At 25.8% G+C, this 57,671-nt stretch carries 50 protein-coding genes and 1 riboswitch (1 of these 51 running past the window's edge); of the genes, 41 read left to right on the top strand and 9 right to left on the bottom strand.

What is annotated here, in order from left to right:
- Window positions 1–102: the end of a spiroplasma phage ORF1-like family protein gene (locus tag SPM_RS03855; protein ID WP_004028283.1), read on the top strand. 2,106 nt of this gene lie to the left of the window's left edge; the window shows 102 of its 2,208 coding nt (coding positions 2,107–2,208); the start codon falls outside the window, past its left edge; the stop codon is at window positions 100–102.
- 21 nt (window positions 103–123) lie between these two features.
- Here the strand turns inward: SPM_RS03855 and SPM_RS03850 are convergent, their stop codons facing one another.
- Window positions 124–597: a lipoprotein gene (locus SPM_RS03850; protein WP_004028282.1), complete on the bottom strand. Its 474-nt coding sequence runs from the start codon at window positions 595–597 to the stop codon at window positions 124–126.
- Window positions 598–669: 72 nt separating this feature from the next.
- On the opposite strand from SPM_RS03850, the gene SPM_RS03845 reads away from it, so the two are divergent.
- On the top strand, window positions 670–1,653 hold the full coding sequence (locus SPM_RS03845; protein ID WP_004028281.1) for an IS30 family transposase: 984 nt from the start codon (window positions 670–672) through the stop codon (window positions 1,651–1,653).
- A gap of 153 nt (window positions 1,654–1,806) precedes the next feature.
- On the opposite strand, the gene SPM_RS03840 is transcribed toward SPM_RS03845, so the two are convergent.
- Window positions 1,807–2,310: a hypothetical protein gene (locus SPM_RS03840; protein WP_137165054.1), complete on the bottom strand. Its 504-nt coding sequence runs from the start codon at window positions 2,308–2,310 to the stop codon at window positions 1,807–1,809.
- Between the two features lie 309 nt (window positions 2,311–2,619).
- Here SPM_RS03840 and SPM_RS03835 point away from each other — a divergent pair, with 309 nt between their 5' ends.
- Window positions 2,620–4,170: a hypothetical protein gene (locus SPM_RS03835; protein WP_004028276.1), complete on the top strand. Its 1,551-nt coding sequence runs from the start codon at window positions 2,620–2,622 to the stop codon at window positions 4,168–4,170.
- A 270-nt stretch (window positions 4,171–4,440) separates the two neighbouring features.
- On the opposite strand, the gene SPM_RS03830 is transcribed toward SPM_RS03835, so the two are convergent.
- Complete coding sequence (locus SPM_RS03830; RefSeq protein ID WP_004028274.1) at window positions 4,441–5,664, bottom strand: hypothetical protein; 1,224 nt, start codon at window positions 5,662–5,664, stop codon at window positions 4,441–4,443.
- Window positions 5,665–5,988: 324 nt separating this feature from the next.
- On the opposite strand from SPM_RS03830, the gene tkt reads away from it, so the two are divergent.
- Window positions 5,989–7,953, top strand: coding sequence for a transketolase (tkt, locus tag SPM_RS03825; protein ID WP_004028273.1), 1,965 nt, complete (start codon window positions 5,989–5,991; stop codon window positions 7,951–7,953).
- 81 nt (window positions 7,954–8,034) lie between these two features.
- On the opposite strand, the gene SPM_RS03820 is transcribed toward tkt, so the two are convergent.
- Window positions 8,035–9,060, bottom strand: a complete 1,026-nt coding sequence (locus SPM_RS03820) for an energy-coupled thiamine transporter ThiT (protein ID WP_004028272.1) — start codon at window positions 9,058–9,060, stop codon at window positions 8,035–8,037.
- A gap of 79 nt (window positions 9,061–9,139) precedes the next feature.
- Window positions 9,140–9,238: riboswitch (TPP riboswitch) on the bottom strand.
- A gap of 86 nt (window positions 9,239–9,324) precedes the next feature.
- Here SPM_RS03820 and SPM_RS03815 point away from each other — a divergent pair.
- The 6 genes from SPM_RS03815 (at window position 9,325) to SPM_RS06835 (ending at window position 14,474) form a co-directional block, all read left to right on the top strand.
- The gene (locus SPM_RS03815) at window positions 9,325–10,026 is read left to right on the top strand and encodes a hypothetical protein (protein WP_004028270.1); all 702 of its coding nucleotides are present in this window, start codon (window positions 9,325–9,327) and stop codon (window positions 10,024–10,026) included.
- A gap of 51 nt (window positions 10,027–10,077) precedes the next feature.
- Complete coding sequence (locus tag SPM_RS03810; RefSeq protein WP_004028269.1) at window positions 10,078–11,175, top strand: nicotinate-nucleotide adenylyltransferase; 1,098 nt, start codon at window positions 10,078–10,080, stop codon at window positions 11,173–11,175.
- Between the two features lie 4 nt (window positions 11,176–11,179).
- Entirely contained in the window at window positions 11,180–11,860 is a 681-nt protein-coding gene (mtnN, locus tag SPM_RS03805) for a 5'-methylthioadenosine/S-adenosylhomocysteine nucleosidase (protein WP_004028268.1), read from the top strand.
- A 53-nt stretch (window positions 11,861–11,913) separates the two neighbouring features.
- A complete protein-coding gene (locus tag SPM_RS03800) occupies window positions 11,914–12,738 on the top strand; it encodes a Pr6Pr family membrane protein (RefSeq protein ID WP_004028267.1) in 825 nt (274 codons plus the stop codon).
- A gap of 107 nt (window positions 12,739–12,845) precedes the next feature.
- Window positions 12,846–13,646 carry a hypothetical protein gene (locus tag SPM_RS06840; RefSeq protein WP_004028266.1) on the top strand — a complete coding sequence of 267 codons (801 nt, stop codon included), beginning with the start codon at window positions 12,846–12,848 and terminating at the stop codon, window positions 13,644–13,646.
- Between the two features lie 51 nt (window positions 13,647–13,697).
- Window positions 13,698–14,474, top strand: a complete 777-nt coding sequence (locus tag SPM_RS06835) for a hypothetical protein (RefSeq protein WP_239643294.1) — start codon at window positions 13,698–13,700, stop codon at window positions 14,472–14,474.
- A 106-nt stretch (window positions 14,475–14,580) separates the two neighbouring features.
- On the opposite strand, the gene plsY is transcribed toward SPM_RS06835, so the two are convergent.
- On the bottom strand, window positions 14,581–15,372 hold the full coding sequence (gene plsY / locus SPM_RS03790) for a glycerol-3-phosphate 1-O-acyltransferase PlsY (protein ID WP_004028264.1): 792 nt from the start codon (window positions 15,370–15,372) through the stop codon (window positions 14,581–14,583).
- Window positions 15,373–15,496: 124 nt separating this feature from the next.
- Between plsY and parE the strand changes: the two genes are divergently transcribed.
- From parE to SPM_RS03695, 20 genes are all read left to right on the top strand, one after another.
- A complete protein-coding gene (gene parE, locus SPM_RS03785) occupies window positions 15,497–17,434 on the top strand; it encodes a DNA topoisomerase IV subunit B (protein ID WP_004028263.1) in 1,938 nt (645 codons plus the stop codon).
- A gap of 11 nt (window positions 17,435–17,445) precedes the next feature.
- Entirely contained in the window at window positions 17,446–18,351 is a 906-nt protein-coding gene (locus tag SPM_RS03780; RefSeq protein ID WP_004028262.1) for a hypothetical protein, read from the top strand.
- A gap of 2 nt (window positions 18,352–18,353) precedes the next feature.
- Window positions 18,354–21,788 carry a DNA topoisomerase IV subunit A gene (gene parC / locus SPM_RS03775; protein ID WP_004028261.1) on the top strand — a complete coding sequence of 1,145 codons (3,435 nt, stop codon included), beginning with the start codon at window positions 18,354–18,356 and terminating at the stop codon, window positions 21,786–21,788.
- Between the two features lie 81 nt (window positions 21,789–21,869).
- A complete protein-coding gene (locus SPM_RS03770; RefSeq protein WP_004028260.1) occupies window positions 21,870–22,670 on the top strand; it encodes an ATP-binding cassette domain-containing protein in 801 nt (266 codons plus the stop codon).
- Window positions 22,618–23,400, top strand: coding sequence for a hypothetical protein (locus SPM_RS03765; protein WP_004028259.1), 783 nt, complete (start codon window positions 22,618–22,620; stop codon window positions 23,398–23,400). Before SPM_RS03770 ends, SPM_RS03765 begins: the two co-directional genes overlap by 53 nt.
- Before the next feature lie 112 nt (window positions 23,401–23,512).
- Window positions 23,513–23,662, top strand: a complete 150-nt coding sequence (gene rpmG, locus SPM_RS03760; protein ID WP_004028258.1) for a 50S ribosomal protein L33 — start codon at window positions 23,513–23,515, stop codon at window positions 23,660–23,662.
- A gap of 176 nt (window positions 23,663–23,838) precedes the next feature.
- Entirely contained in the window at window positions 23,839–24,297 is a 459-nt protein-coding gene (locus tag SPM_RS03755) for a GNAT family N-acetyltransferase (RefSeq protein WP_004028257.1), read from the top strand.
- A gap of 49 nt (window positions 24,298–24,346) precedes the next feature.
- The gene (locus tag SPM_RS03750; RefSeq protein WP_004028256.1) at window positions 24,347–24,853 is read left to right on the top strand and encodes a hypothetical protein; all 507 of its coding nucleotides are present in this window, start codon (window positions 24,347–24,349) and stop codon (window positions 24,851–24,853) included.
- Window positions 24,854–25,005: 152 nt separating this feature from the next.
- A complete protein-coding gene (locus SPM_RS03745) occupies window positions 25,006–27,816 on the top strand; it encodes a cation-translocating P-type ATPase (RefSeq protein WP_004028255.1) in 2,811 nt (936 codons plus the stop codon).
- A gap of 83 nt (window positions 27,817–27,899) precedes the next feature.
- A complete protein-coding gene (locus tag SPM_RS03740; RefSeq protein ID WP_004028254.1) occupies window positions 27,900–28,085 on the top strand; it encodes a hypothetical protein in 186 nt (61 codons plus the stop codon).
- A gap of 109 nt (window positions 28,086–28,194) precedes the next feature.
- Window positions 28,195–28,344 carry a hypothetical protein gene (locus tag SPM_RS06430; protein ID WP_004027793.1) on the top strand — a complete coding sequence of 50 codons (150 nt, stop codon included), beginning with the start codon at window positions 28,195–28,197 and terminating at the stop codon, window positions 28,342–28,344.
- Window positions 28,344–28,592, top strand: coding sequence for a hypothetical protein (locus tag SPM_RS03735; RefSeq protein ID WP_004027792.1), 249 nt, complete (start codon window positions 28,344–28,346; stop codon window positions 28,590–28,592). The genes SPM_RS06430 and SPM_RS03735 overlap by 1 nt, the downstream gene beginning before the upstream one ends.
- A 538-nt stretch (window positions 28,593–29,130) precedes the next feature.
- Window positions 29,131–29,502 (top strand): hypothetical protein, encoded by a 372-nt coding sequence (locus SPM_RS03730; RefSeq protein ID WP_004028253.1) that lies wholly within the window; start codon window positions 29,131–29,133, stop codon window positions 29,500–29,502.
- Complete coding sequence (locus tag SPM_RS03725) at window positions 29,495–29,932, top strand: DUF3627 domain-containing protein (protein WP_004027790.1); 438 nt, start codon at window positions 29,495–29,497, stop codon at window positions 29,930–29,932. The genes SPM_RS03730 and SPM_RS03725 overlap by 8 nt, the downstream gene beginning before the upstream one ends.
- A gap of 152 nt (window positions 29,933–30,084) precedes the next feature.
- Complete coding sequence (locus tag SPM_RS03720; protein WP_004028252.1) at window positions 30,085–30,288, top strand: DUF2649 family protein; 204 nt, start codon at window positions 30,085–30,087, stop codon at window positions 30,286–30,288.
- A complete protein-coding gene (locus tag SPM_RS03715; protein WP_004028251.1) occupies window positions 30,288–31,301 on the top strand; it encodes a hypothetical protein in 1,014 nt (337 codons plus the stop codon). Before SPM_RS03720 ends, SPM_RS03715 begins: the two co-directional genes overlap by 1 nt.
- Window positions 31,294–31,692 carry a hypothetical protein gene (locus tag SPM_RS03710; protein ID WP_004028250.1) on the top strand — a complete coding sequence of 133 codons (399 nt, stop codon included), beginning with the start codon at window positions 31,294–31,296 and terminating at the stop codon, window positions 31,690–31,692. Before SPM_RS03715 ends, SPM_RS03710 begins: the two co-directional genes overlap by 8 nt.
- Window positions 31,692–31,928: a hypothetical protein gene (locus SPM_RS03705; protein ID WP_004027616.1), complete on the top strand. Its 237-nt coding sequence runs from the start codon at window positions 31,692–31,694 to the stop codon at window positions 31,926–31,928. The genes SPM_RS03710 and SPM_RS03705 overlap by 1 nt, the downstream gene beginning before the upstream one ends.
- A gap of 11 nt (window positions 31,929–31,939) precedes the next feature.
- On the top strand, window positions 31,940–32,209 hold the full coding sequence (locus SPM_RS03700; protein WP_004027785.1) for a hypothetical protein: 270 nt from the start codon (window positions 31,940–31,942) through the stop codon (window positions 32,207–32,209).
- A complete protein-coding gene (locus SPM_RS03695; RefSeq protein WP_004028249.1) occupies window positions 32,209–34,404 on the top strand; it encodes a spiroplasma phage ORF1-like family protein in 2,196 nt (731 codons plus the stop codon). The genes SPM_RS03700 and SPM_RS03695 overlap by 1 nt, the downstream gene beginning before the upstream one ends.
- A 19-nt stretch (window positions 34,405–34,423) precedes the next feature.
- Here SPM_RS03695 and SPM_RS03690 read toward each other — a convergent pair whose 3' ends face one another.
- Window positions 34,424–34,669: a DUF3688 family protein gene (locus SPM_RS03690; RefSeq protein ID WP_004028248.1), complete on the bottom strand. Its 246-nt coding sequence runs from the start codon at window positions 34,667–34,669 to the stop codon at window positions 34,424–34,426.
- Window positions 34,670–34,986: 317 nt separating this feature from the next.
- Here SPM_RS03690 and SPM_RS03685 point away from each other — a divergent pair, with 317 nt between their 5' ends.
- The 4 genes from SPM_RS03685 to SPM_RS03670 all read left to right on the top strand — a co-directional run bounded on the left by SPM_RS03685 (window position 34,987) and on the right by SPM_RS03670 (window position 39,059).
- Window positions 34,987–35,958, top strand: a complete 972-nt coding sequence (locus SPM_RS03685) for an IS30 family transposase (RefSeq protein WP_004028247.1) — start codon at window positions 34,987–34,989, stop codon at window positions 35,956–35,958.
- A gap of 206 nt (window positions 35,959–36,164) precedes the next feature.
- A complete protein-coding gene (locus tag SPM_RS03680; protein ID WP_004028246.1) occupies window positions 36,165–37,178 on the top strand; it encodes a hypothetical protein in 1,014 nt (337 codons plus the stop codon).
- A gap of 67 nt (window positions 37,179–37,245) precedes the next feature.
- Window positions 37,246–38,022 (top strand): hypothetical protein, encoded by a 777-nt coding sequence (locus SPM_RS03675; protein ID WP_004028245.1) that lies wholly within the window; start codon window positions 37,246–37,248, stop codon window positions 38,020–38,022.
- Window positions 38,023–38,459: 437 nt separating this feature from the next.
- The gene (locus tag SPM_RS03670; RefSeq protein ID WP_004028244.1) at window positions 38,460–39,059 is read left to right on the top strand and encodes a hypothetical protein; all 600 of its coding nucleotides are present in this window, start codon (window positions 38,460–38,462) and stop codon (window positions 39,057–39,059) included.
- Window positions 39,060–39,124: 65 nt separating this feature from the next.
- Here SPM_RS03670 and SPM_RS03665 read toward each other — a convergent pair whose 3' ends face one another.
- The gene (locus SPM_RS03665) at window positions 39,125–39,649 is read right to left on the bottom strand and encodes a hypothetical protein (protein WP_004028243.1); all 525 of its coding nucleotides are present in this window, start codon (window positions 39,647–39,649) and stop codon (window positions 39,125–39,127) included.
- Window positions 39,650–39,855: 206 nt separating this feature from the next.
- Here SPM_RS03665 and SPM_RS03660 point away from each other — a divergent pair, with 206 nt between their 5' ends.
- Both SPM_RS03660 and SPM_RS03655 read left to right on the top strand, forming a co-directional pair.
- Window positions 39,856–43,518: an AAA domain-containing protein gene (locus SPM_RS03660; protein WP_004028242.1), complete on the top strand. Its 3,663-nt coding sequence runs from the start codon at window positions 39,856–39,858 to the stop codon at window positions 43,516–43,518.
- Window positions 43,519–43,526: 8 nt separating this feature from the next.
- Window positions 43,527–45,029, top strand: a complete 1,503-nt coding sequence (locus tag SPM_RS03655; protein ID WP_004028241.1) for a hypothetical protein — start codon at window positions 43,527–43,529, stop codon at window positions 45,027–45,029.
- A 60-nt stretch (window positions 45,030–45,089) separates the two neighbouring features.
- Here SPM_RS03655 and SPM_RS03650 read toward each other — a convergent pair whose 3' ends face one another.
- Complete coding sequence (locus SPM_RS03650; protein ID WP_004028240.1) at window positions 45,090–46,046, bottom strand: hypothetical protein; 957 nt, start codon at window positions 46,044–46,046, stop codon at window positions 45,090–45,092.
- A 401-nt stretch (window positions 46,047–46,447) separates the two neighbouring features.
- On the opposite strand from SPM_RS03650, the gene SPM_RS03645 reads away from it, so the two are divergent.
- From SPM_RS03645 to SPM_RS03625, 5 genes are all read left to right on the top strand, one after another.
- Window positions 46,448–49,183 (top strand): hypothetical protein, encoded by a 2,736-nt coding sequence (locus SPM_RS03645; protein WP_004028239.1) that lies wholly within the window; start codon window positions 46,448–46,450, stop codon window positions 49,181–49,183.
- A 617-nt stretch (window positions 49,184–49,800) separates the two neighbouring features.
- A complete protein-coding gene (gene dcm, locus SPM_RS03640) occupies window positions 49,801–51,015 on the top strand; it encodes a DNA (cytosine-5-)-methyltransferase (RefSeq protein WP_004028238.1) in 1,215 nt (404 codons plus the stop codon).
- Complete coding sequence (locus tag SPM_RS03635; protein ID WP_004028237.1) at window positions 50,987–52,186, top strand: hypothetical protein; 1,200 nt, start codon at window positions 50,987–50,989, stop codon at window positions 52,184–52,186. Before dcm ends, SPM_RS03635 begins: the two co-directional genes overlap by 29 nt.
- Before the next feature lie 862 nt (window positions 52,187–53,048).
- Window positions 53,049–56,024 (top strand): Mbov_0399 family ICE element protein, encoded by a 2,976-nt coding sequence (locus tag SPM_RS03630; RefSeq protein ID WP_004028236.1) that lies wholly within the window; start codon window positions 53,049–53,051, stop codon window positions 56,022–56,024.
- Between the two features lie 227 nt (window positions 56,025–56,251).
- Window positions 56,252–57,187: a hypothetical protein gene (locus SPM_RS03625; protein ID WP_004028235.1), complete on the top strand. Its 936-nt coding sequence runs from the start codon at window positions 56,252–56,254 to the stop codon at window positions 57,185–57,187.
- Window positions 57,188–57,238: 51 nt separating this feature from the next.
- Here SPM_RS03625 and SPM_RS03620 read toward each other — a convergent pair whose 3' ends face one another.
- Complete coding sequence (locus SPM_RS03620) at window positions 57,239–57,559, bottom strand: S1 RNA-binding domain-containing protein (protein WP_004028234.1); 321 nt, start codon at window positions 57,557–57,559, stop codon at window positions 57,239–57,241.
- Window positions 57,560–57,671 lie beyond the last annotated feature (112 nt).

The raw sequence follows: 57,671 nt of genomic DNA, 5'->3' as shown, positions 1-57,671 counted from the left end.
AATCAAACGTTTGAGGTATGAAAATTTAGTCCAGCATTATATAATACAATAACAAATATATTCCTATTAATTATATTTATGAAATTTGTACGATTAATATAAAAAGGAACTATTAAGTTCCTTTTATTCTTTTCAATTTGTAATTTTACCGTTATTATCAATATCAGGTGTTTTTGGTTCACCATTTCCATCTCAGTAATAAACAGATTTAAAATAATTACCATTATCTTCATGCCAATAAATCATTGTACTTTGTTGTCTTAAAACACCTAAATCATAAAAACCATTTACTTTTGATTTTTGTAATCTAGAATCAAAATCAATAAAAAATGTTTCTTGATTATTTAAAAATTTATTAATTTTTCAATTACTATTTTCACTATTTCTTCAAATAACAATATAATATTTATTATCAATCCCATTTAAAGGTTTATTTATTGTAGATGGTATTTTTCATTTACTTTCTTCTGGTGGTTTTTGTTGTTCTGGTTTATTACCCCCATTTTCATTGTTATTTGGTTTTTCACAACTAATTAATGTTGTTGTACTTGTTGCTGTTAATCCTATTGTTCCTAAAATACTTAGTAATTTTTTCATTTGGCTAATTGTTCCTTCCTTTATTAAACTATGTAATAATTATAACAAAAAATTTTAGAAAGGTATTTAATAATGAATTATAAGCATTTTAATATTGATGAACGTGTTATATTAAGTCAGTTATTAGTGTCAAAACTATTTCAAAAGAAAAATGGTAAACCAAATTTATCTAAAATAGCAAAAGCAATGGATAAACATCGAAGTACTATTTTACGTGAAATTAATCGTTTTTACAGTGCAAAGTATTATAATGCTGTTAAAGCTCATAAAAAGTATTTTAAAAATCGTAAAAAATCAGTCAAACATATTAAATTTTCATATCAACAATTAATGTGATTAGATGAAAAATTTAATAAATTTCATTGATCGCCCGAGATTATTTGTTATGCATATAAACGTGAATTTGGTATTAAATTTCCTGTATGTTTTAAAACTTTATATAAATATGTTTTTCTTGGCTTATTTGGTTTAAATAAGCGTAATTTGTATTTTCATGGTCGAAAAAATAAAAGTAAGCAAACTATTGATAATCGAGGTAAATTAACTAATTTTCGAACTATTGCAGAAGCTAAACATAATAAAAATGAATTTGGGTGATTTGAAATGGATACAATAGTTGGTAAAGATTTGAAATCTGTTTGTTTGGTTTTAACTGAACAATTAACTAAATTTGAAATTGTAAAAAAATTAAAAGATAGAACACCAAACGAAGTAATTAGAGTTATTAAAAGTATTTTTAAAACTAGTATTTTAAAGAAAATAGTTAAAGGTATTATAACTGATCAAGGTAAAGAGTTTTCAGAATGAAAACAAATTGAAGTTTATATTGGTACTAAAGTTTATTTTTGTGATAGAGGTAAACCAACACAGAAACCTATTGTTGAACGAATTAATCGTGATTTAAGACATTGATTTCCTAAGAGTATTGACTTAGATATTTTTTCACAACAATACTATGATGAAGTGGTTAATATAATAAATGAGAGACCACGTCAGTGTTTAGGTTGAAATTCATCTAAAAGTAAATTTGTAAATATGATTCAAAATTATATTTAATTTTTTATTTTATTTTTGTTGAACTTGCATTTATAATATTTAATTTTAAAAGCAGCAGAATCGGATGGTTCAAGACTTGTAAAGTCTGCATGGAAGTATTAGGTTAAAGTATATTCTGAAAGAGTATTAAAAAATATGCTCAATGAAAGAACATTAGGTAATTTGAGACAATTTATCACATTTAAAGCAAATATCTAATTTTAATATAAAATTATTGTCAACATATTCTTCTTTAATGATAAATAAATTTGCTATAAAAGTTAAATCATGATATGTATCAAGTAACTTATCCTTTTTTTCTTTAATTAGTTTATCTTTTAGTTTTTTATCATAGTCATCTATTTTATATGTTTGATTGCATTCTTTACATTTTACAGTGTTGTAATTTGATGCAGTTTTTGTGCCAATGCTATTAACTAAAATTTTTAAAGATAAATTTGTTCATAATTCTTTTTTTCCAATATTATTTTTATAAAGTTTCATTTTTTCAATATTTCTTTGTCTTTCACTTAATATTTCATTTATTATATCATATTGATTTTGAATATAATTTTTGTTTTCAATTTCAAATGCTTTTTTTTGAATTTTATAACTTTGATTAGCAATTTGATATGTGAAAAATGCAACTAAAAAAGTAATAAATGTTGTTAAAAACATTATAAGCGCTATTACAGTATCTATATAATCTTTTCAATTAATTATTTCTTTTATAGGAAGATATAACAATAATAAAGAAATAATAATGAATAAAACACTTATACATACTCCCCATTTTTTAATTTTTTTAAACATATAGACATCCATAAATTTTTTATTCCTTTCTAATTAAAATTCATTTTAATTATATATTTTTATATAAAATATGCTATCATTTAATTAATAGATTTGTTGCACTTGCATTTACAATTTACAGTATGATATAATACTTTTATGTAGTATAGGTTATACAAGGTAGGTGGCAAATAGATGAAAAGGTTAATAACTATTTTTAGTATTTTTAGTATGAGTGGAAGTCTTAGTTTAACAGCTATTAGTTGTTCAACAAATGAAAAGTATTCTGATGATGATAATATGATAACTTTAAATCAAGATTTTGAAACCATTAACACAATTATAGAGCAAGCAAAAAAAAGACTTCCAGCTTGATTAGAAACAAAAACCAAAATTGATATTAATACTTATCCTAATGAATTGTCTGCATTACAGAAATTTATTATAGAGTTAGAAAAAAAGAACGAACTAATGTTAGTTGGTGATGAAATTTATCAGTGAAATTTTTTAAAACAATTAATTACTGATTTCAAAAAAGAACTTAATATTATTAACCAAGAAATTATTAATCAATATGCAAACTATTATTATAATATCGTGCCATTATCATTAGACGAGAAAAATATTCGTCTTACTTTAAAACTTGTTAATTTTGATAAGTTAGAAAAATTAATGGTAAGTAAGAAACAGACTATAAAAGGTATTACAATTAAATTTAATATTCCTTATGAAGTAAGTTTTAAAGAATTAAAAGTACGTGATTCAATTAATAGTTTAGTTGTTGTTAGTAATAATATTTTAGCACTAAATAATATTCAAAAAGAACTGGAAAATTATTTTGTTACTTTTATTGACAATCTTTTTGGTAAGTATAAATATCAGATTATTGAAAAACTAAAACGAAATTTTAATAATATCCATCAATCAAACACAATTTGACAAATAATTGCCGAAGAATTACGTTTAAGAAATATTAATTTTATAACTAATGATCATTCATTAATTTTTAATACTTTTTATAGTATTGATGCTCCAACTTGAAATTTTAAAAAAGAAGAAGATTCTGTTTTAGCATGAGCGGGCGAAGGGTATGACCCAACAAAATTAACAGCGGAAAACTTTTTAAAATTTTATGAACAAAAATATATTAAAAATAAAATTCCAACTGAAAATAATTATTATGTTCGCGCAAATATAACATCTTTTATTCCAAATGATTTCATGATCGAAAATTTACCATTTAATAATAAAACTAGCGCAGTAACATTAAAAACTCCAATTAAAGTTTTAGCATCAAAGCAATATATTAATAATCAATTATTTGATTTTGCTAAAAAAATAATGGATTTTTGAAATTATTATAAAATTGAAACTTATAATAATAAAATTATATTTAATGTAACCAAAACGGATTTTATTATGTTATCTGAAAAAATTAGTAATTTTCAACCAAGTGCTTCTTTTTTTGATAATATAGGTGCTATTTTTCGTTATCTTTCTGAAAAACATGATTTAAAATTACTTTTAAATTCAATAACTAGTAATGGTTGAATGAATTTAACAAATTATTCAAATTCATTTGTTTTTAATTTCTTCTGAAGACCAGATGCTCACAATTGTTATCCACAACTCGTTTTAAGTTTTGCTTATAATTCATTTTCATATGGTTTATTTGTTAATCCTGTTCCCGTAGATAATAAAACAGGTTATGTGTTTTTACAGACAATTGAATTTAAAATTGTTTAAAATTGTTAAGAAAAGTGATTTTATTCAAAAATTAGGTGAGGAGCATGTGATACATCTTCATTGTAGTAATAAATATGACAATATAATAAATCAAAAATAGATATGGTCATACTTATCTTAATGCAAATCAATTATTTGTTTTAAATAATATTATTTATCATTAAAAAATCAACTCTTTTTTGAACATCTCCTTATTTATGTCTACTTTATTTTAGATGTGCATTTCTGAGTTGATTTTTTATATTTTAATTATGACTTATATATCAAAAATTAAGTTTTTATTTTTTTTACTGGTAGCTTGATAAAACTAAAACTAAAACTTAATAATAACATTCCAATGATAATACTATAAATAATTATATAAGTTAATATATTTGTATAAAAATTAATTATTATTGGAATGATAATTACACCTAGTAATAAACTAAAGATAGCATGGCCGAAGACATGTTCAATCATTAGACCTAAGGTTAAATGGTCAGTACCAACTAAACTAATTATATTATTTTTTTGAATCCGGCTTAAATGCCCAAGACAACATCCAATTAAGATTTGACTACCACCCAAGCCAATGGTTAAATATAAAATATGCGATAATTGAGTTTGGAAGGGAAAAAAGGCAATTGTTAATCCTAATAATAATCCGATAGCAATTATAGTAATAATTGTATTCCAAATAATTTGGTGTTTAATATTATTACTATTTATTTTCAGTAAATATCCAAATAAATAACTTATTTTTCGAATAACATATAAACTACCTATGACTATAATCATAATTGTTGTATTATTAAAAATTAAAATAGGAAGAATGTATCCAAATACTTCATTAATACTATATAAAAAACTTGATGAATATAAATAACTTCAAAATTGTTTGTTTTTTTGAAGTATTTTTCAACTACTAGGATTAATTTTAAAAGTAATTTCTTCAGTTTGAATATCATGGTTAAAAAAAATTAAACTAAAGTTAATTAATGCCAATAAACTAAAGTATCCTTGTAAGGAAATTTTGGTTGTTAATTCTGTTAAAAAGTATTGTAGTAAAAAAGGAATTATAATTGTAACAACACTTCCTACAATAAAATAAATACTAGGGTTTGTTTTTAATTGATGTTCACGAGCATAACTACGGATAATTTCCATTGAGAAAGGAACCATACCAGCAACAAACATGCCAGTACAAAAAAGCAATAGGGGATAAAAATAAATAATTAAATTATTATCAAAAAAATTAACAGTCATTAATAACGAAAGAAAAATAAAAAGAAAAAAACTATTAATTTGAAGAATAAAGGTATTACTCTTTTTCTTTTTAACTTTAGCCCATAGTGGGGTAAAAAAGAACATTGCAATTGGAATTAATAAGAAGAATCAAATTTTTGTTAAACCAAATTTATCAAAAATTGCAAATGGAATAAATGAAAATAGTGCTCCCATCAAAATTCCTTGAATAATCATTATCACTTTTCAATTTCGTAATTTATTTGTCATTTTTGTTATCACATCCTTTACTTTATATTATTTATCATATTATTACTTTTTAGTGCGGGGTTTAATAAAAATCTTTTATTTTTTAATTTCCTTGTTTTAAAAAGTTAGAGGACGTTATCACGACTTTTAAATAAATATTTAACCATTAAAGGGACCACTCTTTTTCTATTTATTTTCATTCAGACTTTTTCTAATTATAAATGAATAATCCAAAAAAAGTAAGAATTAATGGAATATTTTTCAAATTATTTAAGTTCTTTCTTTTAATTCGTTGTACAATGATATTATGAGTATTAATTAGTGTATAAAAAGGAGACAAATAGAATGAAAAAATCAATTGATACAATCAAAATGTTGGGAATTGAAGCAATTAATAAAGCAAATTCAGGCCATCCGGGAATTGTTCTTGGTGCTGCGCCAATGGCATATACTTTATTTACAAGACACTTAGTTGTTAACCCCCAAGTGGACAAATGAACAAATCGTGATCGATTTGTTTTAGCAGCAGGACATGGTAGTGCTTTATTATATTCGTTATTGCATTTATCAGGATTTGATCTGAATATTTATGATTTACGAAATTTTCGTCAAGTTGATTCAATTACGCCTGGTCACCCCGAATCACATTTAACTCCAGGAGTTGATGTTACGACAGGTCCTCTTGGACAAGGACTTGCAGCAGCAGTTGGTTTAGCGTTGGCAGAAACTCATTTAGCAGCAAAATACAATACCAAAAAATATCCGCTTTATGATCATTATACTTATGTTTTATGTGGTGATGGTGATTTACAAGAAGGAGTTACACAAGAAGCAATTTCTTTAGCAGGACATTGAAAACTAAATAAATTAATTGTATTGTTTGATTCAAATGATGTGCAATTGGATAATATGGTTAATGTTGCACAAAGTGAAAACATTGCTGATCGCTTTAAAGCAGCAAATTGAAATTATCTTTTTGTCAAAGATGGGAATGATATTGAGGCAATTGATCAAGCTATTATAAAAGCAAAAAAAAGTAATAAACCAACCTTAATTGAAGTAAAAACAATAATTGGTGATGGGGCAACTAAACAAGGAACACCAGCAGTACATGGTGCTCCGTTGGGAAGTGATATTGAGACAGTTCGTAAAATGTTAGAATGAAATTATAAACCATTTGAAGTTCCTAGTGAAGTTTATAAGGATTTTGAAGTCAATGTTAAACAACGGGGAATTAAAAAATATCAACAATGGTTAAAAATGTATCAAGGTCTTTACAAAGAAAATCCTGCTTTAGCAAAAGAACTTGATGATGCAGTTTATGGGAATTTTAATTTTAATCCACAAGATTTTCGTGATTTAAAACCAATTAAGCCACAAGCAACACGGATTAGTAGTGGTGCAATACTTGATCGTCTTTCTAATATTATTCCAGGTTTAATTGGTGGTAGTGCTGATTTAAGTGGTAGTACAAAAGCAAAAGGAGCTGATGGTGTTTATAGTGCTGAAAATCGGTTAGGTCGTAATTTAGCATATGGGGTACGAGAATTTGCAATGGCTGCCATTAATAATGGAATTTGTTTACACCGAGGATTAATGCCTTTTGCAAGTGGTTTCTTTGTTTTTGCTGATTATATGAAGCCAGCTATTCGGTTGAGTTCATTAATGGAAATTCCAGCTATTTATATTTTATCGCATGATTCAATTGCTGTTGGTGAAGATGGTCCAACACATCAGCCAATTGAACAATTAGCCATGTTACGTAGTCAACCAAACTTAAATGTTTTTCGCCCAGCTGATTTTAATGAAACATTAGGAGCTTATCATATGGCTTTACAATCAAAACATACTCCAAGTGTTATTTTAATTACACGTCAAGATTTACCAGAATTAGAACATTCAAATGTTGAGCTGGTTAAAAAAGGAGCTTATCAAGTTTATGGACAAGAAGATAATAATCATGTTGTGTTGTTAGCAACAGGTAGTGAAGTAAGTATGGCAATTGCTGTTGCAAAAAAATTAGAGCATGATAAAAAAATTAAAGTAAAAGTAGTATCAATGCCTTGTTGAGAATTATTTGAGCAACAAGATGCTGAATATAAACAAAGATTGTTAGAACCGTTGGCTTTAATTGCTTCAATTGAATTAGGGACAACCTTTGGCTGAGAACGTTATACTTCAAATAGTGGGTTAAACTTTGGAACTGATACCTTCGGTCAATCAGGACCATTTCAAGATGTTTTAGAATATTTTAGTTTTAATGTTGAAAAAATTGTTAATGTTATTAATAAAAAAATGCAAGTGTTGTAAAAATAATAATTGCATTTTTTTTCTTATAAAATTATGCAAAACATGTGTTATATCAAATTGCCCCTTAATTTTTTCTTGTTATTAATTATCATATTTTAAATAACGTTGTCAAAACAATGGAGCTAAACCGCGCAAGGCAAGGGGGATTACAATTTGCATGATTGGATAGGTAAAAAGAAAACTATGAATAAAATTATAAACAATTGCATATAATCAATTAGAATACCCTGGTCAAACAGAAGCAGGAAATAATGTGGTTCAAATGATAACACCACCTAATATTTGTGATAAAGCAATTAAACCAATGATGCTAAAACAAATAATAATATAATTAACATATGTAATATATTTTTTATCATTGTTAACTTTAAACCGCATAAAGCCAGCAATCATTGGAATAATCATTGGAATAAAATAATCCAACAAATATGATCAAGGTGAAACAATAAAACCAGAGGGAATAAATAACAGGGACATTAAGGCACTAATGCTTCCAGCAAAAAAACCAGCTAAAGCGGAATGTAAAAAAGCAATTATTGTAAGAGGAAGATATTTTAGAGCAATCCCACCCCCATGGGGTAAATTTGGCAGCAGGGTTTCTAAATATGCTAATGCTAAGGTTACTGCTGCAAACATTCCAATAATAACAATATCAAATGTTTTTCATTTTCAAATTCCTAAATTAATTAAAAATCGTTTTCGCTTTATAACATTAGTAAATAATAAATCACTAACTTTTGTTTCATAACTATAAATAATAAGATTACTAATTAAATTAAGAAAATTTAAACTAATAATATTTAAAATAATAAACTGAAACTTATAATTAATATATTCTTCATAATTTGTTAATCAAACACTTATTGCGGATATGATACTAAATATTAAACCAAATCCACAAACCGCTAAACAAAAAACTCATATATTTTTAAAATTTTGGTCATTATTTAAATGGAATAATTTACTTAATGTTGATAATGGTAAAATACTAAGAGTTATTATAATACCAAGATATAAACTAATGATCATAAAAATAGTTACTTTATTATATCATAAAATAATTTTTTGTTGGTTTAACTTAAACTTAAAAATTGCGGTTGTGGTCATATCAAAAATCTCCTTACACAAATAATTTTGTAATTAACTTCTGTGAAAGTGAGCATCAAATTAAATTTATTAAATTAAATAAATAACGAATTTGAACTCCCTACGCTAGTATTAACTAGATCAGGTTCTAAGAGTATTTCTCAAACTTATGTTTTGTAAGTTACCTCTGTCAATTACAATATTATCTTAACATTGTTGTAAAAAACTGCAAGAAATTTTAATAATTTATTATATAATAATGTATATGGAATTAGAGGCAAAGATATGTTTAAATGATGAAGACGAAAAAAAACTGAACAAAAAATAGTAAATTTAGAAACAGCGAGTGCTTTTGATGATGAAATTGAAGGGTTTAGTGGAGCTAATTTTAGTGATGAAACAATTGACTTTGAATTGTCACAATCAAAAAGGGTTATAATAAATAATTTAGAAAATTCTGAGATTAAAACAACTCAAGAGGATACTAATAGTATTCATAGTCTTGTTCAAAATGCACGTCATCAAATTAATAAATATAAAGAAGAACATAATGTTAATGAACATGAAAATTTATTAGAACGCTTAGAGCAATTAAAAAAATTACGTGATAGTTCTCAAGTTCAACCAAATGATATTCAACAAATGCTAAATCGAATTAAAGAACGGAATTTTAATGACCGAATGGCATATATTATGGATCGAATTAAGATTTCTCATCGTGATGATGATAAATTAGAATTAGCGCATAATGGTGAACCATTAGCAGAAAATGCGTCAAAAGGAGTAAAAAAAAATAAAATTACAATTGCTGGGGATAAAAGTGAAATTAATCCTTTAAAACAAAACTTACCAAAAAAGACTTCTAATAATTTAAGTGAAAAAGAGAATGTTACAATTACATTATCTGTAAAACAATTTCAACAAGTTGTGCGTGATACTGTGGAGGATGTTTTAGTTGAATTAGGAATTAAAAATAAAGATGAATAATTTTTGTTTTGTTTTTATGTGCTGTATTTTTTAGATTGGGAGGAAAAATAAATGAAGATAGCATTATTTGGTGGTAGTTTTGACCCATTTCATACTGACCATTTAACAATGATTAATCTTGTTAAAACAAAAACAGATATTGATGAAATCTGAATTATTCCAACAAATCAGAATCCTTTTAAAACACGAAAATTATCTTCTTCCACTGATCGTGTTGCAATGATTACTTTAGCAGTTGCTGGTTTATCGTATGTTAAGATTAATTTAATTGAATTAGAAAATACAAAACCTAGTACAACATATGATACTGTTTTAAAATTGCAAGGCCAATTTCCACATTATCAATTTTATTTTATGATTGGTTCTGACCAACTAGCATCGTTAAATAAATGAAACAATATTATTGAATTAACAAGAATGCAAACTTTTATTGTTTTTCAACGAAATGAACCAATTAAACAAGCAATTTTAAAACAATATCAAGCAATAGTAATTCCATTTCATAATAATTTACATTTATCATCAACAATGTTACGAGAAGGAAAAAACATTTCATTGCAATTGCCAAGTATTACTAAGTATATTAATAATAATTTATTATATTTACCAGAACGATTGGGACAAAATATGGATAAGGAACGATATCAACATTGTTTAAATGTTGGGCAAAAAGCCCAAGAATTAGCATTGATTCATAAATTAAACCCACAAAAAGCTTTAATTGCTGGAACGTATCATGATATTACGAAACAATGGTCAAAACAAAAACAAAAAGCATATCTAACAAAATACTTACCAACTTTTTTATCAGAGCCAATTCCTACTTGGCATGCTTATACAGCTTATTGTCATTTAAAATATGATTTATTATTTACTGATGAAGATATTTTAACAGCAGTTAAATGACATACTGTTGGCCATCCACAAATGACATTGTTTGAAATGCTAATTTTTGTTGCGGATAAAATTAGTAGTGAACGAAATTATCCGAAAGTTGATTATTATCGAACATTAGCACAAAAAGATTTAATAAAAGCGTTTCAAGAATTATTAATAATCCAATTTGAACGAGCAGTAGATAAGCAAGGTCTTGAACATTTAGGTAAAAACATACAATTAACTTATCAACAATGAAAAGAGGATAAATAACGTAATGAATTTAATTATTAGTGCAATGAAAGAAGAGTTAATAACAACTTTAAATGCTTTAAAACCAACAGCAATTGGTAAATACTCACAGATTGAATTATATCAAAAAGGTAATTGATTATTTGCAATTAGCAAGATTGGTTTAGTAAATGCTGCAATGACTTTAACAATCTTACTTAAAGATTATGCAATTAAAACAGTTTATAATATTGGCACAGTTGGGACTTTAAAGGCAACTTTTAAACCATTATCAGTTTTAGTGATTACTGAAGCTTACTATACTTTTGCTGATGCACAAGAATTTGGTTATACAATGGGGCAAATTCCAGGTGAATTACCTAGTTATTATAGTGATAAAAAATTAGTAACTACAATTACATCAAAAATACCTAACATTCAACCAGCAGTTTTAGGGAGCAGTGATATTTTTATTGATAAACTAGAATATTTTAATCATATTAATACTAAATTTAAGAATAAAATTGATGTGGTGGATATGGAAGGTTGTGCTTTTTTTCAAGTTTCATTAAAGTATCAAATTCCAATTGTTAGTATTAAAATTATTACAGATTATTTACAAGCAACTAAAAAAAGTTCAACAACACAATTTAAACAAAATTTATCACAAGCAGGAATTTTAATTTCTGATTTAATTTTGACAAAATTATTTAATAATAAAGAATAAAAAATTTAAAATTAAGATATAATTAAACTACGATAAATAGAAAGAGGGATTAAATGCAAAACTTTATCAAATATTATTGTCGTGATTGACGGTTTTGATTCAAAATAATTATTGCATTGGTTGCTTTATTTGGGTTACTAACTAATTATTTAACTAATTTACTGCATTTAGACAAAATGTTTGTTACGGATAGTAATAACCAAGTGACATATTTATGAGCTGTTTATGATCAAACAGGAGCAATTAGTCATTGAAATTATGCTGGCTATACAATATGATGAATTTCATTTTTTACTACGCAATCAAATTTTTTAGTCCTAATTTGATTTGTAATTGCAATTATTTGTCATCGTCAAGAAGGAATCATTAAACCATTAAAAACATATTTTTCATTATCAGTTGCTGTGTATATTACAGTTACTTGTTTAATTTACAATTTTGTATTATTACCAGGAATCTTAAAAAATAAAGATTTAATGTGAGGTCCACTACAATGAACGGAGCAAATTATTTTGCATGTTATTGTACCAATATTAACAATTATTTATATTGTTATCTTTGCTAAACAATCACCGTTAGTTTCAACAAAACAATTTTATCAACAAAAATTAGGATGATATTTTATTTATCCAATTTTATATGGTGTTTATGGAGTTATCAAAGGAATATTATGTGAATATAGTGGAATGCATTTAAAGATTGCCTATCAATATTTCTTCTTACAAATTACAAATCCAAAAGTACAAGGTTTACCTGGTATTGTTTGATTTATAATTGCTATTGTCTTAATTTCAGGGATTATTACTGCTTTTGGTGGTTTATATCATTTTAGTATATTAAAAGTTTCCAAACATCATCAACAAGCAAAAAATTCTTAATAAATATTTTAACAAACAATTAAATTGCTAAAAGCACAAGGGTGCTTTTTTTTTTTTTTTTAATAAGTATAATTATAAGTATCACACAAAAGGAAGGTGACAATTAGATGAAACGGTTATTAACACTTTTTAGTGTTTTTGTTTTAGGTTTCGGTAGTAGCTTAGGTGTTGTTAGTTGTACAGTGCGAGCAAAACATGAGCCTGATGACAACGATGAGTTGGAGCACAATCAAGATCTTGAAATTTTAAATCAAATAAAAAAGGAAGCAAAGCAAACTTTGTCAACATGATGGCAAACAAAAACAATGATTGATATTATTAAGGAATATCCAGACCAAATATCATCATTTAAAGAACTAGTCGCACAAGTAAAAACAAAAAATGATGGCTTATTAACTTTAACGAGCACAGCAATTAGTAAATATCGTTTTTTACATCAGTTGCTTGTTGGTTTTAAAGCAGAGTTTAATAATTTGAATCAACATTTACGAGATCGATATTCAAATTATTATGTTGATACAATGCCATTATTCTTAGGAGAAAATAACATTTCATTTGATTTATATAATATTAATTTTGATAAGATAGCAAAGTTAGTACAAGATACTCCCCAAGCAGTATTAGGCATTACAGTCCAGGTTAATATTCCTTATGAAGTGCGCTTTAAAGAATTATTACCAGTGCCGGATAACATTAATAATGTAATAGTGATTAATAATAATTTAGATGTTTTAAGTAAAATACAAGATGACCTTATAAAGTATTTTACTATTTTTCTTAATAATATTTTTAAAAAACAAGATTTTAAAATTATTGTACCAATAAATAAGGATGCTAATAGTTATGTCAATTATAATAAAACAATAACATTATTTATTGCGAAATCTTTAAGTGATGAAAATATTTAGTTTCGTAATATAGATTCAATAAATTTTATTAATAAAGATGCAAACATGACTATGTTGAGGTTATGAGATGAGAAGTATCAAAAGTCAATGTTTTCTGTCTTGCCATGAGCGGGTGAAGGGTATAATCCTGCTAAATTAACCCCAGAAAACTTTTTAGAATTTTATAAAAAATTGATTTATTTTGATACATTATTAATTCATAATGAGTATTATATACAAGCAACATTAAAATCCTTCAATTTCTTGGATAACTTTATTATTGAGAATCTCCCACTTAAAATTTTAAGTTTCAATATTGAATTAAAAGCACCAATAACAATATTGAGAGAAAAAAATAAATTTGATACTGAGTTAATCATATTTGCAAAAGCAATAATGGGTTTTTGACATTATTATCAATTAGAAACATATAATGAAAATAATCGTCTTGTTTTTAATATGAATCAAGTTAACTTTGATGAAATTGTTAAAAAAATTAGAACGAAGTATAAACAGAACCAAGTGTGAGACAACTTGAAGACATTTTTGGAATATGTTTTTGGTTTTTATTGGAAGTCATTAGACTCAAACGCAAAGTTTTCTTTTGAATACAATACAAGTGAATTTAAAAATAAAATTAATTGAATTGAAAATGAAAAATCTATAACTTTTCAATTATTTTATTCATGAAATAATGATACTAAGATATACCCATACACTTCAAAAAATATTTACTTATCGTATAGCAACTTTTTTTATAGTTTTATGTTTAATCCAAACAAGGGTGAAACCAATATTAATGATGGTAATTATAATTTTTTACAGATAATTGAATTTAAGGTAGTTTAAGTTTTGTTAATAAACAAAAATTTTAAAAATGAAAAATGCTTTCAGTTCTTTAGAATGAAAGCATTTTTCATTTAACTTATTAAGTACTTAAAACTATGGGTAATTATTAGTGTTTTTTTATTTTATTGTGTTTTGAAAGATTACCATTTTCTAAATCAGATTTCCCTTTAAAATCATAAGGCTTTTCGGTTCCTTTTAATAAACGAGTAATATTTTGATGATGTTTTAAGATTAAGAAAATAGCACTTAAAGTAATAATAATATTAATTAAAGCTAAACTATCGTAGTAATTATCATAATTAACATAATGTAAGTAATTCACTCAAACAAGGTGAGAATTTTGAAGTAAATCACCATTAAAATTGATAATATCAATGCCACTTAATTGTGGGATTCAACATAATGCTCCTGTAAATAGTGCTGCTAAAATTGAAGAAACAGAAACTCGTTTTCAAATAAAAATTGTACTTCATCAAACAACTGTAGCAATTAAAAAATAATATGGATTAGTCATTCATAATAAACCTAAAAAAGACGAAACTGTTTTTCCACCTTTAAATTTATAATAAATTGGATAAGAATGACCAATTAAAACAAAAAAAGCTGGAATATAATAACTAGTTGAACCAAAATTAACACCATTAATATTAATACAACTAATACCAAAGGCAATAAACATTGTAATAGTAACTTTTAGCATATCTAAAAACATGATGGCAAAACCTCATTTTTTTCCTAAAACACGACTAGTATTTGTGGCTCCGGCATTTTTAGAATGATAATCACGCACATCAATTTTATAAATTTTTTTACTAATAAAAATTGACCAACTAAAAGAACCAATTAAGTATCCAATTATTGCTGTAATAGCTGTTCCTAAATATCCATATAATGTCATTCCGTCACCTCTCTTTTATTATTATATAGCAATTAGAAATAATTTAGTAAATAATTGTAAATAAAAGCATTATAATATAAGATAGTAATAGTGAAAATTATATTTAAAAGGAATGATAGAGGATATGAGTATTGAAGATAAAACATTAAAGTATGATGAATCATCAATTCAGATTTTAGAAGGACTAGATGCAGTTCGAAAACGTCCAGGAATGTATATTGGGTCAACTGATGTTCGTGGATTACATCATTTAGTTTGAGAAATTATTGATAATTCAATTGATGAGGCATTAGCTGGTTATTGTAATGAAATTGATATTATTATTTATAAGAATAATGCTATTATGGTGGCAGATAATGGGCGTGGTGTTCCAACTGGAATTCATTCATCTGGAAAATCAACCCCAGAAGTAATTTTTTCAGTTTTACATGCTGGTGGAAAATTTGGTGGTGATGGTTATAAAACAGCAGGCGGACTACATGGTGTTGGTTCTTCAGTTGTTAACGCTTTATCGGCCACTTTTGATGTCACAATTTATCGTGATCATAAAGTTTGAAGTATTAAATTCGCAAATGGTGGTCAAGTTAAAGAACCATTAACAAAAATTGGAACAACAACGAAAACGGGAACAACAGTTACTTTTTTACCTGATCATAAGATTTTTAAAGTAATTGATTTTTCTTTTTCAACAATTTCAGAACGAATTCGTGAATCAGCATTTTTAAATAGCGGGGTTAAGTTAACATTGACTGACCAACGAACTGATAAAAAAGTATCATATTTATTTAATAATGGTTTAGAAGAGTTCATTACTTATATGAATGAAGATAAAAAAAGTATTACTCCAATTATTATGTTAAAAGGAGTAGAAAAACAAATCGAAGTTGAAATAGCATTACAATATTCAACTGAATTTAATGAAAATTTACTTAGTTTTGCAAATAATGTTAAAACAAGCGAAGGTGGTAGCCATGTTGTTGGATTCCGAACAGGATTAACAAAAGTAATTAATGATTATGCTCGGAAAGAAGGATTGTTAAAAGAAAAAGATAAAAATCTTGATTCAGTTGATACACGTGAAGGACTAACGGCTATTGTTTCAGTGAAAATTCCTGAAAATTTAATTCAATATGAAGGACAAACCAAAGGAAAATTAGGAACTTATGAAGCTCGGGTTGCAGTTGAAACGATTGTAGCAAAACAATTTGGATTTTGATTAACAGAAAATAAAACAAATGCTTACACTATTATTGAAAAAGCATTATTAGCTCGTAATGTTTGTGAAGAAGCTCGGAAAGCACGTGAAGCAGCGCGCAATAGCAAAAAACGGGGTAATAGTGATCGTTTATTAACAGGAAAATTAACCCCTGCTCAAAATCGAAATAAATTTAATAATGAGATTTTTTTAGTTGAAGGAGATTCTGCTGGGGGAAGTGCCAAATTAGGACGTGATCGTCGTTTTCAAGCAATTTTACCATTACGAGGGAAAGTAATTAATGCTGAAAAAGCAAAACTTCAAGATTTAATGAATAATGAAGAAATTAATGTAATGATTAATGCCATTGGTGCAGGAGTGGGAAATGGTTTTGACATTAATGATGCCAACTATGGTAAAGTAATTATTATGACCGATGCAGATACTGATGGGGCACATATTCAAACTTTACTATTAACATTTTTTTATCGTTATATGCGACCATTAATTGAAAATCATCGTGTTTATCTTGCTTTGCCACCTTTATTTAAGATTACTAGCACCAAAAATAAACATATTGAATATGCATGAGATGAAACAGAATTAAAAAATAAATTAAGTCAATTTCATGGTAAATTTGAATTACAACGTTATAAAGGGTTAGGAGAAATGAATGCAGAACAATTATGAGAAACAACAATGAATCCTCAAACTCGTCAATTAATTTTAGTAACAATTGATGATGCCGTTATGGCTGAAAGACGGATTGTAACCTTAATGGGAGATGATGCTAAAAAACGAAAAGATTGAATTGATGAAAATGTTAAGTTTACTTTAGAAGATGATTTTCAAGCAATCATTAATTAAATAGGCCAACAATGTTACAAGCAATCAAAAAATTAATTAATAAACTAAATCAAACCAATCTAACTCTTAGTCAATATCAAAATTTTCAGTTGTGACTTATTAAAATAAAAGAAACAAAAACAACATTGACATTAGAAGTTTGAACAAATAGTGGCATTGAATATAGTGAAAATACAATTACAACAACTATTGAACTTGGAATAGTAGATGAAACAGCATTAAGTTGATGTTATGAAAGTTTATTATTAGCAGCACAACAGACTGCTGAAAAAGAAATTTTTTGAAAAAAAATTATGCAAGAAGCAGAACAACTTTATCAGTTAGAATCAAGTAGTAACTTATATTTGTTAACAAAACATGGTATTCACTTTTTTAACGATAAAATTATTGCTTTTGAATTAAACTACTATAATTATAATATATTAATAATTTTATTTGCTTGGCAAAAAATTAATATGGGAATTAATATGAAAAAAAGAAAATTAATTACACCTAAAAATTTACCACTAAAAATTAATCAGCAATTAAATATGTTAAATTTAACAATTTATAAATTATTATTAATTGAAGGAACCTTATTTTATCAATGTGAAATTGACTGATTATCTAAAAAGGGTAAGTATATGATTAAATCAGCAACAACAATTTACTATCAACAAGAATTTAAAATACAAACAGATATTTTATTAGAGTTACTACAGTTAATTGAAATTTGTAATAATCTTAATGACCAAATCTTAGCATACTTTCGAACATTGTTATTATTAACCCATCACCACCAATTGTTTACTTATGACAAGCATAAGGATTATTGAATACTAACAAAATTAGGGCACAAGTTATTTTATCAAATTGATTATAAAAAGTTTATAATCAAGAATGAAATGATGAAAGTTGATTTACAGAGAGGAATTTAGAAATGAGTAATAACGAAAAAGAAAATGAATTAGTTTATAGTTTAAATGATATTATGTCAGAACGCTTTGGACGTTATGCCAAATATATTATTCAAGATCGAGCCTTACCTGATGTTCGTGATGGTTTAAAACCAGTACAACGCCGTATTTTATTTGCAATGAATGAATTACGATTAACTTTTAATACGAGTTATAAAAAATCGGCACGGATTGTTGGAGAAGTAATTGGAAAATATCATCCTCATGGTGATACATCGGTTTATGATGCAATGGTAAGGTTATCTCAAAATTGAAAAGTTCGTTATCCATTAATTGATATGCATGGAAACAATGGTTCAATTGATGGTGACCCAGCGGCAGCTATGCGTTATACTGAAACTCGTTTAAGTGAAATTTCCTCATTTTTATTACAAGATCTTGATAAAAAAACAGTTGCGTTTGCTCCTAATTTTGATGATTCAGAACAAGAACCAGTTGTATTACCAGCCTTATTTCCAAATTTATTAGTTAATGGTTCAACCGGGATTGCTGCTGGATATGCCACAAATATTCCACCACATAATTTACATGAAATTATTAATGCAACAATTCATTTTATTGAAAAACCAGACAGTACGGTTAAAGATTTAGTAAAATATGTTAAAGGACCTGATTTTCCAACCGGAGGCATTATTCAGGGAAAAAGTGGAATCTTAGAGGCATATCAAACAGGAAAAGGAAAAATTATTGTTCGTAGCAAAATTGAATTTGAAAACAATGCTTTAGTAATTACTGAGATTCCCTATGAAGTTGTTAAACAAGACTTAGTTAAAAAGATTGATGATATTAAATATAATGAACCAGGATTAAATATTAAAGAAGTTCGTGATGAAACAGACCGCGAAGGGTTACGAATTGTTATTGAATTAGGTAAACAAGCTAATGTTGAAACAGTACGGAAATTTTTATTAAAAAATACTAATTTACAAATTTCATATAATTTTAATATGGTTGCTATTGCAAACAAACAACCACGACAATTAGGGCTAAAAGAAATTTTAACCCATTATGTTGAACATCAACAAGAAGTTATTACTAATCGTTCTCGCTTTGAATTAGCACGAGCACAAAAACGCTCAGAAATTGTTGCTGGATTAATCAAAACAATTAGTATTTTAGATGAAGTGATTGCTGTCATTCGCCATTCAAAAGATCGTAGTGATGCAATTCATAATTTAGTAAAAAAATTTGGTTTTACCCAAATTCAAGCAGAAGCAATAGTACAATTACGATTATATCGATTAACTTCAACGGATATTTTGCAATTAAAAGCAGAACAAAAAGAATTAATTGCAACAATTGCTGAATTAAAAGCAATTTTACGTGATATTAATAAATTAAATAGTGTTATTATTCATCAATTAGAATTAATTAAGAAAAAATTTGCTTCTCGTCGTCGTAGTGTGATTGAAAATGAAATTGAAGCAATTGAAATTCAAAAAACAGAAACAATTATTGAAAAAGATTTGAACATTTGAATTTCACGAGATGGATATTTAAAAGCCTTAGAAAATAATCAATTAGCGCGATTAGCAACCGAAGAATTTAAACGAAAACCAGGGGATTTATGAATTGCTGATTTTCAAGCTAATACTTCCGATAAAATTTTGTTAATTACTTCAAAAGGGAATTATGTTATTATTCCAGTTTATAAAATTAAAACAGTTCGACTACGTGATATTGGTGAGCATGTTAATACTATTTCTGAGTTACCAGGAGAAGAAAAAATTATTAGTGCTTTCTTATTAAATGATTTTAATAAAAAAGAACAATACATTATGTTAGCAACTAAAAATGGAATGATTAAAAAAACAGCCGTTAAAGATTTTGAAGCGACACGGATTAGTAAAGCGCTTAAAGCTATTAATTTAAAAAATGATGATGAAGTTGTTGCTAGTCAATTAGCTGGTCATCATCCATATGTGGTCATAACAACAGCAAATGGTTTTATTGTTAAATATCGTAAAAAACAAATTCCAACATTAGGGTTACGAACAGCAGGGGTTAAATCAATTAATCTACGTGATGATGTTGTTATTAACGCGGGTTATTGTGAAGATGATAATTTAGTATTAATTACTAATCTTCATACTGGGAAAAAAATTTCTTTAACAGAAATCCCGACATCAACGCGACCAGTAAAAGGAACACGATTATATAAATTAAATAAAGATATTAATGAACTTGTTCGCTGAACGTTTTTAACAAAAGGGAAAGATATCTTGCATATGTTAAATCAAAAAGATGAAATTGAGTTATTTAATACTGATAAAATGGCTGTTCATAAATTAGTTACTGCCAATCATACCTTAGGTTTTGAAAATATTGTTGATATTGTTATTCCACATTATTATGATTTAAAAGTAATCCCATCAAAAAAAGGATTAGAAAGTAGTAGTACTGCTGGAAAAAAGCATTCGTTTCATCATAATGAACATGATAATGCCAATAATATTAAACCCTTAATTGAAGTAACACAGGCAACAAATAATTCTGTTCTGAATAAGACCGAATCAAGTGAAAAAAGTTATAATCAAGAAACAATCACAGCAGATAATACTAACGATGAAGAAAGTGATCTCAAGGTTAAATTAGCATTAATGATTCCACCAGAAGAAATTTATCAAGTCGAGCAGGTGATTGCAACAGCAGAGCCAATAACAACGCTGGACCATCATCCTAATAGTAAGAAAAGTATTAACAAAAACATTGTGGTTAAACCACGCGGAGAAAAAATGCGCCAGAAAAATAAAAATATAAAAGAAACAAAAAAGAAATTTCGAAAAGAACAACAAAGTAAACAACAATCGGAACAACCAGTAACAAATGTGGAAACTAGCATAATTGCAGCGCCATCTGAACAAGAACCATCACCGTTGTTTGTTCGTAAAACATTTGGAAAAGTAAAAACAACAGTAGATATGCTAATTGAAAAGAAACAACGTGAACAAGCTAAAGTAGCATTAGTAAAAGCACAAGCACAACAAAATAATCACCAAAAAAATAGAAAACTGCTTGTTCCTTCTCTTCCTGAAGAAAAACCAACTTTTGGCAAAGTGGTTACGACAGTGGAGACTCTTCTTAAAAATAGACAACAAAAAATTGATTTTGAGTTTAATAATAGTGAAAAAGATAACCCAAAAGATAAGTCTACGATAAAAGTAAAATCACGAACAGAATGGTTAAAAGCAATTGAACAAGCTCCAGCCGGAACAATTAAGGTAGGGTTAAGAAATGTTACTTCAAATAATCATGAACAAACAATGCAAAGAGTTGATTTTAAAGAAATTAAAAATAAGAGTGTAACAAAAGCTAAATTTAAAAAAGATTTAGCAATTGATGAAACAAAAGAGTTACAATTAACCATCCATGATATTTTAGATAAAAGTAAAAAATAAATGAAAAATCAGTCAATTTTGACTGATTTTTCATATATAATTTTAGTAATTGCAGATAAAAACAAGAGGAGCGAATAAAAAATGGCTAATTTGGGAACAGACTTTTTAGTTAAATGTACTAATATTAATAAATTTTATCGAAAACAACATGTTTTAAAAAATGTTAGTTTAACTGTGCAAAAAGGAGAACGGATTGGGGTTGTTGGACCGAACGGAACGGGGAAAACAACTTTATGTGAAATTTTAGCCCAATTGCGTCGTGTTTCGAATGGTAGTAGTGAGAAAAAATATGGAATTCGGATTGGAATGCAATTACAAGAATCAAAATATCCTCGTGGCATTACTGGTTATGATATTTTGAATTTGTATTTAAAAGCTTATAATTTATTAATTCCACCAGAAAAGATTTATCAATTTTTACTAAATTTACAAATTGAAAAAATAATGAACAAGGATATTTCAAAATTGTCCGGAGGACAACAACAAAAAATTAATATTTTATTAGCATTAATTGTTGATCCGGATTTGATTATTCTTGATGAATTAGCAACCGGATTAGATTTAGAAATTAAAGATAAAATATATGAAATTTTAAGTATTTTTTTAGCAAATGAAAATAAAGCATTATTATTAATTTCCCATAATATGGAAGAAATTGAGAAGTTTTGTGATACTTTGATTTTTATGGTTGCAGGAGAAATTACAAAAATAACAAAAGTAGTTGATGTTGTTGCCAAATATGGTAGTGTTGAAGCTTTTGTCAAAGATCAATTCAAAGAATATCAAATTGGGGCTTATAAACAAGGCTATAGAACAGGAGCAATCGAACATGACAAATGAGCAAAAAACTGAGCAAAATACATCGATAAAAATAAAAAATAGCTGATTAATTAATGAAAAAATTAATTTATCAGCACTATATCGTTTTTTTCTAAGTTATTTACGACGTCAAAAAATGGTTTTAATTTTTTCAGTAGTGTTAATTCCAATCGCAATTCTTTGTCAAGCAATTTTTGTTAACTACCGACAAGGATCAAATGTGATGGCATTATCAATTGGTGTTACTTTTATTGCAACTGGGACAAGTGTTGCTGTATATATGTTAATGGGATTTTTAATTGATTTAAAAATGTCCGTTGTATATAAACGAATTGGATTATTGGGAATTAAACCATTAGGTTTTGTTTTAATTGTTTACGCTTATTGTTTTACCTTAGTAATAATTGCTGATTTGCTAGTTTTAATTACTAGTTTCATTATTAATGCGGTGTTAAAGATTAATTTTGCTGTTGCGTATAATTTAATTGTTCTTTTGTTTTTCATTGTTTCAATTTTTATTACTGCTTTTGCAATTGCCTTAATGATTATTGCTGTTATCTTAATTAATTCACGAACAATGCAATCAATAGTAACAACAATTTTAACAATTTTATTTGTTGGAGGTTCATTCTTATTTGTTGCTTTTATTCCGGCTTTATTTGGTACACATTATAAAGAGGCAATTTTATCAATCAAGGGCTTAAGTATTAACTGCGGTGTTATGCTGGGTTCTCTTGTTTTAACTAGTCTCTTAATATGATTAATTATTCGAATTTTTCGTTGAGATAATTAAAAAAATAAGGAAAGAGCCGAAAATAATTGGCAAATTTAAATTATTTTGTTATGATATATTTGTTGTAAAATTTGAAAAGAATAGGATTTAAGCAGAAAAGAGGAATAAACAAATGCGTGAAGGAATAATTTTACGTTGTGAACAATGTAAAGAAGAAAATTACATTGCAAAGCGTGATAAAAAGAAACAACAAGACAAATTAGAAGTGAAAAAATATTGTTCAAAATGTAACCAACACACTTTACATAAAGAAAAAAAATAACTCATTTTAATGAGTTATTTTTTAAAATTAGTTTTATCAAAGATTAGACTTAACATCTTGCTTTGATTAACGGTTTTTATGTTATGATTAAGATAAAGTAGATAACATTATTTTCATATATGTGTTTTTAATTATTTTAAAATAGCAAGTAAAAATATGAAAGGAAGGAAGAACTAATGATTCGAAAAGCTGCGATTGTTGATCAAGACCAAATTAATCAATTAAGACAAAAAACAATTAAGAAAATTAATCTTGATGATTATAATCTTTTAGAACAAGAAGCTATTTTACAATATTTTCAAAATAATAATTTTTGTAAAACATTAGAAGCCGAAATAGGATATGTAATTAGTTTTGAAAATAAAATTTTAGGTTATGGTTCTTATCATGCACAACAAAATCAAATTACTGATTTATATGTCGATCCTGAATATCAAGGATGATATTTTGGCAAAAAATTGCTTAAACAATTAGAATTAGAAGCACAGACAAATGGTTTTTTAGATATTACTGTTGATGCTTTTTTACCAGCTGTTGCTTTTTTTCAAAAGCATCATTACATTGCAGTGAAGAAAAATGTTCATATCTATTCTCAACAAGAAATTTTAACCTATTTTATGAAAAAATATTTTTAATTTAATAGAAAAAAATGTATAATATATCCATTAAAAGGAATGATGGGTAATGTTGACCAAATTAAATTTAGATCCAAAAGAGTTAAAGACTTTTAAATTTTTAAATTCACTAAAATTAAATTTTCTTTCAATTGAACGAATTTTAAAAGTAAAAACAGAATTAACTTTTACTCAAAAAGAAACAATTTTAAATTTAATGCGACAACAATATAATATTAAGATTAAAGCAAATTATAATGCTCGTCCAGTAAGTCAAACCCAGCAGAAAAAACAAGTACTTAGTTTGCAAAAAATTAATAAAAGTACAAAAAAAGAAAAGAAACAAATAATAGTAAAAAATAAAAAACCACAACAAGTAACAAATATTTATCAAAAGCGGCCTTTTTTTAGTCAAGGTAATTTATTAGAATTAACAAAGCAAAGGATTAATTTATTACGTAATGCTTCAAACAATTATAATCGGATGGGGCAAGGCGTAGTAAAGTGACGAAATCCTTATTATTCAATGTTTGGTATTAACCAAACAAATCTTGCTAAGCGACATCAAAATTTATAATTTTAAGTAAAGTTAAATCAGAAAAATTAGTTCAAGAAAGAAATAGTTTTTCTGATTTAACTTTTAATGATTGAAGTAAAAATAACTTTTCTAAAATAATATTTTTAAGGTATAATAATTAACAACACAATAAAATAGAAAGGTCATTAATGATGGAAGAATATATATCCCAGACTAATAGCAACTTAGAAACTAATTTAAAAACTAATTTTGAAACTGGCTTAACTTCAGAAGAAGTAATTATTCGGCAAAAACAATATGGCAAAAATGAATTACCAAAAAGTAAAGTAACGCCATGATATGTTATTTTTGGTAAAGCATTAATTGAACCAATTCAATTAATTTTAATTGTAGCAGCTGTAATCTCAGTAATTGCACCAATGATTGGAAATAATTGACAAATTCAGGGTGAGTATTTTATTGATTTTTCAGTAATTGCTGCAATTGTTATCCTTGATGCAATTTTAGAAACAATTCAAACAGTAAAAGCGCGAAAATCAATGGCAGCTTTAAAATCCCTATCAAAGCCAAAAGCGGTAGTAATTCGAAATGATTCACAGCAAGAAATTCCAGCTAATGAATTAACAGTTGGCGATATTGTTATTTTGGAAGCAGGAAAATATGTTCCAGCTGAACTACGGATTATTGAACAATCTGATGTATTTATTGATGAAGCAATTTTAACTGGGGAAAGTGTTCCTGTTCATAAAACAGCTTATCCAATTGAACCAACAACAATTTTGGCAGAAATGAAAAACATTGCTTTTATGTCAACTTTTATTACAGCTGGGCGAGCAGTTGGTGTAGTTATTAAGGTTGGTCAACAATCAGAAATTGGAAAAATTGCAACAACAATTAATGAAACAGAAGAAACTGCCACAAATTTAGAAAAAAAACTAACAAAGTTTTCTTATTGAATTGCTGGATTAAGTTTTATTATTGCTATTGTTATCTTTTTAGCATTATACTTTAATGGTAATAAAAATGGATGAACCAATTATTTAATGGTGGCGATTACTTTAGCAATTGGAGTTATTCCAGAATCATTAGCAGCTGTTGTTTCTATTACTTTATCATTTTCAACCAAACGTATGGCGAAACAAAATGTAATTGTTAAGAAACTTGCTAGTATGGAAACATTGGGTAGTGTCAATGTTATTTGTACTGATAAAACAGGAACTTTAACACAAAATAAAATGACAGTTAAAAAAGTAATTATGAATAATGATGTAATTAATGCTGATAAATACATTAATAGTGGTCTTGATCAGCACCAGGATTTATTTTTGAAAGCATTAGTTTTATGTAATGATAGTGTTACTGAAGACAAGGAACGGATTGGTGATCCAACAGAATTAGCATTAGTTGATTATGCTGAATTATTTGCTTATGATGAACAAGATTCACGTGATAAATGAGAACTAATTGATGAGGTTCCTTTTGATTCTGAACGGAAACTAATGTCTACCTTGAATCTTATTGAAGGGGTTAGTACAACTTTTACAAAAGGAGCATTGGATAGTTTATTAGAACGTTGTGATCGCATTATGATTCAGAATGAAATTCTAAGATTAACTAAGCAAGATAAAGCACTGTTATTAAAGTTAGCAGATAATTTATCAGCGCAAGCATTACGGGTGTTAGCGTTTGCTTATAATACTAACTTTGATGATGAGCAAGACCCAGAAGCATTAGAAAAGAATTTAATTTTTTTAGGAGCAGTTGGAATGATTGACCCTGTTCGTTTATCTGCTATTGAAGCAGTGAAAAAAGCACACGCTGCTGGAATTAAAGTTGTTATGATTACTGGTGATCATGCAACAACTGCTCTAGCAATTGCTAAGGAGTTAGACTTAGCTTATTCAGAATATGAAGTAATTTCTTCTGAACAATTAAATGAAATGACGGATGAGCAATTAATTCGAATTGTTGATAATATTAAAGTGTTTGCTCGAGTTAATCCTGAACATAAAGTTCGGATTGTTAATATTTTACAACAGAAAGATTATCTTGTTTCAATGACAGGTGATGGTGTTAATGATGCTCCAAGTTTAGTAAAAGCGGATATTGGGGTAGCAATGGGAATTACCGGAACAGATGTTGCAAAGCAAGCAGCGGATGTTATTTTAACGGATGATAATTTTGAAACAATTATTAAAGGAGTTAATGAAGGGCGCAATGTTTATCAAAAAATCCGACGGGCAATTACTTTTGTTATTGGGGTTAATTTAGCAAATGTTTTATCAATTTTTATTTTATCCTTAATTAATCATGTTTCACCAGTAGAAGCAACTGATATTTTATGAATGAATTTAGTTATTGAATCAATTTTAGCAATTTGTATTGGAATGGCGGATAATGATGATACATTAATGACAATTAAACCAGTTCAAGGGAAAAATCCCTTATTTCGAAATATTTGAGGACCAATGATTCGAATTACTATTCTAACAACAAGTGTTTGTATTGGAGCTTATTATTTTGGAATGAGTTTCGTTCCTGCTCAGGCATACGAAGTCTATGGTTATCAAACAGTTTTTGATTTTTTACGAAGTAGTGATCCAAATATTACAATTGAAATGAAATTACAAATTTCTGATTTTGGACGGACAGGGATTTTTATTGCTTTAACTTGTGCACCAAGTATGTTTGTTAATACTGTTACTTTAACAAATTGAAAAATAAAAAAACGCTTTACCCCAATTATTAATCGCCCATTAATTTATGCCGCAATAGGAGCAGTTTTATTAAATATTATTATTTTGTTTATTCCTTGAATTAATAATAAAGTATTAAATTTAAATGATTTAGAAGTTTATAATTTAAATAATTGATATTTTATCCCTGCTTGTTTAGCAATGGCAATGATTCCTGTGACAATTATTGTGATAACTGATGCTTGTCATTTTTGATGACATCATGGGTTAAAACAACACTTGCAAAAACTGGGAAAGTTAAAATAAGAAAATTATAAACCAATCGTTGTTAAAACAAATAATTTTTAGAAAATATTATATTAAGCAATTAAGTTGTTAAAAGTACTTGAGTGCTTTTTTTATTTATTTGGCATTGTGTAAGTGAAGTGCAACAAATCAACTCAGAAAGGGGTTGATTTTTTATTGAAAAGAAACATTATTTTATTTTGCGGTCCTTAGTAATTAAGTATGGAAAAGATAATGTTATTAATACTGTTAATAATATTGTAATTAATAATGTAAAAGAAGATGAATAAATTATCCGCGTAATTTATTAGCGGTAATTTATTCAATATAGAGTTTATTTTGAGCGTAGCGAACACGCGGAGCGTGTCGCGAAAATTAGATTTTAGGAGGAATTAAGTTATGCCAGTTTGATTAACGACAATATTTAGTGTTGTTATTATATTAGGTATTTTTGCTTGAATTGGTTTATCAATTTATCAAAAAATTCGCCAAATTCGAGGTAAGAAAAAAGATAAAAAAGAAATTGAAAACAAGGAGGATAAAAAATAATGTTAGGTATGTATTTAACAACAGCAATTAATTTTTTAGCAGCAGATACGCCTACTATTTCAGATGGAATGGGTTCTATTTGAACTGGATTGGGTAATGCAATGATGAAAGTTAAAGAAGCAATTTATGCTGTATTACCACAATTAATGACTTTTTTAGGTGATGCGTGAATTATTTTAATTCCATTTGGTATTTTTGTTATTGTTAAGATATTAAACTTTTTCCGTGTTATGGTTAAAGGATTTTAATATTTAGTATAACTGATCATATATTTTAGCTATGGCACACTAGCTTTTATGTGAATTGAATAAATAATTTTGTTGTTTATTTTTGCACTATATACTGCCTACAAATTTATTTTTAAATAAATTTAATTATTTTGGTTATTATTGATAATGTTAACAAGATGAAAAATCCTATTGTGGAAATAAATATGATTATATCGCCAATAGTAGTTACATTTATATTGTTTATTGTTCATAATATTGAGTTTATTAGTAGGATTTAATATAAATAATGTTGTAAAAAATATTTCTTTTTCTAAAAACTTGTAGGCAGTATATAGTGTAAAAATATCAACTTAATTATAAGAGTATAATTTTATATTTTAATAACTATTAGTTATAAATTAAATAGTATTTTTCAGTGTGCCAATTTTTACTATTTTATATATTTAACATTGTTAATAACATTGTTTATTAAACATTAAATAAACAATATATTAGCATTATGTATAACATTGTTAATAATCAATGTTTTCAAATATTTAGTTAGGAGTATTTAATTATGGAAAAAATTATAAATCTTGGGGATGATGAAATATATTTTCAACAAGAACGTGAGCAAATTTTAGAAAAAGTAAAAATTTTTTATGAAAATAAACTTACTGAAAAAAATGAATATATAAAATTTTTAGAAAATAGACCCGGGAATCACGATTGTAAGAATTGTCCTAATCGACAACAATTATTTAAAGAAGATTTTGAAATTGTTTGTTTTTGAAGTAGTGGTGAATGAATTAATGGTAGTCATTGTGAAGAACCTTATGAATGTTATAAAACTAATAAACATATAGATTATTATGAAATTGTTTTAAAAAGAAAGAATAATTCAAAATATGACAAATTACCTAGTAAGGAGTTGAAAAAAATTGAGTAATTTTTATAAGAAAAATCAGAATATAGCAAATTATTTTATTAGTAAGGAATTGATAGTTTTTGAAACAGATAAAGCAAGTTTTATAAATTTGCCTAATCATAATAAACATATTGGTTTTTGATTAAGTAATAAGTTTATTTATCCGAGTGAAAAACATTCTGATCAAGTAGCTATTGGTTTGATTTATGATAATTCTTATCCTATTGTAAAATATGATGAAAATTTAAAACGCCATATTTGAAAATATTTAACTGGAACAGAATTAATAAATTTATACAATCAATATAAACAAAATTATTTTACACAAATGAAAAAAGCATTATTCTCTGGTGAACCTCAAAAAGTAAAAACAAATAACAATAATAATTTAACAAATTGAAGTGTTGAAAAAGAGCAAGAATTAATTAATGATTTAGAAAGTTTAAATTAAATGAGTTTATATGACTATTGAGTTCAATTTGTTAGTTATATTATTGGTTCAAATGCCCCTGAATTTTTATATGTTATATCGTTTGTATTATTTATCGTTTTATTTTTTGGGATGTTTTTTAAACTTATTCAAAAAATGTGGAGTTTTTAAAAATGCAAAATGATTGAGAAAAATTAAAAGAGTTTTTTATTCATATATTTTTGTTTATAGATAAAATAAATGTTGAAAGTATTACAACTTGGACTTTGACTCAAAATGAATATTTAACTCTGATGGTTGGTGTTTGAATTGTTATTTTGTTTTTAACTTGGTTTTTGTTATGAATGATTTTTAAAATAGTTGGGTATTTTAAGTAATGAAAAAGTTTATATTTTTCTTAAAAAATTATTGTTATATTAGCGGTTCAATGATTTTGTTTAGTTTAATTGATTTATTACTTTGAATAATTTCATTAAATTATACTGGTTTAGTATTCTGATTATTGTTTGCTTTGCAATGTGTTTATTTTGTATGATGAATTTGAAAAAACATATTTTATCAGTTAAATGCTTTTCGGTTAGTAAATTTTGTTTGAGATAATCCGTTATCGGTAATTATTGGTAAATTAGGAACGGGAAAAACATTACTTTTAACTTATTTATCACAAACTATGAAACTATTAACAGATAAGATTTATAGTAATTATCCGTTAGAAGATGATAAAGTTAAAGTTTTAACATTTAAAAATTTAGATTTTACAGATCGAACAAAACCAGTTCCCCCAGATGATAGTGTTATTTTATTTGATGAAAGTTATTTATATATTGACGGAACTAGTCCGCACGATGAGAAAAAGGTTCATAGTGGTAAAATTCCGTGAATTGTTTTAGCAAGACATTTTGGCAATCGTGCTTTGTTTACAGCTCAGCGTGAGGGTATGATTTGAAACAATATTAGGCAATTAGCAAGTGGTATTATTATTCCAATTTCACTGAAAAAACCTATTGCTAAAAAAGGATTTAATTTTTTTAATCGGTTCTTTATTATGCGAATTGGTATTTTTCAAGATATTACGGATTATGAAATTTGAAAAACAAAATCAGTAGAACGAACAGCAGAAGGTAAACGAGCAAAACATAAGTCGGATGTTGGGTTAGGAATTCGGTTTTTTAAAATAATTATTCCGTTAGAATTTGCACAGAAATATGATAGTCAATGATTAAAGTTTGTTCGTGATTTAAAAAATGATGAAATAGTTAATTATAAAGAATATTACTGGTCAGAAATTACTAAATTGAGTGTTAAAGAGCGTTTAGAATTGTTTGATATTGATATTTTGAAAAAGAATTTAAAACCTAAAAAAGAAAAAGGAAGTGGTAAAAATGATTAATTTATTATCAGAAAGTAGTAATTGAGATAAGATTTTTAGTTTTATTTTTGATGTATTTTTGTTTATTTTTGATGTAATTTGAAATACTAAATTGCCAATGACAAATACGACAATTGCTTATTTTATTATCTTTTTTATGGTTGTTAAGTTATCTATTTATGCAATTCACGGTACAAGAACTCAATACAACGAATTAGGTTCAACAGTACAAACAGGTGTATCAAATATTTATTCTGCAACTGTTCGTGGAGTTTCAGATACTAAACAAGGTATGCAAAAACATATTAAAGAGCGTAAACAGTTTAAAATTAATCGTAATAAACAACAATTATCAAGTTTAGCAAAACAAGCAAAAACAAGAGAACAAGGATATCGGAGAGTGCATAAATAATGATTAGATTAGTTTTATTAGTTGCGGCAATTGCTATTTTTGGAACAGGATTTATTACAGTTATTATTAATCAGTTGACATCAGCAAAAAATATCATTATGGATTTATATAATTCTGATACTTTTTTACTTTCGTTGTTTGGTAAAATGGCAATTTTGTTTAGTCATCCGTTAATGTTAACAATATCAAGTTTATATATTGTTGGGTTTATTGTTTCAAAAACACTGTATAGTTAGGAGTTGAATTTATGAAAAGTAAAATTTTAAAATTTTTAAAAGAAAAATGATGAAAAATATTATTATATTTTTTGGTAATTAGTTTAGGAATGTTCGTACCTTTTCTTTATATTGATATTAAAGAATTTCAATTGTTTTTGAGTAAATTTGGTTCAGTTTCTTCAATTATGTGTATTGGATATATAATTTTTTGAATTTTAACTGCTGCGGGAATTATTGATTTAATATTATGAATTAAGAAAAAAATTAATAAAGATATAGTTAAAGGTAGTAAAGAATAATGCGTAAGTCATTATCTTTATTTGCAATATCTATTTTAGGTATTTTAGGTTTAATTATTCCTTTTATTACTTTAACAGCATTTAAACCCTTAAATCAGCAAAATTATACTGTTAATCAACAAACAACGGGAATTAATGAAACGGATTTTATTAATACAATGTTTTTACGCAGTAGTTTCTTTGAAAATTGGTCGGAAACAAATTATTTTATTAATCCGACTTTAAAAACATCACAATCATTAACTTATAATGATAAGTGATATTTAGACTTTTTAAAAGATAGTTATTCTACCGGAATTTCATTTGATAAACCTAGTGATGAATTTATGGATTTATATAAAAATTGAGATACTTATGCTAAACAGTATAATATTGATAAGTTCTATGATGTTGACAAAAAACAATTTTTAAAAGAATTAACTAATTTTTCTTATTCTTTTGCTAAGTATTTTAATACTGTTGAAATTATTAATAAATTAGAAAAAAGTGTTGATAATTTACAACAAGTTAATTTAAAATTTCAAAATTGAAAGTTAATCCCATTAGACAAATTGAATAGGAATCCAGATAATAAATGATATATTGGAATTGTAAAAAAGAAACAAAATGATAATTTTTCTATTATAAAATTTAATTTTTCAAATAAATCAATTTGAGATAATAGTGGTGTACCTTATCATATTATTAATGGTGTATGATATCTTTTTAAATCATATTACTGTTGAAATGGTAATGATGAACCTCAAACACCAGAAGTTAAAGATACAGGTGAAATAATTTTTTATACTGATAATGAATATCAAAATACTCGCTCTTTTTTGCTAAAGTATATTAATGCTATTGTACAAGAAAATATTAGAGTTCAGCAAGGCGGAAATCCAAACTATGATGACCTAAATTTAGGTAGTCAAAGAATAATTTTTGATTTTGAAATTATTAATAATATGGAAAAATTAGATTGAAAACCTGATATTATTTTAACTAGAAAATCAATTTATCGGATGATTTTAACGATTGATGAACATAAAAATATTGTTGCTGGTAGTTTAGAATTAACACATTTTAAACAATATTGGGGTGGTAATAATGCAAATAGTTATCGATATACTGATGATTTAGGTTTTTTGTTTACTTTTATGAAAGAAAAAGATAATATCTTTAATTTTAGTGCTGAAACATATAATTATAATCAAGATAGTACTCCCAATACTGGTAAGCGGGTTTTTGAGCAGATGAAAGGACAAATTGATATTAATAAGTTTTTAAAAGCATTTTTTGTACACGCTTTGGTGCCTGTATTTCAAAATCGTAGTAATTTTATTGAAAGTGGTTATATTGATAATTTACAATATGATACTGTTTTAATTAACTTTTTTGGTTTGAAATTAGTTAATTTTAGAGATGTTTTAATTGATGAAAATAATATTAATAAAAATCAATTTGAAAAATTATTAAATAGTATATTTACAGTTTCGCAAAACTTTTATAAAGATTATTTACGAACAATTTTTGACTTGGAAAATAATACTTATGTGCAAGGATATAATAAAAAATATGGTTTATTAGCAAATAATGGTTTTAAAATTTATCCTCGTTATTTTTATTTTTCAGATAAATATAATCAATTAGATATTAAATTGTATTCAGCATTTAAAAATCGGTTTTATAACACAAATTATGGTAATGTATTTAATTATGATTTTTCAGTTGCAAATGATTATAATATTAATCAAAATGAGGGTTATATTTTTGAAGGTGCTTTAAAAGATAAATATGGTTTAAAATATAAGAAAATTGAAGAACAAAAAATCGGTTATAATGTTTTTGAATTACAAGCACAAAAAGAAAATGATATGTATCGTTATTATGATTTTAATTTTGGAATTTATAATTGACAAGGAATAAATAATGGTGGATTATTCCCTGATGGGCAATGATGACAAGCACAATATGAAAGTTGTAGTTGATATAATTTAGCGTGTCATATTCGAAATGCTGCAATTTGAATTGTCAATAATATTCCTGGGGTAAAACAAGTGAATGAATTAGCAAGTGGTGTTGGTAAGATTTTTCAAACAATATACAGTTTTTTTAGTCAAACATTTGAAGTTTGAAAATTTAGTCCAGCATTATATAATACAATAACAAATATATTTTTATTAATTATATTTATGAAATTTGTACGATTAATTTAAAAAGGACTTGTTAGTCCTTTTATTCTTTTCAATCTGTAATTTTTCCTGTTTTATTATCAATTGTTGGTATTTCCGGTTCATTATTGCCATCTCAACAGTAATATGATTTAAAAAGATATCATACATCATTAATAATATGATAAGGTACACCACTATTATCTCAAATTGATTTATTTGAAAAATTAAATTTTATAATAGAAAAATTATCATTTTGTTTCTTTTTTACAATTCCAATATATCATTTATTATCTGGATTCCTATTCAATTTGTCTAATGGGATTAACTTTCAATTACTTCCAATTGGCGGTTGTTGTGGATTTCAAGGTTCTGGTTTATTACCCCCCCGTTTTCATTGTTATTTGGTTTTTTACAACTAATTAATGATGTTGTACTTATTGCTGTTAATCCGATTGCTCCTAAAATGCTAAGTCATTTTTTCGTATTTTACTTCTCCTTTATTAAAATTACTTGAATGCTATAATTGATTTTATCATATATCAATAATGTATTAAATAATTTTAATATTAAATTTATAAATTAATGAAAGGTATATAAAAAATTAATGAAAGGTATATAAATGTTATGTATAGTCATTTAAGTTTTATTGATAAGGTTAAATTGGAAAAATTATTATTATCAAAATTATTTTTAAAAAAGAATGGTGAAATAAATATTTCACAAATTGCTAAATGTTTGAACAGAAATCGTAGTACTATTTTGCGAGAAATTAAGCGTTTTAAAACTATTGATGAATATAGTGCTTATAAGTCAGATAAAATGTATTATGAGAAAAGAAAAAAGAATAATAAAAGATATAAGTTTACAGAAGAACAATTAAAATTTATTAATATAAGATTTAATGTTTATCGTGATTCTCCATCACAACTTATTCATCGTTATTTTATAAAGTTTGGTATTAAATTTCCTGTTTGTGTTAAAACATTGTATAAATGAATTTATTTGGGTTTTTATGGTTTTTTAAAACAGAATTTACGTCATCGTGGTAAAAAATATAAAATAAAAGGGAAATTTGATAATCGTGGTAAATTAACTAATTTTAAATCAATATGAGATATTGAAAATAAAAAATCTGATGCTGGTTGATTTGAAATGGACACCGTAGTTGGAAAAGACCATCAATCTAGTAATTTAGTTTTAGTTGAAAAATTAAGTAAAAATTACTTTGTAATGAAATTGAAAAATCATACCGCTAATGAAGTTGTAAAAAAGTTTAAGGATATTGTTATAAGAAATAATTTAATTGGTAAAATTAAAGGAATAATAACTGATAGAGGAAAAGAATTTAGTAAATGAAGAGAATTAGAAATATTTGCTGAAACACAAGTTTATTTTTGTGATCCTGCTTCACCACAACAAAAACCATTAATTGAATATATGAATTCTGAACTTAGAGAATGATATCCTAAGGGAACTGATTTTAATAATATTAGTCAACAAAAAATAGATTGAGTAGTTGAAGTTATAAATGAAAAATTAAGGCCTATTTTAAATTGAAGAACAGCAAAAGAGGTATTTTTAGAGAATTTTAGATAAGTTTATTTGAACAATTTAATAAATTATTTTTCAGTGTGCTTAATTTTCCTTAAAATGAAATAAAAATTATAAATATTTTAATTTTTAAAAATTTATAATTGATTTTTTATGATTTTTATTATATTATTTGACTAATAATAGAATTTAAATTGTTTTTCTAATTAATGTAAAATTTGATATAATAAGAAAGATTATAAGGAGAAAATATGGCTAGTGAAAAAACAAAAGATAGAAACTTAAATCAAAAAGAAAATAAGTTATTAAGTAAAAAAATAAATTCTTACACATTAGATAAACTAATTCGTCATAGTAGTAAAGGCAAGGTTGAGCCAGCAAATAAAATGATTGCTGAATATTATGCTCGTCGTGATAAAGAAATGCAAGCAGCAAAAGTTCGCCGTGAACAAGCTAACCGTGGTGGGATTTATAATTTTAGTATGGCAAAATATGATAATATTTTTAAAACAGTTAATACAACAAGCAATGGATTACCAAAACAATATAATTTAAATACTGCTAACCTTAGAAGTGAAAAAGTGTTACCAATTGATCGTTTTTCACCCCAATATTTAGCAAAACGAAATGGAATAAGCATTAAGAAAGAAAACGATAATCGTCCAGTAATTGATTTGTTTGATGAGAATAATAATGAAAAGCAACCAGCAATTATTGTTTATGATCCAGCAAAAGGGATATATGTGATGCAAGAACCAAAATTAGGGCGAAAAGAAACCCCAAACTTTGCAACAAATCTGATTGAGAAACCAAATCAGCAAACTGTTGTTCGTAAGAATGGTAATGCTAGCAAAAAGAAATTAACTGAAGAAAATGTTTTGAATGTTGTAACAAAAGACCATACTTTAATTGCTAATCGTAGACGAGGGATTTCTGATACAAATAGTATTGATCCAAGTAAAAAACCAAGTTTTTTAAGTCAAATACAAGAACAAACGGATGAAACTGCAATCTTTAAGCAGAAGCAAGAAGATGCTAAAACTTTAAGTAAAAACCCACAAAAAGAAAAATCTGCACCAAAGTTTAGTAAAAAACAATTCTTATATGACTTAGAAGTAAATCAAAAAAAAGAAAATATTAACTTACCAAATTATTATCAAACAAATTATTCAAGTAAAAAAGGCTTTTGTTTTTTTTGCAGTAAAGTTTTAGGGTTTTTTAAAATCACAAAATGAATTAATAAATCAAAACGCTGAAATAAGTAGTATTTATAGTTTACTACTTATTTTTTAATTAAAGTAAAAAAATTATTTAACACTTAAATCATTATTAATGGTTATTTTTGAAAATATTTGAAAATTTTTAGCAAATTATTGAGAAGCTTTTATTGCTATTTCATCGCTTATTGCAATGATTACTTTAGGAACGATATCTTTTCGAGTTCAAATGAAGAATTATCAGAAAAATTTAACACGATTAATTAAACGTGATAATCGGCGTTTTAAGAAAAATGTTCTTAGAACAGGAATAAAAAGTGATAGTATTATTTTTAAAAGTTATATTCGTGCTAAAATGATTTTTATTTTAAATGATGAAGGAGAAAATACTAAAAGTCAAAATTATTATGTTTCTTTTCGAAATTATAAATTAATTAAATTAATTTTTCGGAGTATTAATCATCATTTAAGAAAATTTAATTATATTTTAAAATTAATAAGAAAATATCATATTACTTTAAAAAATATTGAAATTAATAAAAAATCAAAATTACCAGAAAGTTTTGATTTATATCCTGATTTACCAGAAAATAAAAATTTAGTAACAACCGGCAATAAAGAATATTATCTTAATAGTATTTATGATGCTGAAGGAAACCTAATGGTTCAAAATCAAGTGACAGAAGAAACCATTTGAGGTCAATATAAATTCTTTTTGAACCATGATCGTGATGATATGATTATTACTGTGGTAATTAAAACTAATAAAATTAAAGATGTTAGTTATCCTGCTACAAAAGAGCAAAAAATTTTTTTCTCAATCAATACTGCCGAGAAAAAACGAACAATTAAAGCAACTTTTAAGAATATGAAAAAATATAATTATTTATAACAACGTTAGAAGATGCAAAAGAGTATGCTAATTTCTATCTTTTTGATAAATATGAGAAAATAAGTCGTATTACCGGTATTGAAATTAAACAAAAAATTGGTTTTACATATTATATGGGCCAAGACAGTGAATGATATTTACAATTATTATTATATCAATTTGGTCGTAGTTTTGGAACTTGAATTGGGAGAGCAATGTGGTTATACTGGCTGGAAATCAGATAATCTTATCTTATGATTGATAATAAATATTAATTTTTATTAAATTACAATTTACATTATTTTAAAAATAATCCTTGCTAAATTTAATTAAATATGTTAATTTTAATATCGTATATGATTTTAAAAATATTACTAATATTTTTAAAATAAATTACTTTAATTGTTTATTGTTTATAAAACATAGCCAATTAAAAACTAAAAAAGGAAGTAAATAAGATGGGAATTACTTCAAAAGCAAAAAATACGTTAAAAACAGCTTATAAATCACTTAAAAAGTCATTTAATTCATTTTTGAAAAAACTTGGTTTTAGTAATAAAGAAGCTTCAAAAGTTTCGTCGGAATTTATGAGTGCAATGAGTCAAACAATTGGAGAACATCTTAAAGATGACCAATATCGTGAAGTTTTAAAAGAAATTATTACAAATGATAATGAGCCAATTTATGAAAATTTGAAACCATTAAAACCACATCGTCCAGCACCGCCAATCCCAGGAAGCACAGAAAGCTATCGTGTGGAACCACGAGTAAAAAGTGATACGATGCAAAATAAAATTCAAAGACCAAAAGAAGCACCACCAGCACCACCAAGTATTTTGCAACAAGAAATTATGAAAATGAAAAATAATTTACGAAAAGTAGAAACAAAAGAACCACAATTAAATGGCATTAATGGGCAAGGAAAACCACCAATTGCACCAAAACCAAATTTAACAGATTTAAGTAAAGCACAAATAAAATCAATTAATGAGCAATTAAAAAATTTAGATCAACAACAAACAAATCAACATGAACAAGAAGCTGAATTAGATAAATAAGGCTCAATAATAAATTGTTTAAAAACATAACTAAAAATGATATTAGTATTAATTCTAATATCATTTTATTTCGTTTTATTAATATGTTGTGAAAAACTTCAAATTTGTTCATTTCCACCATTAGTTTTAATTGCTTCAATATTTTTTATTGTAATTTTTTCAACAATTTCTAATGGGACTAGAGCAGTAATAAAAGTTCGAATAATATGTTCTGAAGCATAATCATTAATTAGTTCAGATACGGTTAATGGTTTTACTAACGGTAAGGGAATTACGACTTGACTACTAGTTATTGCATCTTTATCATTTTTGAATGATAAATATCTTTCTTTCGGAATTGTTTCAATAATTTCCTTGTTATTTTTCATAATTTTTAAGTTTTGATCATTATCATATTCATAATTTCATCAAGGTAATATTTTAGCATTAGCAAAAAAGAAATATTCATTTGAATTTTGTTTTTTTTGAACTAAATAACAATTATCTTTAATGGTATAATTTTTTTGTAAGGTTTGGATTTTGACAATATTAGTTCCCGTAATACTGCCGTAATTTTCTAATGTATTTAATAATTGATTAATAGCGTTCATACTATTATCCTCATCAACGTAATGCTATTTACTAAATAAATTAGTCATACACTATGCTAATAATATACTATTTTTAAAAATTATTGTAGTATTTAACTAAATTTATTTCATAAAATTTTATTTTTAAGACATTTGTCTTTCTACAATAATTTACAACTTTTAACAAATATGCTAATATAAGTAATATTAATAGGAAGAGAAAGACTATGAAAAAAAATATTCTAACGATTTTAAGTGAGTACAAAAAACGACTGTTAAATGATAAATCAGTGGGAGACATTTTTTTAACCAAAATTAACACAAAAAGTAAAAATATTATTAATTTCTTAGACTTATTATTTTTATCAAACCAAAGCCCAGAAAAAGTTTGAAAAGATATTAATAAGAAAGAAAATCTTATTATTACTAAATTATCTGGAGAAACAATTAGGGAAATTTGTGGTTACGTTGGAGGAATTATTAATAAAAGTAAAAATGATGCAGAATTTGCTTCACACTTAAAGCAGCATGCATTCAATAAGTATCCCATTTTACATTATTCAAAAATTCTTGAATTTATTTTTACGTTGTTTGTTAAAAAAGATGGAAAAAAAGTTAGTGAAGAAAGCTTATTAAAATTAGAAAAAATCATTAGTGAAGAAACAACAAAAATTTTTAATAAATTTATTCGAATTTTACAAGATGCCAAATTATATTCCTTTGAAAGAAATATTAATCCATTATATATTGGTTGGCCATACATTGAAGGATTAACACAATCACAAAAAGTTTTTCGTGCGCCATTATTATTATGACCACTAAATGAACTTAGTCGTACAAAAACTAAAATTGTTTTAGCAACGAAACATGATGAAATTTTATTAAATTCAGCAATTCGTTTAAGTCAAATTAAAGATAGTAATTATAATGTGGCTGAATTTAGTTTTGATTCCTTAACTTTAACGGATGATATTTTTCAAAAAGCAATTACAGATTTAAAAACATTAGGATTTAAGGTTAAAAATGAAGATAAAATAAATAATTTATATAATTTAAATTACTATAAACAAAATGAACAATTATCTTCTAATATTGCTGATAACTTTGAGAAATATTTAGCCAATAATTATCAAGTTAATAATTTAGGGTTAGTATTTGATTGCTATCTTGGAATGTATAATATTTCATCAACAACGTTATATCGAGATTATTGTGATTTAGAGAAAGTTACTGATAATTCTGTTAGTCAAATTTTTCAAAATGAATATAGTATTGAAGAGGATTGAGCGGAAAACCAACTACGGTATCAAGAAGAATTAAATGAAAGAACAGTAATGGCAATTAACAATTATGATATTTCCCAAAAAGTGGCCATTAAGAAATCGTTAGAAAAAAATACGATTATTCAAGGTCCACCTGGAACTGGAAAATCACAAACAATTAGCAATTTAATTGTTAATAATTTATGCCGTGGGGAACGAGTTTTGTTTTGTGCGGAAAAACAAGATGCAATTAAAGTAGTTTATAATAATATGAAAAAAATTCAAAATTATTGTTTAATGATTACTAACTTAGAAGAAAAGGAGAGTTTTTATCAAAAAATTTTAGATAGTATTAATAATATTAATCAATTATATCCAGAAGTCGAAAGCGCAATGTATTTAAGCAAAATGGATCAGTTATTTGATAATATTAAGAAATATAAAATATTTGCACGTCAAGATGCTTATCAAGATTATTTACAATTTTTAAATAATGTTAAAAATCAGCCATTAACATTAGATTTTGAATTATTAAGTCAGTTTTATTATTTTGAATTAGAATATGATGATTATTCTCGTCATTGTCATCGAATTTATCAAAATACGATGATCGTTCAAAAATTTTTAGCCTTGTTTAATGATTTTCCCCATTTTGCAGAAATTTATCATCGTTTTCGTGTCAAAGAATTTAAAAAAATGTTAAAAAAAGCTGAAGGATTAAAACCACATAAATTTTTAGCATTAATATTTAATGTCTTAAAAAATAATATTGTTAGTTATACGATTAATAGTGTTGATGAGAATAAATTTAATTTATTTAAAATTGAAGAAACAACTTTAATTGAGGCATTAACAACGGAATTTAAAAATATTGATTATTTTGTTAATCGTTTAGAATTGATTGACCAAAATGATCGCTTGCGTCGTGAAGATAAAAATTATGAACTATATGCTTACTTAGGAACTGTTGTTAAAGTTGAAGCAGATTTGCCATTAATTTATCAACATTATTTTGTTCATTGCTATCAAACAGAACATGCTGAGTTATTAAAAGTTGGAACTTTAAATTGACGTGAAGAACTAACTAAATTAAGCAATCAATCAATGCTTAATACAACAGAATATTTAACTTATTTATACCATCAACAAATTCGGGATGTTATTAAAGCAAATTTTATTGAAACGTTACCTAAACTTATCGAAGAATGTCGAAAAAAAACAAAACGATCAATTACTTATTTTTTTAAAAATAACTATGAATTAATTAAAGTTTTATTTCCCGTTATTATGGTAACTCCGGATATTGCATCCCAATTATTACCATTAAATCATCAAGAGTTTGACCAATTAATTTTTGATGAAGCATCACAAATTTTTGTGGAACGAGCAATTCCAATTATTTATCGTGCAGAACGAATTTTAGTTGCTGGGGATAAAAAACAATTAGGACCAACAAATTTCTTTTCATCACGGTTTGATTATGATGGGTGAGAACAAAACGAAGAATTGTTAGCCCTTGAAACAACCTTAACTGATAAGAGTTTACTTGACTTTGCTAGTAAACAATATAATTCTAGTATGTTACGATTTCATTACCGGTCAAAATATAGTGAGTTAATTAATTTTTCAAATGCTGCCTTTTATGATAATAATTTAATTATGATTTCAAATAAAACAAAAAAGGATTTTCCGTTAAAATTAATTGATGTTCCTGATGGGGTATGAAAAAACCGGGGTAATATTCCTGAAGCGAAACGAATTGTTGCTTTATTAAAAGAAATTATTACAACTCGAAAACAACAAGAAACAATTGGGGTTGTTACTTTTAACGAAGTACAAAAAAACTTAATTTGACAATATTTAACGGAAGAATTTGAAAAAACACCAGCGTTAGAACAAGAATTACATCGAGTGCATAATGGGCGGAATGAAGGTTTATTTGTGAAAAATCTTGAAAATATTCAAGGTGATGAACGCGATATTATTATTTTTTCAATTGGTTTTGCGCGGGACGAGAATAATAAATTTACGCAATTCTTTGGTCCTTTATCGCAAGCTGGTGGTGAAAACCGTTTAAATGTGGCAATTACTCGGGCAAAAGAAAAAATTTATATTGTTAAGTCATTTCCATCATCATTAATTTCAGAAGATTCAAAACATCCTGGCCCACGATACTTTAAATATTATTTAGAATATGTTGAGCAATTAAACCGCGGAAAAGATCAAGAAGACAAAGTATTAGCAAAGTTAACAACAGCAAAAAGTTATGCTCAAGAACAACAAGTTTCTAAAATTAATCGACAATTTACAGCAGAAGTTGCAGCAGCTTTAACAGCAGCCTTAAGTGGCCATGAGCGTTATCAAATTGCAACATATACAGTGCAAGGAACTTATCAAATTGATGTTACGGTATATGATCAGAAAAAGGACCATTATGTATTAGGAATTATTTGTGATGATTTAACATATCCAATTGGAGTTGAACAAAAAGAATATGATTTTTATCGTCAAAAGTATTTAGTTGACCGCGGATGAAAAATTGAAGCAATTTTACATAGTAATTGATTATTTAAAAATTACCAAGTAGATATTATTAATAGGATTGTACAAAAAATTATTGGTAAATAGGAGGCCTTATGAAATTTGATTTAACTAAAATTAAAAAAATGAAAAATCTTAAGGATTTAGAAATATATTTATTTAAAACATATTTACCAAAAAATGGTAATCGGATTATTAAAGCAGAGTTATTAAATTTAATTCATATGTATTTCTCAACTGTAACTTCTGAGCAAGCAAATCAATTTATTACGTTATTAAAAGATAATCGGGTTGTTTTTCTGCGCGGATATCATTATGTTGGTAATGAAACATTAGAATCATTTAGTCGTCAAGATCAAGAAAAAGAAGAACCAGGAGAAATTGAGCCTGCCATATTACCGTCAACAAAACCAATTGAAAAATTAAGTTCTATTTCTGAACAAAAAGAAAAACCGCAACCAAAAGCAAAAGTAGTAACACCACGCAAAATAATTGATTTTAGTAGTTTATCTTTTCCAGACCGGTATCTTAATTTTATTCAGTTATTATATCCAATTAAAAATGAAAAAGAAAAACCAGTAATTGCTTTATATGATATTCCCGATTTAATCGTTAATAATCCTTCGAACGAAGAAAAATATTTTAAGTTTAACAAACAACATAGTATGTCAAACGATGACGATAATTATATTGATCCAACTAAACGAAATATCATTTTAAAAGATGAATTTGAACCAACTGTAGAAGAACCTTCGGAATGAACAACTGTTAAACCAGAAAAGTTGACCTTTGATTTTTCTAATCCAACTAGTTCAGAAGCCATTTGACGAAAAATGAGTGTTAGTCAATATCGAAAATATTTTTTATCATATCATCAAATTATGCAATTTCAGTACCAAGGATTAAATAAGTTTTTTATTGATTATTTATTAGCTTTACCAATTAATGATAAATTAATTATGAATTATTATAGTAATGTAATTGTGAATAAAAAAATTTATCAAGCTTTATATGATAATTATTTACGAAACCGAATTAAGTATGCTTTTTTAATTGATTATAATTTATTTTATGATGTTCCTTTAATTCAAAAAAACCTTGATAAATATCATAAAGAAGTTAAAACAGCTGCTGAAAACATTATAATTAATTTATTTATGCAATTTTTAAGTTCAACTTTTAATGTTAATGAAAAAAAATTACAAATTAGTCCAGAAGTTATTAATCAAATTAAAGCTTTTTACTGATCATTTAATCAAAAAATGCATTTATTTGAATTTAAAGATTATATTTTTTCAACAAACCCAAAATGAAAAGAAGAATATGCAATGAATTTTATTAATTTTTTTGAAGGCTATAAATTTACTTCAAATCAACAAGCAATTAATTTAATTATTGATCATTTGGAAAGTGATAAACTATTAGAATTATTAAAAGAAAATATTAATAAAATTAACTTTAAAAAGACAACAATTAATGATCATGTCTTATGATATGATGTTAAAACTAGTTGTCATTTATTAGACAATGAATTAACATATATTAAAGGAAACTTACTAAATAATATTCAAACTATTTTTGAAGAGACAATTAGTTAAAAAATGCTATTAAGATAATCTTAATAGCATTTTTTTTAATCAAAATATTATCTAAACTTGTTATGTTTTTTTATTACGAAAATATTCTTCTAAAATATCTTTAAATCCATTAATTTTTTGCATTTCAGTTTCAGCAAATTTTTTATGACTTGGGTTTGCATCAGGATGATATTTTGTTGAAAATCAACGATATTTTTTCTTAAATGAATGATAAGTATCATCTTTTGTTAAACTAAAATAGTTTAAAGCTTCTTCAACATTATTTTGTTCAAAAGTATAATCTTCATCATCATCAAAATTTAATCCTAATTCATGAATTAAAGTAATCATTTCCTCAAATCAGTCATTAATAAAATTGCTACCAAAATCTAAGAGATCTTCAATTTGGTTATGATTATTATAACTATCTAATTGTTCGGTAAGATCAATTTCTTCTAAGATACCAGTAGTAATGTAGCCAAGATAATCTGATACTAATTTATTTGTTTTATTTATAAAATTTTCAAAACTAGAATCAACCTTTATATCTTCCTCAAAAAGAAAGTATAAGAGATTATTTGTTGATAATGCAGCATAATAATTAAATTTTAATAAGGCTACAATTATAATTTGTGTAAGAATAGCATCATATTTTTTATTAAGTTCTTTTTCCAGTTTTAATAATTGTGAATTAAAAATATATTTTTTATAGTCATCATAATAATTTAAAACTTGAAATGTTTTTTTTATGTTATATTCATTTGAACCAGAATAATCAAAATCTATTGCTTCAGAATTATTAGTTCTTAATTCATTTGTATAATCAGTTAATTGATTAATCGTTCAATATCCTCAGTCTGCTTCTTCAATTTCTCATTCAGTAAAATAATCACTATAATCATCTTCATAATCATCTTCAATATATGTTTCTTCTTCATTTTTATTTTTATAAAATGATTTAGTTGAAAATCATCTTTCTAGAAAAAAAGAAACAAGCATAGTTCCTAAAATTATTATTAAATATATTCATCAGCTCATTTTATAGCTCTCCTAAAAGGCCTTAACATATAATAATTTTATCATAATATTTTTTCATAATAACTTAGAACATCCTTTAAAAAATAAATAATTGTTTTATTTTTGTTATATAATTTAAAATAGGTATCTAACCATTGAAATTAACTATTTGAAAAAACTATTATAATAAAAATATGAGATAAACAAATATAAAAACACTCCGAAGTTTTTATCTTAATTTATCAAGTTAATTTCATATTTCAATTAATTGATGGATAGCAAAGAATTATTTCGTTTTTTTATTATAATAAACAATATTTTTACAAATGATTCATTAATTACCAATAACTATTAATATCTTAGTTTATTAAAATAAATATTTTAAAAAATAACAACATAGAGAAAGGAACTAAACATAAAATATGAAAAAAATTTGTGGATGATTAGGAATAATTTTTGTTATGAGTAATATAATTTCACATGTAACGGTTACTAGTATTTATTATAAATCATTCCAACCAACCTTTACCAATTTTAGAAGTAATAATATGATTTACCCATGAACAAAGAAGTTATGAGAAAAAAACATTTGAAAAAGACAAACAACTAGCAATTATGATTTGTTAAAAGAGGACCAAGATGAAAATAATAATGATGTTTCTGATGACGAAATATCATTAATTTCATCGGAACAATTCTCTCCATCACAGTTTTATCAACTTTGTAATAATTTGGTTGATAATTCAGATCAAGCAGATACAACAAATGAGAGAGAGCAAATGCTTGATGAAAGTAATAATATTGATGAACCACAACAACAAATGAGTTCACTTTTGCAAACACAAACTGATAGTTCATCTCGACCAGAACTAACTAATTGTTCGCATCTTGAACCACGAATTCCACTAGACAAGGTAATTATAAAACGAAATTTAGGAATATTACCAAATGATAAAGAAAATACTGTTTTTAAAGCAATTAAAAAATGGAATCCTAATTTTAATCAAGAACAAGTAACACTAAGAAATTTAGGAAGAACTAAAACGGGTAGTATCTTATATCAAATTAGAGCGAAAAAAAATTGCGCTGCCATTTATTCGGGAATATTGCATATTCGGTTTAATTTAATGGATGATTCTTCTGTAAAAAAACAAATGCTTTTGTCAAATATTATTGTTGTTCGTGATTTAGGATTATTGGCGGATAGTAGTCCGGAAACAATTTTAGCGGCAGTGGCAAGGTTAAATCCTGGCTTTCAACAAAAACAAGTACGAATTAGGACTTATGGAATTTACAAAGAAGGATTATTTTGATGTGATATTATTGCAAAATCTCTTTGTTCGCCATACTACGGTTCAATAAGAGTTCGCTTTAATTTAATAGCGGGAGTCACTCTTAAATATAAGAAAAAAGCATTAGCAGATGTAATCAAAGTTCGTGATTTAGGGTTATTGGCGGATAGTAGTCCGGAAACAATTTTAACGGCAGTGGCAAGGTTAAATCCTGAATTTGACCCAGCATATGCAACAGTAACTTTTTATAGAAAAAATATTAATGGTAATATTACAATAATTGTTAGAGCAAGTCGAAGTAAGAATTCAATTTATTCAGGAACACTAAATATCAGTTTTAAAATTCAAGCAACAGATAGCATTGATGACAAAAGAATATCATTAGCAGATGTAATCAAAGTTCGTGATTTAGGGTTATTGGCGGATAGTAGTCCGGAAACAATTTTAACGGCAGTTACAAGGTTAAATCCTGATTTTGATCCAAGCCAAATAACTTTACACTTTAAATTTTTTCATAGAAGGAATGGGACTTATTCAATACGAGTCCGAGCAAAATTAGGTGTTGGAACGTCTTATTGTGGTTCAGTTTATGTTTTTTTTACTTTAGAAAAAGATGCCAGTTCAAAGAATTCCCTTCATTCTCCATCTTTACTTATTCCTGATGAAAATCAACCAGGTCCTAGTGGGTTACAAACTAACCAATTTGTTATTTGTGATCAAGAAGAAAAACAACTAAGTAATGAAGAAGAAACTAATCAGCAAGATTTAACAAATATTATTCCTGTAACTAATTTAGGTTTTTTACCAAATAATGATAGAATAACTATTTTCCAGCAACTTCAAACATTATATCCTAGTTTAAATATTAATGAAATTTATGGACACTGAGCAACAACGGATAGGGAAGGTAATATTTTTTGATTAATTTATCCAGCTACAAATTCCAATTATACATCAGTAGTGTTAATACATTTTCAAGTTATATCATCGCAATTTCAACAACATGTAGTGGTAAATCCAGTTCAAGTACCACCAATAAATTTACCCCGGACCTTAACAAATTATGAGTATCATTTTTTAAATCAAAAGATAGAAAAAATTAGTTTAGAAAACAATAAAAATTTAGGAATTAATTTAATGCTAAAAAATAATCCAATCATAGAACAGTATAATTCTCTACCCTCTGCTGAAAAACAAAAATGATTTAATGCAATAAATAATCATTTCCAAACTTTATCTAAACCTAAACAAAAAATATTTAAAGAACAATTAAAAACAATTGGTACAACTGCTCTTGCTCAGGGAATTAATGCTAGTAAGACAAAAATAACTGCCAATCCTTCACCAGTTACCAACAATCATCACATTGATAACACATCATCAGTTCTTGCATCAAGCTCAATTTCTGCTCTTGGATTAGGGGGAATGACAAAAATGACTGGTATTTCACCAACCGAAGGTTTAAAAACAACTGCTAATTATCTTAAAAATATGATATTTTCTCCTCGTTCTACGGCAGCAATTGAAAGTGAAGAAACAATGGAACTAACGCCATTATTAACAACGACTGCTCCAGAAGAATTAACTATGGCAGAAACATTAACAGCAGAAACAACAGCAACTGTCATCAGTGAAGGCACAATCATTGGCACTGAAGCGACGGTTAGTACCGCATTAGCTCCTGAGACGTTAGGATTATCATTAGTCATTGGTGGGTTAATCCTAGCTGGAACAGGTTTGTTGTATTGAATTTTTAATGATAATAGTGTTGTTAAACACGAATCGAATAATCAATATAATGAAATTGAAAAATATTACCAATTTTTGGCACATGACAAATTAAAAATTAGTATTTCTACTAAATAATGAACAATAATTAAAATTATTTATCAAACATATTATTATGATTTTAATGCTTTTAAAAAAAAGATAAAAACCCAAGTTCTTGCTTTTCATCAAGAAGATCATAGTGGTTGAGGAGGAACAATTTTATCAACTGATATTGATATTTTAATTAAAACTATTTTTAATCATTTTTTAACAATAGATCACCATTTTGGAACAACGCAACAACATGGCTGAAAAATTATAACAAATACAATTGGGAGTTATTTGCAAGTTGAACCAGAATAATGAAATAGTAGGGATTTTTATTTTCAAAAAGGAATGGAGTTTATTTATTATAATTAAATAGTATGGAAAAATTTTTATTAGATAAAGGTTAAACAAAAATTATCGTTTTCTATTTTTTATGCTATTATTTTAATATATTTGAACTGCCAGGGTAACTAATGAAAAGTATGAACAAGTATAGAGTTAATAGTTAAGGCATATATTAAGAATGTTCATAATAGGTAATATGCTGGCTTATAAAAAAATTAATATCCTTTTAAAGAATAAAGAATTTTAAATAAATGTAGTGAATTTAATTAAGATAAATTATATAATGATAGAGTTGTAATTAAAGGTGGGGATTAATATTTATGGAAAAAATAAAATTTGTAGATTTGTTTGCTGGTATAGGAGGCTTTCATTTAGCTTTGAATAAAATCTCAAACTCAGAATTAATATTTGCATGTGATATAGATCAGTATTGTAGAGAAGTTTATTTAAATAATTTTAATAATAAGATTTTAGGCGATATTAAAGAAATAGATGAAAATACAATCCCTGATTTTGATTTATTATGTGCTGGTTTTCCATGTCAACCGTTTTCAAAAGGGGGCTTTCAAAAAGGATTTAATGATACAAGAGGAGCCTTATTTTTTGAAATAGTTAGAATTTTGCAAGCAAAAAAACCAATTTTTCTTTTACTTGAAAATGTTAGTAATTTAGTTAGTCATGATAATGGTAATACATATAGAGTTATAACAGAAGAATTAACAAGATTAGGCTATATTTTTCCTTCCAAACCATTAGTATTGACTCCTACGGATATTGGAATACCAATGCATAGAAAAAGAATTTATATTCCAGGGATTAGAAAAGATTTAAGCAATTCAAATGGAATTGAAATGTTTAATAGTATTATGAAAGAGGTTAAAGAAACAAAAGTTTCACAAGATATCTGATCATTTTTATCAAGTAAAGATTTAAATAATAAATATTATTTAAATGATTATGAAATAAACTTATTAAATTTATGAAATGAATTTTATAATAATATTGATATTAAAATTATTGGATTTCCAATTTGAGCAGATATTTTTATAAATAATAGAAATTATGAAAGTAATAAGGAATATTTTCCAGATTGAAAATGAAGAATAATATCAAAAAATTTGGATTTATATAAAAGAAATAAAAATTTTATTGATAAATGACTTAAAGAAAATGATAATTTAAATTGAGTAACTAACATAGCACATAAAAAATTTGAATGACAAGCTGGGGAATCCATTAATTCAATTTGAAATGGTATGATTCAGTTTAGACCATCTGGGATAAGAGTTAAAAAAGCAGATATTTTATCTACTTTAGTAGCTATGAATCATGCGCAAATAATAGGAAAATATAAAAGATATATTACTCCAGAAGAAGTTAAACTAATTCAGGGATTTCCCAAAGAATTTAAATTAGCAAAAAATGATAATATTTCAATGAAACAATTAGGAAATACAATAACTATTAATATAGCAGAAGTGGTTTTGAAAGGATTATTAAGTTTTTATGAAAAAAGTGTTAGTGGAGCAAGTTAATTTAGACAGCGTAATTGTAAATGATTATGATAGTAATATCCAGGGTATAAAAAGCATTTATACATTATTATATAAAAATTTTAATCAACCTAATTTAAAATTTGATATATTAGATAAATATATTAATTTTAATTATAAAAATAAAAACTTAAAGTTATATTTTAAAAAATTAACTTATTCTGGAAATCCTCATCCAATCCATGAAAAAAGAATGCAAGTAGGTTTAAATGAAGTTGAATTACAAGAATTTATTAATCAAAAACTATTTATTATCGGAATATATAATTACAAAGATAATATTATATTTATTTTACCTAAACTTTTTAAAAAAATTCAAGAACGCCGATGAAACAATTCATCAATTGCGTATGTTCATACTATTGATTTAATTAATTGTACTATTAATGGAAAATTTAAAAAAACAGATTCTAAGAAAAATGATATTTATTTATTTAAAAAATTAACTGACTTACTTGATTTTTTAATTACTAATACATATGAAGAACCTAATGAGTCATTAAAAGTTTTAGAAAAATTTGTTAATGAAAATTTAAATACAAACCAAATTTGATATGGGAAGTCATGTTATCAAGAAATGATTAATGCTGATTTTAAAGATAAATTTCAATCAGAATGGCCTGGCTTTTATTTAGAATTTCTTTTTCATAACTTTTTAAAAATTAATAATATATCTAGTGATATATTAAAGTATTTAAATATTAAAGGTAATGTTAAAGAACTTGATTTTGATTTATGAATATCAAATTCATATTATGGAGATTTAAAAGCACATTCGTTAACTTCTTTATCGGTATTAGGAAATGACAAAAATAGTGTAATGGATGCAGTTACTAATTATGGAAAAATTTGGTATTTAGTTTTAGAATATAGTGCAGTTTTAGATAAATATTATGATTTTGAAGTTACTAAATTTTGAAATACTAAATTAGGGAAGACTGATGATTTATATAGTTATGGCAAGAAAATGAAAAATAGATTATTATTATCTAAATTTTTAGTATTAGAAATTAATAAAGAGAATTTAAAATATGTAGAAGATTTTAAGCAAGGTGTTAACTCAAATAATAGTGAACGTAATTTAAAGATAAAAATTAGTTCAAAGCATCAAGAAAATTTTATTATATATAGAAAAACTATAGAAGCGAAATAATTAAAAATATAGAAATGTGTCAAATTAAATATGGCAAAAAATATTATTGTGTAGAAATGGAATAAATATTCAATTTAACCCAAAGATGAAGAAAAATAAAGTAATGAATCTGAATGTAAAAATGTTTTTAAAAATTTTAATACACATTTGGATTCTATAATATACATTAATATACATTTGTACATGGATAGACAATACCTACTTAAAAATTTACAAAAATCAAAAATAGAGGTCTAGTTTTTTTAAAATATAAATTATTTATTTACTACAGATAGAACAAAACTGAAACAAATTAAAATAACAAAAAATTTAATTGAAAATATAATTTATAAAATATCAAATATAGCAGAATTAAAAGAATTAAATAAACTTGATTGCTGAAAAGTTATATCAACATCAGTTTCTTCAAAAGACTTAGAAAAAATAGTATTAATTCAAAAATATTACATATATTTAATATAATTGCAAAATATTTATAATTTTTGAGAAAATATCATCAATTTGATGAGTATATAAAAATATGTAGTTGTTGTATAAAAAAATCTTAGATGATATAAGACAATAAAATATATTTAATGTATTATTAACGAATATAAAAGTATTGTTGTAATTTAAATTTAGTAGATATAAAGAAAATTTATGAATAAGTAAGCAAAAAAAATATTGAATACTATTAATTTTAATAAATTCATATGAAATTAAACTTGAAAATATGATAACATCTAAGATATATGACCATGTTTAGACACTACTTGGTAAATGAAGATTAGTTATAAAAATTTAAATTAATAACATTTATATTAAGTAAATTAAAATAATAATTATTTATAATGTTTTTTAATTTAGATTTTGGAAAGGAAAAATGAAAGCAATTATTTTATTCTTGCTGGCAAGTACATTATTTCCAAATTCAATGACATATTATTATTTGCAAAACCAAACTAACAAGTTACAGCAAGACAATTATTCAATAAATAATTTAAAACTAATGCAGACACAGTCTGTTGCCCCAATTTATCCAACTTTTACGAAAACTTTTAATAATGGTGTTTATAGCTATCAAGTTCGCCAACAACAATCAGCTGTTAAACGATATGAATATGCGGTTGATATTTCACAGTATGCCAACAATAATAACCAATTTTTTAATTATTATAATTCAATTAATATAAACTTTAGTTTAAGTTTTTTTCACCATAATAATTATAATGATACGTTAACAAAAAGAATTCAAAATAAAAGTAGTGCTTATCCCGATAACTATAGTTATTTTATTTCACAAGTTAATTCTCGTGGAGCAAATGGAGGTTGAAGTACTAATTGAAATGATTTTTTAGCGGTTTATAGTAGAAGTTTTGATGATGATACCAATACCCATGAAGGAATTGCTTGAGATTATCGTGTTAGTGGGAATATGTTTTATTTTTATGTTTATATTGTCGTTGTTGCCGGAGGAAATGATAAGGTAACTAGTGCTGGCGCCGGAGTAAACATTAAATCGTTAACCTTTAATTCTAGCCATGATGTTAATAAATTAAAAAATAAGTTAAATTCTGCATTAAGTAAAACATTAGATTTTACATCGAATTATTCTGGTAGTTTAACAGATCATCGTAATATTAAAGATCCAACTGGCCAGGGAAATGATTTACCAACAAAATTAAATGAAATCATAAGAAAACAACTAGGTAATGAATATGACAGTTGAGCAAGTTTTATTCAACCACCGTCCTTTTCTGATAAAACACGGAAAGCAACAACTTTAATTAAATTTCGGAACCCAGAAACTGGCCAACAAGAAGTATGAACATTTGTTACTCCCATTAATCTTCGCTTAAGTAGTGGTTATTGAGCAAATATAATTTCAAAACGATTACATATTATTCCAGGAAAAATTGTTGATAAAAATGATTCAACAAAAGGGATGGTTACTGATGAACCAGAAACATTAGCACCACCAAATATCGCCGAGAGTTATGGTGGAAAATATCGTTATCATACTTCGGTTGGAATGGAATTTGATGCTTTAAAACGAGCTGATGATGGAACAATTAATCCTGAATATGTCGAAATTAATGGTCAACCAGTTTCAGTGCTAGACAATAAATTTAGTGCAACGTTAGAAGATAACCGAATTACTGGAACAAATAAGCAACATAGTTATCGAATTGATATTTATTATAAGGACAGAACTTATCAAGAACAATATACCATTGAAATTGTAATTGAAACGCTTGTTCCTAATTTGCAATTAAAATGATATGCTTGAGATCCAAATAATAATCCCGATCAAGCTGAACTTGTGAAAAAAACCTTACCAGATGGTAAACCTAATCCAAAATATGATTCAGAAATTAATCCAAGTACAGGAACTAAAACTCAAATTTTGTGAGTTAAACATAAGTCAGAAGTGCCAACGCCACTTGATCCGTTAAATAAAAACGGAGAAGTAATTAATCCAAAGAAAAATCCACAAGATTATGACTTAGGTTTTATTGCAGAAGGTTCAATTTCGGGAATGGGTGTGAACCAAGTTTTTAATGATCAAAATATTACTTCAGTTTATCGGCGTGCTGTTAATGCCAGCAATTTATTAGGTGTTGCTAGTCCCACGGACCGACAAAAGAACCAACAAATTCAATCTGATCAAACAGGAAACTATTGAGCAGATACTGGAATTTGACATTATACTGTTACAATGGCTGATGGAACAACTGCCCAAAAGTATGCGATTATTGGAGCAGAATATCAAAATAAATATCCACGCTTTTTAGATACTATTGACAATAATCAAGCTGTTGAATTTTGATCAACTATTCATGGAATGCATTTAAAAAATTATTTAGTTGATGTTAAAAAATTAAATACTGAACAAATGTTAGCTTTAAACTACGAACAAGTTGCTAGTTATTGAAAAGAATATGCAAGTGATATTATTGCTCAAAAAGTTCCACCAGATCCAAATCCAGCAAATTATTATGATATTTCAGGTAATTTCCCAGCAATTAAAATGAACGAAATTGATACAAATAAAATCCGTACTTTAGTTTTAAGTTATGCCCAAAATTATATTAATCAAAAAGTAAGTGGCGCTGTTTTAGGAAATGACTATATGGTTGTTACCAAAGAAGGCGTTGATATTAATAGTAATCCTGATGCTTTACAATCACTATTAGATAATGCAACAAGTCCAAAATATCTTGATATCAAAATTAAAGCAAAACCATTATCATCATTACTAATTGGTGAAGCAAAGGGAAACATTAAAAATTCAAAAAATTACGACCCAGAGAAAGTCGTAGATTTATCAAAAATTAAGTTTAAAAGTGGGAAATATAATTTTGAAGGTTATACGATTGAAAAATTAAAACAATGAATTATTGATAATATTAATAAAGGTTTATACCCAAAATATTCTCAATTAGTTTTTAACCAAGATTATGGAATTTCAATTAATAACATTCCGCCTGAGGATGATAGTCATAATAATGTTCCCGGATATTTTGATGATATCATTTTTAAAGACTTTTTAGATAATACAACACAAACAAAGAAAATAACTGTTTTTTTATATGCAAATAATGCTAGTGATTTAACAACCGGAATGACATCTTTTAGTCTTGAAAATGATGTTAATGCCATAGTTCCACCAGATATTCCACCAGGTCCAATTGATCCAATTGACCCTAATAAACCAATTATTCCGGGAGATAATTCAAATGATGGTTCGGATAAAAGATATTTACGATGATTGCTGCCCGTTATTATTATTCCAATTATTGGAATAATGATTGGTGGAATATGATTTTACTTTCGATTTAAGAAAAGAATTCGATAGGGCAACAGTAGAACAAACGAACAAATATCGTTATAGTATTTCTTTAAAAGGAACTATTTAAAAATATTTTTTCTATTAAAAATAAAATAATTCAAAATAAGGTTTGAACATTTTTAAAAATGAATTAACAATTTATATTAATATTTTGTTTACAAAAATTATTAAAATCTTGCTTTTCTTACTGAAAACCAGTAAAATGATAAATATTGTATTAGAAGGGCCTAAAAATGGAAAATATAACAAACAACGAAACAATATTAAAACTAAATAATAATAAAACTTGAATATTAAAAAATAATATTAAGACTTTAACTAAAAGCTGACGATTTTGATTTAAGTTAATAATTGGTCTTTTACCAATTATTTCAATTATTATTTTTACTAGTGTTAGTTTATCACTAACATTATGGTGTAAACATCAGGGAATATTTCCAAAAAGTTGAGTACCAAAATATGAAACAAAATTATCAGAGTTACAAAGTTGATCAGATATTAGTATTAGTTTTATGGTTATTTTTCGGAATTTAACCTTATATACCTCATATTCAACTTTTATTTTTTCTGCCTTCTTCCTTAATTCTGCTTTTAATACCTTAAAAGAAGGGCAAGGACGATATGATAATAGTAAAGTTGGACTATTAGCAATGGTAGTTATTTGCTTTACCTTATTCTTTTATAATCTTTCTTTACCGATTACAGGTGATTTTAAAACCTGATTACCAATTCAATGAATGAGTATGTTTTTACAACATTCTTTAATTCCACTATTAGGTGTGATTTATTATTTTACTTGTTATCAACATCATAATTTAAGTTATAATAAAATAACTATGTTACGTTGATGAGGTTATAGTTTAGCAACAATTCTAGGATATTTCTTAGTATTTACTATCCTTGGTTATATTTTAAAAGCAACGCATAGTTGAAAACCAATGCCAGATATGTCATTCTCAGGTTATTTCCCATATGATTTTATGGAATTTACAAATCCAAAAGCTAGTTATACAAATGGTAAAGTTTTAATGGCGGTCCAAACAATTGTTGTTTACACTACCTTTGCCTTAATTATTAGTGGCTGTTACTTTGGATTCTATTTTGCACAAAATAAAATTAGTAGTAAAAAAACAAAGCGATTACAAAACCAATTAAATTTAGCAAAATAAAAAGTAGTTTCAAACTACTTTTTACCTTTTTTATACTTTTTACTAGTTTATTTATTTTGATAATAAATCATGCTTATTAGGTAATGATTCTGAATTTGGCAGTGTTTCTTCCACTGAATTATTGTCCTTTTTCAATAATTCTGGACGGCAATTTTTGTAACTTAATTTGACATGTTTTTTAACAGGGTCAAAATCAAGAACTTCTACTTCAACACTGTCACCAACATTAACAAATTCTCGAATATCTCGGACAAAGAAATCGGAAAATTCACTAATATGAATTAAACCGGCTGCATCTTTTAATTCACAAAAAGCACCAAACGGCGTTATATTTGTTATTTTAACAATAACTTTGCTTTTTTTATCATACATAATATTTTTTTCTCCTTTTCATAACATTATTATATTATGCAGATTGTAATAGCAATTAGGACTTCCGACCCTTATAAAATAATAACATTTTAAAATAAGATGCAACTCTTTT

This window comes from Spiroplasma melliferum KC3, from assembly GCF_000236085.2.
In the GTDB taxonomy this organism is placed as follows: Bacteria; Bacillota_I; Bacilli_A; order Mycoplasmatales; family Mycoplasmataceae; genus Spiroplasma; species Spiroplasma melliferum.
This window is presented reverse-complemented; position numbering and strand designations above follow the sequence as displayed.